50 protein-coding genes and 5 pseudogenes are annotated in these 57,298 nt (G+C 65.6%); 31 read left to right on the top strand and 24 right to left on the bottom strand.

The features are described 5' to 3' along the window. The first annotated feature begins 263 nt into the window (after positions 1-263). Positions 264-1,076: an enoyl-CoA hydratase gene (locus tag ALC15_RS10140; RefSeq protein WP_050627131.1), complete on the top strand. Its 813-nt coding sequence runs from the start codon at positions 264-266 to the stop codon at positions 1,074-1,076. Positions 1,077-1,390: 314 nt separating this feature from the next. Here the strand turns inward: ALC15_RS10140 and ALC15_RS10135 are convergent, their stop codons facing one another. The 7 genes and pseudogenes from ALC15_RS10135 to ALC15_RS10105 form a co-directional block, all read right to left on the bottom strand. Continuing rightward, positions 1,391-2,173 carry an SDR family NAD(P)-dependent oxidoreductase gene (locus ALC15_RS10135; RefSeq protein ID WP_050627130.1) on the bottom strand — a complete coding sequence of 261 codons (783 nt, stop codon included), beginning with the start codon at positions 2,171-2,173 and terminating at the stop codon, positions 1,391-1,393. A gap of 88 nt (positions 2,174-2,261) precedes the next feature. Further along, a complete protein-coding gene (locus ALC15_RS10130) occupies positions 2,262-3,179 on the bottom strand; it encodes a DUF1932 domain-containing protein (RefSeq protein WP_050627236.1) in 918 nt (305 codons plus the stop codon). 5 nt (positions 3,180-3,184) lie between these two features. After that, the gene (locus ALC15_RS10125; protein WP_050627129.1) at positions 3,185-4,054 is read right to left on the bottom strand and encodes a substrate-binding domain-containing protein; all 870 of its coding nucleotides are present in this window, start codon (positions 4,052-4,054) and stop codon (positions 3,185-3,187) included. A 19-nt stretch (positions 4,055-4,073) separates the two neighbouring features. Next, a complete protein-coding gene (locus ALC15_RS10120) occupies positions 4,074-4,808 on the bottom strand; it encodes a TetR/AcrR family transcriptional regulator (RefSeq protein WP_050627128.1) in 735 nt (244 codons plus the stop codon). Between the two features lie 59 nt (positions 4,809-4,867). Next, positions 4,868-5,745, bottom strand: a pseudogene (locus ALC15_RS10115) (SMP-30/gluconolactonase/LRE family protein). A gap of 35 nt (positions 5,746-5,780) precedes the next feature. Then, entirely contained in the window at positions 5,781-6,851 is a 1,071-nt protein-coding gene (locus ALC15_RS10110) for an aldose epimerase family protein (RefSeq protein ID WP_050627127.1), read from the bottom strand. A 2-nt stretch (positions 6,852-6,853) separates the two neighbouring features. Continuing rightward, positions 6,854-7,783: a Gfo/Idh/MocA family protein gene (locus ALC15_RS10105; RefSeq protein ID WP_050627126.1), complete on the bottom strand. Its 930-nt coding sequence runs from the start codon at positions 7,781-7,783 to the stop codon at positions 6,854-6,856. A gap of 223 nt (positions 7,784-8,006) precedes the next feature. Between ALC15_RS10105 and ALC15_RS10100 the strand changes: the two are divergent. Further along, positions 8,007-8,617 (top strand): annotated as a pseudogene (locus tag ALC15_RS10100) (TetR/AcrR family transcriptional regulator). Between the two features lie 3 nt (positions 8,618-8,620). On the opposite strand, the gene ALC15_RS10095 reads toward ALC15_RS10100, so the two are convergent. After that, positions 8,621-9,568 carry a fatty acid desaturase gene (locus ALC15_RS10095; RefSeq protein ID WP_050627125.1) on the bottom strand — a complete coding sequence of 316 codons (948 nt, stop codon included), beginning with the start codon at positions 9,566-9,568 and terminating at the stop codon, positions 8,621-8,623. Positions 9,569-9,581: 13 nt separating this feature from the next. Further along, positions 9,582-10,613: an alpha/beta fold hydrolase gene (locus ALC15_RS10090; RefSeq protein ID WP_050627124.1), complete on the bottom strand. Its 1,032-nt coding sequence runs from the start codon at positions 10,611-10,613 to the stop codon at positions 9,582-9,584. A gap of 205 nt (positions 10,614-10,818) precedes the next feature. On the opposite strand from ALC15_RS10090, the gene ALC15_RS10085 reads away from it, so the two are divergent. The 7 genes and pseudogenes from ALC15_RS10085 (at position 10,819) to ALC15_RS10055 (ending at position 19,172) form a co-directional block, all read left to right on the top strand. After that, positions 10,819-12,156, top strand: coding sequence for an MFS transporter (locus ALC15_RS10085; RefSeq protein ID WP_050627123.1), 1,338 nt, complete (start codon positions 10,819-10,821; stop codon positions 12,154-12,156). 249 nt (positions 12,157-12,405) lie between these two features. Further along, positions 12,406-13,310 (top strand): annotated as a pseudogene (locus ALC15_RS10080) (LysR family transcriptional regulator). Between the two features lie 124 nt (positions 13,311-13,434). Next, positions 13,435-14,376 carry a 5-dehydro-4-deoxyglucarate dehydratase gene (kdgD, locus tag ALC15_RS10075; RefSeq protein ID WP_050627122.1) on the top strand — a complete coding sequence of 314 codons (942 nt, stop codon included), beginning with the start codon at positions 13,435-13,437 and terminating at the stop codon, positions 14,374-14,376. Between the two features lie 31 nt (positions 14,377-14,407). After that, positions 14,408-15,762, top strand: a pseudogene (gudD, locus tag ALC15_RS10070) (glucarate dehydratase). Positions 15,763-15,784: 22 nt separating this feature from the next. After that, complete coding sequence (locus tag ALC15_RS10065) at positions 15,785-17,233, top strand: aldehyde dehydrogenase family protein (RefSeq protein WP_050627121.1); 1,449 nt, start codon at positions 15,785-15,787, stop codon at positions 17,231-17,233. 113 nt (positions 17,234-17,346) lie between these two features. After that, the gene (garD, locus tag ALC15_RS10060) at positions 17,347-18,888 is read left to right on the top strand and encodes a galactarate dehydratase (protein WP_050627120.1); all 1,542 of its coding nucleotides are present in this window, start codon (positions 17,347-17,349) and stop codon (positions 18,886-18,888) included. A 110-nt stretch (positions 18,889-18,998) separates the two neighbouring features. Further along, positions 18,999-19,172, top strand: a complete 174-nt coding sequence (locus ALC15_RS10055) for a hypothetical protein (protein WP_167350139.1) — start codon at positions 18,999-19,001, stop codon at positions 19,170-19,172. 82 nt (positions 19,173-19,254) lie between these two features. Here the strand turns inward: ALC15_RS10055 and ALC15_RS10050 are convergent, their stop codons facing one another. Then, entirely contained in the window at positions 19,255-19,512 is a 258-nt protein-coding gene (locus ALC15_RS10050; protein WP_050627118.1) for a hypothetical protein, read from the bottom strand. A gap of 216 nt (positions 19,513-19,728) precedes the next feature. Between ALC15_RS10050 and ALC15_RS44775 the strand changes: the two genes are divergently transcribed. Beyond that, entirely contained in the window at positions 19,729-19,905 is a 177-nt protein-coding gene (locus ALC15_RS44775) for a hypothetical protein (protein WP_165445954.1), read from the top strand. A gap of 61 nt (positions 19,906-19,966) precedes the next feature. Here the strand turns inward: ALC15_RS44775 and ALC15_RS10045 are convergent, their stop codons facing one another. Genes ALC15_RS10045 through leuC form a run of 6 tightly spaced genes read right to left on the bottom strand, consistent with a single transcriptional unit; the run spans position 19,967 to position 25,898 of the window. Next, on the bottom strand, positions 19,967-20,839 hold the full coding sequence (locus tag ALC15_RS10045) for an ABC transporter permease (RefSeq protein ID WP_050627117.1): 873 nt from the start codon (positions 20,837-20,839) through the stop codon (positions 19,967-19,969). Further along, complete coding sequence (locus ALC15_RS10040) at positions 20,836-21,669, bottom strand: ABC transporter ATP-binding protein (protein WP_050627116.1); 834 nt, start codon at positions 21,667-21,669, stop codon at positions 20,836-20,838. Before ALC15_RS10040 ends, ALC15_RS10045 begins: the two co-directional genes overlap by 4 nt. Then, on the bottom strand, positions 21,666-22,727 hold the full coding sequence (locus ALC15_RS10035; RefSeq protein WP_050627115.1) for an ABC transporter substrate-binding protein: 1,062 nt from the start codon (positions 22,725-22,727) through the stop codon (positions 21,666-21,668). The genes ALC15_RS10040 and ALC15_RS10035 overlap by 4 nt, the downstream gene beginning before the upstream one ends. After that, positions 22,727-23,860 (bottom strand): 3-isopropylmalate dehydrogenase, encoded by a 1,134-nt coding sequence (gene leuB / locus ALC15_RS10030; RefSeq protein WP_094193807.1) that lies wholly within the window; start codon positions 23,858-23,860, stop codon positions 22,727-22,729. The genes ALC15_RS10035 and leuB overlap by 1 nt, the downstream gene beginning before the upstream one ends. Further along, positions 23,857-24,492 (bottom strand): 3-isopropylmalate dehydratase small subunit, encoded by a 636-nt coding sequence (leuD, locus tag ALC15_RS10025; RefSeq protein WP_050627114.1) that lies wholly within the window; start codon positions 24,490-24,492, stop codon positions 23,857-23,859. The genes leuB and leuD overlap by 4 nt, the downstream gene beginning before the upstream one ends. Before the next feature lie 2 nt (positions 24,493-24,494). Next, positions 24,495-25,898 (bottom strand): 3-isopropylmalate dehydratase large subunit, encoded by a 1,404-nt coding sequence (gene leuC, locus ALC15_RS10020; protein WP_050627113.1) that lies wholly within the window; start codon positions 25,896-25,898, stop codon positions 24,495-24,497. 145 nt (positions 25,899-26,043) lie between these two features. Between leuC and ALC15_RS10015 the strand changes: the two genes are divergently transcribed. Beyond that, the gene (locus ALC15_RS10015; RefSeq protein ID WP_050627112.1) at positions 26,044-26,832 is read left to right on the top strand and encodes an IclR family transcriptional regulator; all 789 of its coding nucleotides are present in this window, start codon (positions 26,044-26,046) and stop codon (positions 26,830-26,832) included. Between the two features lie 133 nt (positions 26,833-26,965). Here the strand turns inward: ALC15_RS10015 and ald are convergent, their stop codons facing one another. Further along, positions 26,966-28,081, bottom strand: coding sequence for an alanine dehydrogenase (ald, locus tag ALC15_RS10010; RefSeq protein ID WP_050627111.1), 1,116 nt, complete (start codon positions 28,079-28,081; stop codon positions 26,966-26,968). Between the two features lie 126 nt (positions 28,082-28,207). Between ald and ALC15_RS10005 the strand changes: the two genes are divergently transcribed. Further along, entirely contained in the window at positions 28,208-28,696 is a 489-nt protein-coding gene (locus ALC15_RS10005) for an Lrp/AsnC family transcriptional regulator (protein WP_050627110.1), read from the top strand. 15 nt (positions 28,697-28,711) lie between these two features. On the opposite strand, the gene ALC15_RS10000 is transcribed toward ALC15_RS10005, so the two are convergent. Then, positions 28,712-29,251, bottom strand: coding sequence for a cytochrome b (locus ALC15_RS10000; protein WP_050627109.1), 540 nt, complete (start codon positions 29,249-29,251; stop codon positions 28,712-28,714). Positions 29,252-29,658: 407 nt separating this feature from the next. Between ALC15_RS10000 and ALC15_RS09995 the strand changes: the two genes are divergently transcribed. After that, positions 29,659-30,633: a hypothetical protein gene (locus ALC15_RS09995; protein ID WP_050627108.1), complete on the top strand. Its 975-nt coding sequence runs from the start codon at positions 29,659-29,661 to the stop codon at positions 30,631-30,633. An 85-nt stretch (positions 30,634-30,718) separates the two neighbouring features. Beyond that, positions 30,719-31,432, top strand: a complete 714-nt coding sequence (locus ALC15_RS09990; protein ID WP_050627107.1) for a type 1 glutamine amidotransferase — start codon at positions 30,719-30,721, stop codon at positions 31,430-31,432. A gap of 9 nt (positions 31,433-31,441) precedes the next feature. Here the strand turns inward: ALC15_RS09990 and ALC15_RS09985 are convergent, their stop codons facing one another. Further along, on the bottom strand, positions 31,442-31,771 hold the full coding sequence (locus ALC15_RS09985) for a hypothetical protein (protein WP_050627233.1): 330 nt from the start codon (positions 31,769-31,771) through the stop codon (positions 31,442-31,444). Between the two features lie 247 nt (positions 31,772-32,018). After that, positions 32,019-32,954, bottom strand: coding sequence for a LysR substrate-binding domain-containing protein (locus tag ALC15_RS09980; protein ID WP_050627106.1), 936 nt, complete (start codon positions 32,952-32,954; stop codon positions 32,019-32,021). A 201-nt stretch (positions 32,955-33,155) separates the two neighbouring features. Between ALC15_RS09980 and ALC15_RS09975 the strand changes: the two genes are divergently transcribed. From ALC15_RS09975 to ALC15_RS09965, 3 genes are read left to right on the top strand one after another with little or no spacing between them, the layout of a single operon-like run. Next, on the top strand, positions 33,156-34,484 hold the full coding sequence (locus tag ALC15_RS09975; protein WP_050627105.1) for an MFS transporter: 1,329 nt from the start codon (positions 33,156-33,158) through the stop codon (positions 34,482-34,484). A 33-nt stretch (positions 34,485-34,517) separates the two neighbouring features. Then, positions 34,518-35,543, top strand: coding sequence for an amidohydrolase family protein (locus tag ALC15_RS09970; RefSeq protein WP_050627104.1), 1,026 nt, complete (start codon positions 34,518-34,520; stop codon positions 35,541-35,543). A 32-nt stretch (positions 35,544-35,575) separates the two neighbouring features. Then, positions 35,576-36,250, top strand: a complete 675-nt coding sequence (locus ALC15_RS09965; protein ID WP_050627103.1) for an RraA family protein — start codon at positions 35,576-35,578, stop codon at positions 36,248-36,250. A gap of 303 nt (positions 36,251-36,553) precedes the next feature. Here the strand turns inward: ALC15_RS09965 and ALC15_RS44550 are convergent, their stop codons facing one another. Further along, positions 36,554-36,838 carry a hypothetical protein gene (locus ALC15_RS44550; protein WP_210168584.1) on the bottom strand — a complete coding sequence of 95 codons (285 nt, stop codon included), beginning with the start codon at positions 36,836-36,838 and terminating at the stop codon, positions 36,554-36,556. Positions 36,839-37,003: 165 nt separating this feature from the next. On the opposite strand from ALC15_RS44550, the gene ALC15_RS09960 reads away from it, so the two are divergent. Beyond that, a complete protein-coding gene (locus ALC15_RS09960; RefSeq protein WP_347336283.1) occupies positions 37,004-39,046 on the top strand; it encodes a TonB-dependent receptor in 2,043 nt (680 codons plus the stop codon). A 221-nt stretch (positions 39,047-39,267) separates the two neighbouring features. Here ALC15_RS09960 and ALC15_RS09955 read toward each other — a convergent pair whose 3' ends face one another. Both ALC15_RS09955 and ALC15_RS09950 read right to left on the bottom strand, forming a co-directional pair. Beyond that, positions 39,268-39,999 (bottom strand): SDR family NAD(P)-dependent oxidoreductase, encoded by a 732-nt coding sequence (locus ALC15_RS09955; protein ID WP_063781803.1) that lies wholly within the window; start codon positions 39,997-39,999, stop codon positions 39,268-39,270. A gap of 132 nt (positions 40,000-40,131) precedes the next feature. Further along, entirely contained in the window at positions 40,132-40,749 is a 618-nt protein-coding gene (locus tag ALC15_RS09950) for a hypothetical protein (RefSeq protein ID WP_050627101.1), read from the bottom strand. A gap of 359 nt (positions 40,750-41,108) precedes the next feature. Here ALC15_RS09950 and tuf point away from each other — a divergent pair, with 359 nt between their 5' ends. The 4 genes from tuf (at position 41,109) to ALC15_RS44110 (ending at position 45,704) form a co-directional block, all read left to right on the top strand. Further along, a complete protein-coding gene (gene tuf / locus ALC15_RS09945) occupies positions 41,109-42,314 on the top strand; it encodes an elongation factor Tu (RefSeq protein ID WP_050627100.1) in 1,206 nt (401 codons plus the stop codon). 187 nt (positions 42,315-42,501) lie between these two features. Next, entirely contained in the window at positions 42,502-42,921 is a 420-nt protein-coding gene (locus tag ALC15_RS45140; protein WP_063781806.1) for a DUF2946 family protein, read from the top strand. A 147-nt stretch (positions 42,922-43,068) separates the two neighbouring features. Further along, positions 43,069-45,339, top strand: a complete 2,271-nt coding sequence (locus tag ALC15_RS09935) for a TonB-dependent receptor (protein ID WP_050627098.1) — start codon at positions 43,069-43,071, stop codon at positions 45,337-45,339. Positions 45,340-45,560: 221 nt separating this feature from the next. Continuing rightward, positions 45,561-45,704 carry a hypothetical protein gene (locus ALC15_RS44110; RefSeq protein ID WP_157860894.1) on the top strand — a complete coding sequence of 48 codons (144 nt, stop codon included), beginning with the start codon at positions 45,561-45,563 and terminating at the stop codon, positions 45,702-45,704. A 37-nt stretch (positions 45,705-45,741) separates the two neighbouring features. On the opposite strand, the gene ALC15_RS09930 is transcribed toward ALC15_RS44110, so the two are convergent. Continuing rightward, on the bottom strand, positions 45,742-46,650 hold the full coding sequence (locus ALC15_RS09930) for a LysR family transcriptional regulator (RefSeq protein WP_050627232.1): 909 nt from the start codon (positions 46,648-46,650) through the stop codon (positions 45,742-45,744). 135 nt (positions 46,651-46,785) lie between these two features. Between ALC15_RS09930 and ALC15_RS09925 the strand changes: the two genes are divergently transcribed. The 9 genes and pseudogenes from ALC15_RS09925 to ALC15_RS09885 all read left to right on the top strand — a co-directional run. After that, positions 46,786-47,559 carry an SDR family oxidoreductase gene (locus ALC15_RS09925; RefSeq protein ID WP_050627097.1) on the top strand — a complete coding sequence of 258 codons (774 nt, stop codon included), beginning with the start codon at positions 46,786-46,788 and terminating at the stop codon, positions 47,557-47,559. 322 nt (positions 47,560-47,881) lie between these two features. Next, complete coding sequence (locus ALC15_RS09920; RefSeq protein ID WP_050627096.1) at positions 47,882-49,132, top strand: ABC transporter substrate-binding protein; 1,251 nt, start codon at positions 47,882-47,884, stop codon at positions 49,130-49,132. 138 nt (positions 49,133-49,270) lie between these two features. Further along, positions 49,271-50,089, top strand: coding sequence for a helix-turn-helix transcriptional regulator (locus ALC15_RS09915; protein ID WP_050627095.1), 819 nt, complete (start codon positions 49,271-49,273; stop codon positions 50,087-50,089). A gap of 121 nt (positions 50,090-50,210) precedes the next feature. After that, entirely contained in the window at positions 50,211-51,221 is a 1,011-nt protein-coding gene (locus tag ALC15_RS09910; protein WP_050627094.1) for a branched-chain amino acid ABC transporter permease, read from the top strand. Position 51,222: 1 nt separating this feature from the next. After that, complete coding sequence (locus tag ALC15_RS09905; protein ID WP_050627093.1) at positions 51,223-52,308, top strand: branched-chain amino acid ABC transporter permease; 1,086 nt, start codon at positions 51,223-51,225, stop codon at positions 52,306-52,308. After that, positions 52,301-53,083 carry an ABC transporter ATP-binding protein gene (locus ALC15_RS09900; RefSeq protein WP_050627092.1) on the top strand — a complete coding sequence of 261 codons (783 nt, stop codon included), beginning with the start codon at positions 52,301-52,303 and terminating at the stop codon, positions 53,081-53,083. Before ALC15_RS09905 ends, ALC15_RS09900 begins: the two co-directional genes overlap by 8 nt. After that, positions 53,076-55,286: an ABC transporter permease gene (locus tag ALC15_RS09895; protein WP_050627091.1), complete on the top strand. Its 2,211-nt coding sequence runs from the start codon at positions 53,076-53,078 to the stop codon at positions 55,284-55,286. Before ALC15_RS09900 ends, ALC15_RS09895 begins: the two co-directional genes overlap by 8 nt. Before the next feature lie 3 nt (positions 55,287-55,289). After that, positions 55,290-56,123: a phosphoenolpyruvate hydrolase family protein gene (locus ALC15_RS09890; RefSeq protein ID WP_050627090.1), complete on the top strand. Its 834-nt coding sequence runs from the start codon at positions 55,290-55,292 to the stop codon at positions 56,121-56,123. Positions 56,124-56,147: 24 nt separating this feature from the next. Beyond that, a pseudogene (locus ALC15_RS09885) lies at positions 56,148-57,298 on the top strand (flotillin family protein); the annotation flags it as partial.

Raw genomic sequence — 57,298 nt, 5'->3', positions numbered from 1 at the left:
GCATGCGTCCCAGCGCGTCGCGGGAGGACCCTGGCGCGCAGGTGCGTACAGTCGTACCGTCGAAAGCCTAGGAAAACGTTAAGCCGGGACGGAGCGCGGGTGGCGCACTCTATGGCGCAACCCTTACGCGGCAGTTTATTTTGCGAGCCGTACAACTACCGCGAGAGTTGCCGCACGCCGATGCAATCGCGCCGTGCCCTAAACCGCCTGCCTCAGCGCGCGAGCCGGTGCTAGCCTTGGATGAAATCAGACCGGACGCTCATATGCCCAACATCTCAGAGAAGTCGCTCGCCGACGGCAAGATCCTGCAAAGCGTGGTCGATGGCGTCGGCGTCATCACCTTCAACAACCCCGGCAAGCGCAACGCGATGTCGCTGGAGATGTGGGAGGGGCTCGGCGAGGCGCTGACCGCCCTGCGCGACGATCCGGAGGTCCGCGTCGTGATCCTGGTCGGCGCCGGCGACAAGGCCTTCGTGTCGGGCGCCGACATCAGCCAGTTCGAGAAGACCCGCCACAACGCGGAAGCCTCCGAGGAATATTCACGGCGCAGCGCCGCCCAGCGCGCCTTGCTCGCCGACTACCCGAAGCCGACCATCGCCTGCATCCGCGGCTTCTGCCTCGGCGGCGGCATGCAGGTCGCGATGCTGGCCGATATCCGCATCTCCGGCGCCAGCGGCCAGTTCGGCATTCCCGCCGCCAAGCTCGGCATCGCCTATGGCTATGACGGGCTGCGCCATCTGGTGTCGCTGGTCGGCCCGTCCTGGGCACGGCTGATCATGTACACCGGAATGCGGATCGACTCCGAGGAAGCGCTGCGGATCGGCCTGGTCGATCGCGTGCTGCCCGATGCCGAACTCTGGGACGCGACCATGGAGATCGCGCGCACCATCTCGGGCAATGCGCCGCTGGCGATCAAGGCCGCGAAGATCACCATCGCGCAGGTGCTGAAGGACCCCGCCGACCGCGACATGGCCGCGATCAAGCAGATCGGCATCGACTGCATGGACAGCGCCGATTTCCGCGAAGGCCGCAACGCCTTCATGGAAAAGCGCAAACCGCAGTTCAAGGGTCGGTAGCGATGCGGTCGGGGCAGTGGCCTGGCTGCGCACCGGTACCGGATCGGAGCACGCGACCCTGCCGCCACGCAACAAACTGTCATCGCCCGGCTTGACCGGGCGATCCAGTATTCCAGAGACGAATGTTGTTGAACCGAGAAGCCGCGGCGAACTGGATCGCCCGGTTAAACCGGGCGATGAAGAGCATGGGGACGCCGCCTGCGCAATTTCTGAATATTAGAAATCTATCCCTGAGTTGCCCGACGTGTCAAGTCGCCTGTTCGACCGCCGGCCGCTGCTTTGCATGGGGTTGTTTTCGATATTTTGGCAGCGCCCTACTTCTTCTCCGAGACCGGCACCGTGTAGTTGAGGATCAACCGCCCGCCGTCGGGATAGATGGTCTGGCCGGTGATGTAGGAGGCATCGTCGCTGGCGAGGAACGCCACGACGGAGGCAACCTCGCTCGGCTCGCCGCAGCGGCCGGCAGGCGTGCGCGACAGCACGCTGCGCCGCGCGTCCTCCGACGAGAAGATCGCGGTCGCCACCATCTCGGTCAGGATCGTGCCGGGCCCGACCGCCACGACGCGAATGCCGTGCGGCGCCAGCGCCACGGCGGCCACCGAGGTCAGCTGCTTCATCGCGCCCTTGGACATCGCGTAGGTCGCAAGCGAGGGGATCGCGAGCAGTGCGTTGACCGAGGACATGTTGACGACGACGCCGCCACCGCCCTGCGCGATCATCTGGCGCGCCGCGGCCTGCACGCCGAAGAACGCGCCCTTCAGATTGATCCCCATCACGTCGTCGAACTCGGCCTCGGTGATGTCGAGGAAGTCGCGGTTGCGCGCGACGCCGGCATTGTTGACCATGACGTCGAGCCGGCCGAACTCCTTCACCGCGGTCGCGACGATACGATCGACATCGGCGCGCTTGCTGACGTCGGCTTCGACGGCCCGCAACCGATCGTCATGTCCGAGTTCCTGAGCGGCGTGGACGAGCCCGGCGGCGTCGACATCCGAAATGACGACCCTGGCGCCATCGGCCAGGAAGCGCGCGGCGCAGGCCTTGCCGATACCACGCGCCGCTCCGGTGATGGCGACGACCTTGCCGGAATTCTTCATGGGAGTGTCTCCAGAACAAATTGTTCATAGAGCAATAGCGTATTGTGCGGCGGCAGGGAACGCGGCGGATTCTCCGCGCGCGCAGCCCTCAGGATTTGATGCGCGCGAGAATCCGGTCGGCCTCGGTCCGCCAATCGGCGCTGCGGGCGAAGTCAGCCATTCCCTTACGCCCGAACACGCCCTCGTCGGCCAGATCGGCGATCCAGCCCTGCCGCTCGGCGGTGCCGGATGCGGACCATGGCGTCAGCCCGGCCTCGCGCACGGTCTCCGCCACCTCGCGCACTTCCTCGGCGCGCCGCCGGCCATGCTCGATCACCCGCTGGAAGAAATAGGCGCCCTGCTTCTCCCAGTCGATGCCGGGAAAAGTCTCCTTGAGCGAGGCGAGCACCGCGTCCTCGACGCCGTAGGCGCGCGCTGTGGTGAAGCTCTCGATCACCATCGCCTCCAGGCCCTTGATCATGATGCTGCGGCACATCTTGACCGCCGAGGACACGCCGAGCTCGTCGCTCGCAACCTTCGCCGCGAATCCGAGCGCGACCAGCAGCGGCGCCAGCGCCCGCGCGCCCTGGCCGCCGAGCAATAGCGGCACCTTGATCCGGTACGGCGGCAGCGAGGTCATCACCGCGCCCTCGACATAGCGGCCGCCGGCGCCATCGATGTGCGCCGCCGCGCGCCGCTTGGCGCCGGGCGAGGCCGAGTTGAAATCCAGGAACCAGGCGCCGTTCCGGATTGCGGGCGCGCAGGCCTCGGCGACCGGCACCGCCTGGCTCGCCGTCACCGCCGAGATGATGAAATCGGCCCGCGCCGCGAGATCGGCATGCGATTCCGCAAGCACGACATCGATCTCAGCCGCATGCGCGCGCAGCGTCGCGCCCTGCCCGCGGTCGAGCTTGATGTCGTAGGCTGCGACCTTGATGCCCTGCTGGCGCAGATCTTCGGCGAGGATGCGGCCGACCTCGCCATAGCCGAGCATGCCGACCTGCCATTGCCTGGGATCGCCGGAGATGGTCATCAGTTCAAGTCCCGTGTTGTGGCGTTGAACAACTCGTCGACCGCGACACGTCGCGGTATCAACGCCTGCTGGGCGCAATAGTCGATCATCCGTTCGAGCGGCTTGCGGTTGGCCTCGACGCCGAACGGCAGCAGATCCGGCACACTCGCCGGACCGGCGCTCGCCTTGGCGCGCTTGAGAAGATCGTAGAGGCTCCGCACCACATCGGGCCGCGAGGTCGCGAGCTGTTCGGTCACCACCACCAGATGGTTGACCGGCACGACGCCATGCCGCGCGTACCACCGCGTCGCCTCTGCCGCCGGATCGGCGAACAATGGCCTGAGCGCCGGATCGCTCGAGGTCTCGCCCAGCACGGCATCGAGCTCGCCGCGCTTCAGCATCTCGATGATGGCGCTGCCCTTCGGTGCACGTTCGGTGCGGTCGACATATTCGGCGACGTGCGGATCCTCGAACGTCACCCAATTGATCCTGTCGAGATTGACGCCATGGTCATTGGCGAGGATGCCGCGCATCCACGCCCCTGTCGTGGTCGTGAACGAGCGGGTGCCGACCCGCTTGCCTTCGAGATCACCAGGCACAAGCGGATCCTGATCGGCGCGATAGAGTGCGTGGCCATGCTGGAAGCGGCCGACCATCGCCGCCGGCAGCAGCACCAGCGGCTTGCCGTGCGCCCTTGCCATCAGATAGGTCACGATCGCCATCTCGCAGACGTCAAACGCCTGCTCACGCACCATCGGCTTGAACGCGGTATTGGTCGGCGTGAACTCGGTGAAGTCGAGATCGAACAGCTCCGAACACAGCTCACCACGCTTCACCGCCTGGATGTGCGGGTGATTGCCAAGCACGGTGCGCAGCCGAAGTTTCTCCATGGCGACGAACTCCGCGGGGTCAGGTCAGCGCTCGTCCTGGCACCGCGCCCGGCGCCTTGCGCGGTGCGGGCATCGCCGGATCGAGCGGTGGAGCCTGCAGCGCGGCAACGGTCGCGCGCACCAACTCCTCGATCGCATGGCCGGCATCGGTGCCGTCGGCACTGCCGCGCGACAGCCGCGAGACCCGCTCCGGCGTCACGAGCGTGTAGTACAGCGCGCCGAGCAGGAAGTGGCCGCGCCAGACCAGATCGGTTCGCGGGATATGCGGCAGGCTGTCATGGATCGCGTCGATGAAGGCGTGGCTGGTGTCGTCGAAGGTCTGCGCGATGATCTTGCGCACCACCTCGTTGCCCTCGGCGGACATGATCGCACGCAATCGCGTGAACCGCGTTCCGCCGCCGGCGAGGTCGCTGCCCGAGCTGAAGGCCGGCAGCACATAGGCACGCACGATCGCCTCCAGTCGGTCCTGCAAATCGCGCACCCGCCGCGCCGCCGCCAACAGCTCGGAGCGCCGCCGGTTCATCGGGCCGCAGTGACGCCGATAGATCTCGAGCAGCAGGCCGTCCTTGGTCTTGAAATGATAGGTCACGCTGCCGGGATTGGCGCCGGCGGCCTGCGCGATGTCGCGCACCGAGACGGCGTTGAAGCCGTAGGTCGAGAACAACTCCTCTGCTGCGGCAAGGATCGCCTCGCGCATGTTCGGCTTGCGGGTGCTAGTGGCCTTGACGTTGGACTTGGCGGGCTTGCGGACCATATTTGTACTATCGTCCAAATATTCAGGTCACGTCAACAATACCTGCGGCAAGCCCGCGGTCAGGACAATCTCACGTCAGGCTCGGCCCGGCCGCGTGCCGCCGCATCGAGCAGGAAGGTCTGGCCGTGGCCGGGATCGGTCGCGCGCTGCGCCTCGTTCATGTCCTGCCAGGCCGAGGTGACCAGCACGCGCGAGAAATCGCGGCCGACAAAGGCCGGGCAACTCGACTGGCGCGCAGGCACCTTCAGCGAGCGCAGGTGCGGCCGGATAGATCGTAGACATCGACGCAGCCACCGCCCCAGCGCGCATTCCAGATCATCCCGTCGGCGTCGACGACAGCGCCGTCGAGCCCGCCGCCGCCGTGATGTCTGATCAGATCGATGGGCTCGCCGGTCGGCAATCCCGTTGCCGGATCGAGCGGCACGCGATGCAGGACGTTGGTCGCGGTGTCGGCGAAATAACCGACGTCGCCCGCGGGCGAAAAGCAGATTGCGTTCGGGATCGTGATCCCGGGATAGAGCCGTGTAATGCGGCCCCCCTGCAGCGCGTAGATCGCGCCGGCACCCTGCTCGGCCTGGCGCCCCATGGTGCCGAGCCAGAACGTACCCGACGGATGCACGCGTGCATCGTTGGAGCGCGTCAGCGGATTGTCGGCCTCCAGCGCGGCGAACAGCTCGAGGCGTCCGCCGGCGACTTGCCGGACGTAAAGTCCATCCTCGGTCAGGATCAGCTGCCGCTCGCCATCGATCCGCGCCAACGCGCTCGCCATCTTCGGCAGCGCGTGAATGACGGTGCGGCCAGCCGCAAAATGATGCTCGAACAGGCGACGCTCGCGGATGTCGAACCACCAGGCGGTATCGGTCGCGGCGTCATAGGTCGGGCCTTCGCCGAGATGACAACGTTCGGCCGACAGCACGGATGTAGGCACCTCTTCCATCAGCGGCTCGGCGGCACGGTCCGTCATTGCGTCACTCACACGGTTGAAAATCGGTAGACGATACTGCGCCGGTAGATCTGGCCGGGATCGAGCCTCGCCGATGGAAAGTCAGGCCGGTTCGGCGTATCCGGCCAGGCGTGCGGCTCTAGACAGAGCGCGTCGGACTGCCGATACAACCGATCACCCTTGCCGGCGGTCGAGCCGTCGAGGAAGTTGCCGGAATAGAACTGCAATCCCGGCTGATCGGTGAACAGCTCCATCACGCGCCCGCTGTGCGGCGCCTCGAGGCGGGCGGCAAAGTGAAGGCCTGTCCCCGAGGCCAGGCAGAAATTGTGGTCGTAGCCGCGCCCGAGCCGCAGCTGCTCGTCATTCATCCTGATCCGCGCGCCGATCGCCGTGGGCTTGCGGAAGTCGAACGGTGTGCCGTCGACCGGCCGCGGCGGCCCCGGCAACGGGATCGCCGTGGCGTCCACCGCAAGGAAATGGTCGGACGCGATCGTCAAGCGATGGTCAAGGATCTGCCTGCCTGAGCGCGCGCCGTCGAGATTGAAGAAACTGTGGTTGGTGAGATTAAGGTAGGTCGGCCGGTCGCTCGTCGCCTCATAGGTGACCGAGAGTTCCATCGGAGCGCGCACGCAGTAGGTCACCCGTGTCTGGAGCGTACCCGGATAGCCCTCTTCGCCATGCGGGCTTTCGCGTTCAAGCACCAGCGTCGGCCCCGGCTCATCCGACAGTTCGACGATCCGCCACAGCCTACGATCAAAGCCCTGCGGCCCGCCATGCAGCGCGTTGGGACCGTTGTTGGCCTCAAGTGTCACCGCCTCGCCGTCGAGCATGAAGCGCGCGGCGGCGATGCGATTGGCGTAGCGCCCGATGGTCGCGCCGAAGAACTTGCGCTGCGCGAGGTAACCGTCGAACTCGTCATGGCCAAGCACGACGTCGTCGCAATGCTCGTCGCGATCGGGCGTGCGCAGCGCTTGCAGCGTCGCGCCGAAGGGAAGGATCGCGGCCTCAAACCCCTGCGCGCCGCGCAACGTCACGCGCTCGACCGTTGTGCCGTCGTGCAATGTGCCGAAGGGGGCGCGCGTAATGCTGGCTGATGTCATTTTCAGTCCTCGAACGCCTCGACGAGGCGCCGTCGCCCCAGCATGAAGCTATCGGCGACGAGCTGCAAGGGCGCGAGGTCGACGTCGGATTTTCCGTCCGACGTCAGCGCGACGAAGCGACGGTAGAGGGCGGGGTATTCCTCATCCGTGGCATCGACCACCAGCCGGTTGCCGTCGCGGAGCTGCCGACCGCCTTTCGACAATGTCACGGGCCCTGCGTCGGTCTCGCACAGGATGTCCCAGCTCGGCGGCCCGGCCTGGCGGAAATCGAACTCGGCGTGGATCGGCAAGCCGTACGCATCGGACAGTTCGATTGCTGCTGCAATCGGCATCTCCCGATTGGCAGGAAAGTCCAGCAGCGCACTTTTGACGAAGACGTGATACGGCAGGATCTCGGTCAGGATCGATAGCGCGTTGATGCCGGGATCGAACACGCCGAAGCCGCCTGCCTCGAATATCCAGGCGTGGCCGGGATGCCAGACGCGGACGTCTTCCTTCCAGATGACGGCCACCTTGTTGATCGTGCGGCCGGCGATCAGCTTGCGCGCCGGACCAACCGCGGGTGCGTAACGCGAATGCCATGTCGCGAACAACGTCCGGCCCGCCTGATGCGCGGCGGCGATCAACGGCGTGAGCTCGCTCAACGTGGCGCCCGGCGGCTTCTCCAGCAGCACATGCTTGCCCGCGGCGAGCGCAGCAGCGGCCAGCGCATGACGCGTCTGCGGTGGCGTGCACAGCGCGACCGCATCGATCTCCGGCCCGTCGCGCAACAATTCCGGTAGATCGCGGAAATGCGGCAGGCCGGGCGGGGTCTTGACCGGATCGACCACCGCGACCAACGCCGCGCCCGATGTCTTCGCGATCGCAGGCAGGTGCTGCCGGCCGGCGATCTCGCCGAAACCCACGATGGCGATGCGAAGCAGGTCACTCATGGCCGTCCTCGCGCTGCTACCCACCGGCCGGCCGATGCCGAGCGGCGAGAATCACAAGCCGATGCCGAATACCAACCGCATGATCGGACTTTGGTTGCAGGCGTGCAAGCCCGCCACGTCCCGCTGTGACGGGCCGGTTTCGGCGCTGGTCTCATCCAGGGTTCGATTCCGTGCTATGCCGGTGCACGAAACGATGATTCAAACGCGGGACGCGAATCCGGCCATGGCGGGCGGCAAGGCAGAGACGGAGGATGCGGCAACCGGGCGGCGCGGCCGGCCGCGCTCGGCTGCAACCACGGCCGCGATCCTGCAAAGTGCCTATACGCTGATGGCGACCACCGACCTTGCGGCCACCACGATCGACGCAATCGCGCGGCACTCCAACGTCTCGAAGATGACGATCTACAAATGGTGGCCGTCGCGCGAGGCTTTGCTGATCGATGCCTTCCTCGACCAGGCCTCGCGGGCCGTGCCGCTGCCCGAGGCCGGCAATCCGGTGGCCCGCATCCGCCGCCATGTCGCGACCTATGTCGAGGCGCTGCAGGGCGAGTTCGGGCGGGTGCAGCTTGCGGTGATCTCGGAATGCATCTCGAAGACCGGCACGGCGGAGATGTTCTACCAGCGCTACCTTGGCCTTCGCCGTGCAGGATGCTTGAGATCATCACGGCCGGCCAGAAGGACGGCAGCATCGGTGCGCCGGGCGTGCCCGGCGACATCTATGACGCGATCTATGGCAGCCTGTTCTATCGGTACGTCTTCGGCATCAAGCCGCTGACGCCGGCCTATGCCCGCAATCTCGTCAATCTCGTGCTGCGGCCGCGCGCCGACGCCTGACTATCAGGCGGAGCGCCGCTGGCGGCGGAACCAGGCCCAGGTCTCGCGCGTCACGGCGCGGTAACTGCGACCGCGATAGACGATGTGGCCATCGACGATGGCGTTCAGCTTCGGCAACGCATGGAACGGCACCGTCGGATAGGCATGGTGCTCGACATGATAGGGCATGTTCCAGGCGAACCATTTCATGATCCGGCCTGTCATCGTGGTGCGCGTGTTCTCGAACGCGCTCCGCGTCCGCTCGCAGCCGGTGTGCTCTGCATAAAGATACGGGCGCAGGATGAGCTGGCCGGCCAGCAACGGCACGATCCAGGCCCAGAGCAGGATCGCGCTGTGCAGCGCGAGAGATGCCACGAGCAGCAGCAGGTAACCGGCAAGATAGAGCCGCGCTTCCAGCACGATCGCGGCGCGCTTGTGCGGCGGAATCCACGGCACGCTCACCTTTCCGGTGAGCGCGTGCCGGAGCATCAGGCGGATGCGGACCAAGACCTGCAACAGTCCCGAATAGGCGATCGCAAGCTGGGTGTCGGATGCAGGCTTGGGACCGACGATCAGCTCGGGATCCTTCTCCGGATCCTGGGTGTAGCGGTGATGGTCCCAGTGAAACAGGCAGTAGTACTGGTGGGGCAATCCGATCAGAAAGGCGGAGAGATTGCCGACGACGAGATTGAGCGCATGATTGCGGAACGCGGTCTTGTGCGCGGTTTCGTGCACCACCATGAACAGGAACGCGACGAAATAGCCCTGGATGGCGATCAGCGGCAGCGCCCACGGCAGGCCGTAGCGCGACGCCACCAACCAGATCAGCGCGCCGATGACCACGATCATGCCGTAGTGGCTTGCCGCGCGCACCACGCCGGCCAGGTTCGACTTGGTCGACAGGTCGCGCAGGGTCAGCGGGCTGAGCGGCTTGAGGCGCGGTCCGGCGTCACTGGTCTCGGCTGTGCTCATAGCGTCTCACCTGTCAGCGCAGCAGCAGCGCCGAAATCTCGGCGTTGATGAAGGCGCGGTCCTCGGCGTTGTTGATGGGATTACCGGCCCGGTGCCCATGGATCGAGGGGATCGGGTGCAGCATGGCGGAACGCGCATTGACCAGGCGGCCGAGCTCATCCTCGTTGTCGCGCGGGTCGAAATAGCGGTCGGTACGGCCGGGCATCAGCAGCATGTGCGCCTTGATCGCCGCCAGCGCGCGATCGAAGTCGCCGCCGAATTCGTCGCAGCGGCTGATGTCGCCGGCCTGCCAGATCGCGATCTGCGCCAGCAGATCATTGGCATCGCGCCGCGCGAAGGCACCGTCCCAGGATCCCGCGAGGTAGTCTTCCAGCGAGTTGAAGCCAGCCTTGCGCCAGAGCTCCTCGCGATAGAACTCGTGCGACATCGCCCAGCCGGCGTAGACGCGCCCCATCGCGCGCAGGCCCGCGGCCGGCTTGCTGACGAAACGGCCATCGCGATAGGCCGGGTCGGCGGTCAGCGCCGCCTTCACGCCTTCGAGGAAGACATGGTTGTACGGCGAGCACCTTGCGCTGCCGCAGACCACTGCGGCGCACTCCACCATGTCGGGATAACGCGCGGCCCAGTGATAGGCCTGCATGCCGCCCATCGACCAGCCATAGACCAGCGCAAGTCTGGTCACGCCAAACCGCTCGATCAGCAGCCGCCGCTGGATGGCGATTGCATCATGATAAGTGAAGGCAGGAAACGGCGCGCCGCCGAGCACCTCGCTCGAATTCGACGGCGAGGACGACAGGCCGTTGCCGAACAGGTTTGCAATGATGATGAAGTAGCGCCCGGGGTCGAGCGCCCCGCCCGGCTGCACCAGCCATTCGATGTCGGGATGCTGGGCGGCGAACGAGGTCGGATAGAGGATGACGTTGTCCCTGGCCGCGTTCAGCGTGCCATAGGTCCTGTAGGCGAGCGCAAGTTGCGGAAACACCGCGCCGCCCTGCAAGGTCACCTTGCCTGCCTGGAACACCTCATAGTCGCGCGGCGTGGTCATGGGCATTCGACCTCGATCGGAGGGCAGCCCCTCAATAACTGTACTATTAGTACACTAATTTGAATGCCGATGCAACAGTGGCGAAGGTGGCATGACACCGGGCCGATCCATTCAAAATCGGTATGGATCAATACCCGTTTGGGCTTGGACCCATTGTCGGCATCTCTCTAGGACAGACCCCGAGGAAATTTCCAAGGAGGCGCGAATGAGCGCAATTGTGTCCGCCACGGATGCGCGGCGATCCCGCGTCCGGCTTTTGATCGTGACGATGCTTTTTCTCGTCACCACCGTGAACTACGCCGATCGCGCCACGCTCTCGATCGCCGGCCCCGCCCTCTCCAAGGAACTGCATCTCGACCCCGTCGCGATGGGTTACGTGTTCTCGGCCTTCGGCTGGTCCTATGTGATCGCGCAGGTTCCGTGCGGCTGGCTGCTCGATCGCTACGGCTCCAAATGGGTGTACGCGATCAGCATCATCGTCTGGTCGATCTTCACCGCGATGCAGGGTCTGGTCGGGTTCCTCTCCGCCGGCACAGCCGTGGCCCTGCTGTTCGGTCTGCGCTTCCTGGTCGGCATCGCCGAGGCGCCGTCCTTCCCCGCCAACGCCCGCATCGTCGCCTCCTGGTTCCCCGGCAATGAGCGCGGCACCGCGTCGGCCTTCTTCAATTCAGGGCAGTATTTCGCGACCGTGATCTTCGCGCCGCTGATGGGCTGGATCGCCCATGAGCACGGCTGGCGCCACGTGTTCTACGTGATGGGCGGGCTCGGCATCGTCATGGGCATCGCCTGGATCAAGACGATCTACGAGCCGAAGGACCATCCCGGGATCAACGAGGCCGAGTTTGACTACATCAAGCAGGGCGGCGCGCTGGTCGACATGGACGCGGCGAAGGCCGGCAAGACCCAGGACAGCGGCCCCAGCTGGGACCACATCCGCCAACTGCTCGCCAACCGCATGATGCTCGGCGTCTACATCGGCCAGTACTGCATCAACACGCTGACCTACTTCTTCCTGACCTGGTTCCCGGTCTACCTGGTGAAGGAGCGCGGGCTCTCGATCCTGCAGGCCGGCTTCGTCGCGACCTTGCCGGCGCTGTGCGGCTTCATCGGCGGCGTGCTCGGCGGCGTGATCTCCGACTATCTGCTGCGCCGCACCGGCTCGCTGACCATGGCACGCAAGGTCCCGATCGTCGGCGGCATGCTGCTGTCGATGGCGATCATCGCCTGCAACTACGTGGACAGCCAGGCGCTGGTCGTCGGGTTCATGGCGCTCGCCTTCTTCGGCAAGGGCATCGGCGCGCTCGGCTGGGCCGTGGTCTCCGACACCTCGCCGAAGGAAGCCGGCGGCGTCTCCGGCGGGTTGTTCAACACCTTCGGCAATCTGTCCTCGATCACGACGCCGATCATCATCGGCTACATCCTCGCCGCCACCGGCTCATTCAACGGCGCGCTGGTGTTCGTCGGCGCCAACGCGCTGGTCGCGGCGATCGCCTATCTCTTCATCGTCGGCGAGATCAAGCGGGTGCAGCTGAAGGCGGCCTGAGCCGGGGCCGCGGATGTCTATCGACCCGTCATTGCGAAGAGCGACAGCGACGAAGCAATCCATGCTTCCGCATCTGCCGCGCAACGGATTGCTTCGCTTCGCTCGCAATGACGGGGATGGAGTTGGGCACAAACCCAAAACGGCGGCTTCGGCCGCCGTCTTTGTCTGCCTTTTTGTCTTCTTGGCCAGTGGGAGGCATCGATGCTAGAACGTACAAATCCCCGATCGATCAATTCCGGGTTAGCATCGATGTTCGACCTGAGCCGCTCCGCTGTTTCGTCACGGTGGCCGAAGAATTGCACTTCGGCCGGGCCGCAGCGCGGCTCAACATGACCCAGCCGCCGCTGAGCCGGCAGATCCAGGTGCTCGAGCACATCATCGACGCGCCGCTGCTGGAGCGCACCAGCCGTTCGGTGCGGCTCACGCCGGCGGGCCGCAGTTTCCTGCCCGAGGCGCGGCGGATTCTGAAGCTCGCGGAATCGGCATCGCAGGTCGCCCGCCGCATCGCGCTCGGCAAGACCGGCTCGCTCAAGATCGGCTTCACGGCGGCGGCCGCCTACGGCTTCCTGCCCGACCTGATCGCAGCCGCCCGCTCGCGCCTGCCCGAGGTCGATTTTTCACTGAAGGAAATGGTTTCCGGGGATCAGTTCGAGGCGCTGACCACCGGCCAGATCGATGCCGGCCTGTTGCGCCCGCCGATCGCGCGGCCGGAATTCGCCAGCCGCCGCGTCGTCGCCGAGCCGCTGCTCGCCGCGATCCCGAAGAAACATCCGCTGGTAGCAGTAGATGCTGTCAGCATCAAGGATTTCGACGACCAGCCGTTCGTGATGTATTCGCCCTATGAGGCGCGCTACTTCCACGACCTCCTGGTGTCGATGTTCACCCGTGCCGACGTGCTGCCGCGCTATGTCCAGCATCTCAGCCAGATCCATTCGATCCTCGCCATGGTGCGCGCCGGGCTCGGCGTCGCGATCGTGCCGCAGGCGGCCGCGAGCCTGAAGATATCGGACGTCAAGCTGAAGCCGCTGAAGCTGCGCACGCCGGTGCCGGTCGAGCTGTTCATGGTATGGCGGCGCGATCACGAGAACCAGTTGCTGCCGGCGTTGATCGAGATCGCAACCGAAATCGCGGCGCCGCAGCTGCGCGGCGATTGATGCAGAGTTAGCATCGCTCGATACCGCGTTTGGCTTGGACGCGCATCGAACCATTTCCTAGAAACGCCGCCATGGACGCGCGCTGCTCGCGCATCCTTCCCAACATCATTCAAGGAGTGGCGCCATGAGCAAGATGACCCCTCGGGAGATGGCCGCGAGAATCGGCGGCGGCCTCCTGTCTTTTCCGGTGACCCCGTTCAACGCGGATCATTCGTTCGACGAGGCGACCTATCGCGCCAACATGGATTGGCTGTGCGGCTATGACGTCGCCGGCCTGTTCGCCGCCGGTGGTACCGGCGAGTTCTTCTCGCTGACGCCATCAGAAGTTCCCCATGTCGTGAAGATCGCCGTCGACGAGACCAAGGGCCGCGTTCCCGTCTTGGCCGGCACCGGCTACGGCACCGCGATCGCGCGCGAGATCGCCATCGGAGCCGAGAAGGCCGGCGCCGATGGTCTCTTGCTGCTGCCGCCCTATCTCACGCATGCCGAGCAGGATGGCCTTGCCGCCCATGTTGAGGCGGTGTGCTCGTCGGTCAAGATCGGCGTCATCGTCTACAACCGCGACAATGCGATCCTGCAGCCCGATACGCTGGCGCGGCTCTGCGAGCGCTGCCCGAACCTCGTCGGTTACAAGGACGGCATCGGCGACATCGAGCTGATGACCCGCGTCTACACCAAGCTCGGCGACCGCCTCACCTATATCGGCGGCCTGCCGACCGCTGAAACCTTCGCCCTGCCCTATCTCGACATGGGCGTGACGACGTACTCGTCGGCGGTGTTCAACTTCGTGCCGGAATTCGCCACCCAATTCTACGCCGCGGTGCGCCGGCGCGATCATCAGACCATCCATGCAGGCCTGAAGGATTTCATCCTGCCGCTGATCGCGATACGCAACCGCAAGAAGGGCTATGCGGTGTCGATCATCAAGGCCGGCATGAAGGTGATCGGCCGCGATTCCGGCCCGGTGCGGCCGCCGCTGACCGACCTCACCGAGCAGGAGATCGCCGAGCTCGCGGCGCTGGTGGCGAAGCTGCCGCAGATGGCAGCGCAACAGGCGGCGGAATAAGCCGAACGGCGAAGAAACAAGGGAGGAGCAGATGATTCAAGACACGATCCGCAGCGGCTTTGCCGGCGCCCCTGTCGTCACCGCGATGGAGGTGATCCCGGTCGCCGGCCGCGACGGCATGCTCCTCAATCTGAGCGGCGCGCATGCGCCGTTCTTCACCCGCAACCTCGTCATCCTCACCGACAACTCGGGCCATACCGGTGTCGGCGAGGTGCCGGGCGGCGAGAAGATCAGGAAGACGCTGGAAGATGCCCGCGACCTCGTCGTCGGCCAGACCATCGGCGCCTGCAACAACATCCTCGCCTCGATGCGCCAGACCTTCGCCGACCGCGACGCCGGCGGGCGCGGCAAGCAGACCTTCGACCTCCGCGTCACCATCCACGCGGTGACCGCGGTGGAGTCGGCGCTGCTCGATCTGCTCGGCCAGCATCTCAATCTCCCGGTCGCGGCGCTGCTCGGCGAAGGCCAGCAGCGCTCAAGCGTCGAGACGCTCGGCTATCTCTTCTTCGTCGGCGATCGCAGCAAGACCAGCCTTCCCTACGTCGAGGGCGAGACCGGCAAGCCCGACTGGTTCAACCTGCGCCATCAGGTCGCGATGACGCCGGATGCGATCGTGCGCCTCGCCGAGGCGACACAGGCGCATTACGCTTCGCCGATTTCAAGCTCAAGGGCGGCGTGCTCGCGGGCGAGCAAGAGATCGAAGCCGTCACCGCCATTGCAAGGCGCTTTCCGAACGCCCGTGTCACGCTCGACCCGAACGGCGCGTGGTCGCTTGACGAGGCGATCCGGCTTTGCAGCAACATGGGCGGCGTGCTCGCTTATGCCGAGGATCCCTGCGGCGCCGAGGCTGGTTTCTCCGGCCGCGAGATCATGGCCGAGTTCCGCCGTGCCACCGGGCTGCCGACCGCCACCAACATGATCGCGACCGACTGGCGCCAGCTCTCGCACGCGCTGCGGTTAGGGGCCGTCGACATTCCGCTCGCCGATCCGCATTTCTGGACCATGCAGGGCTCGGTGCGAGTGGCGCAGACCTGCCGCGACAACGGCCTGACCTGGGGCTCGCACTCCAACAATCATTTCGACATTTCGCTGGCGATGTTCACCCATGTCGGCGCCGCGGCACCCGGCAAGGTGACCGCGATCGACACCCACTGGATCTGGCAGGACGGCCAGGCGTTGACGCGGGAGCCGCTGCAGATCAAGGACGGCAAGATCGCGATCCCGGATCGGCCGGGCCTCGGCATCGAGCTCGATCGCGGTGCCATCGAGGCCGCGAACGCGCTATACAAGCAGCATGGTCTCGGCGCCCGCGACGACGCGCTGGCCATGCAGTTCCTGATCCCGGGCTGGACCTTCGACGACAAGCGTCCCTGCCTCGTGCGCTAACAACAAAAGGTTGGAGAGAACAATGACCGCTCACCAGAAGAACTTCATCGCCGGCGAATGGGTCGACGGAACCAGCATCACGCGGGACATCAATCCCTCCAACACCAAGGACGTGGTTGGCGAATACGCCAAGGCCGACAAGGCGCAGACCGAGAAGGCGATCGCCGCTGCGAAGGCCGCCTTCCCGGCCTGGGCGCGCTCGACGCCGCAGGAGCGCTTTGACGCGCTGACCAAGATCTCGGTCGAAATCCTCGCCCGCAAGGAAGAGCTCGGCCGCCTGCTGGCGCGCGAGGAAGGCAAGACGCTCCCCGAGGGCATCGGCGAGGTGGCACGCGCCGGACAGATCTTCGCGTTCTTCGCCGGTGAAGCGCTGCGGCTGATGGGCGAGAAGGGTGCGTCGGTACGTCCGGGTCTCGATGTCGAAATCACCCGCGAGCCGGTCGGCGTCGTCGGCATGATCACGCCGTGGAATTTCCCGATCGCGATCCCGGCGTGGAAGATCGCGCCCGCGCTCTGCTACGGCAACACCGTCGTGTTCAAGCCGGCGGAGCTGGTGCCGGGCTCCGCGCATGCGCTGTCCGAGATCATCGCGCGTTCGGGCATTCCGGCCGGGGTGTTCAACCTCGTGGTCGGCTCGGGCTCGGTGGTCGGCCAGACGCTGCTCGATCATCCCGACGTTGCCGCGATCTCCTTCACCGGCTCGGTGCAGACCGGCCGCAAGATCGCGCAGGCCTGCGTGCTCTCCAACCCGATGAAGAAGTTCCAGCTCGAGATGGGCGGCAAGAACCCGCTGGTCGTGCTCGACGACGCCGACGTCAAGGTCGCGGTCGAGGTCGCGGTCAACGGCGCCTATTTCTCGACCGGCCAGCGCTGCACGGCCTCCTCGCGCCTGATCGTCACCGCAGGAATTCATGACCGCTTCGTCGATGCGATGACCGAGCGGATGAAGGGGCTTTCGGTCGACGATGCGCTGAAGAGCGGCGTGCATGTCGGCCCGGTGGTCGACCAGAGCCAGCTCGACCAGGACCTCCGCTACATCAAGATCGGCCAGGACGAAGGCGCCCGCCTGCACTGGGGCGGCGAGCTGTTGAACCGCGAGACGCCCGGCTTCTACCTGCAGCCGGCGCTGTTCACCGGGGCGACCAACCAGATGCGGATCGCCCGCGAAGAGATCTTCGGCCCGGTCGCCTGCGTGATCCGCGCCAAGGACTACGAAGAGGCGCTGGCGATCTCCAACGACACCGAGTTTGGTCTCGCTTCGGGCATCTGCACCACGAGCCTGAAATACGCCTCGCATTACAAGCGCAACAGCGAGGCCGGCATGGTGATGGTCAATCTGCCGACCGCCGGCGTCGACTACCATGTGCCGTTCGGCGGCCGCAAAGGCTCGAGCTACGGCGCGCGCGAACAGGGCGCCTATGCCCGCGAGTTCTACACCACGGTGAAGACGGCCTACACGTTCCCGGGTTGAGATGCGCAGGGAGGGTTAGCGTCAGCGTAACCCACCATCGACACCGCACACGAAACACGGCGGGTTCAGCCTTCGGCTGACCCGCCCGACAAACTACAATTCGAGGAAGCCGCATGGACCAGTCGATCGGCGCGCAGGAGCAGCCCCGCTACATCAAGCTCAACGCCCGCGACAATGTCGCGATCGTGGTGAATGATTTCGGCCTGCCGGCCGGCTCCCGCTTCCCCTGCGGCCTGACCTTGCGCGCCTTCGTGCCGCAGGGCCACAAGACCGCGCTAGAAGACATCGCCGAGGGCGCGGCGATCATCCGCTATGGCGAGGTGATCGGCCACGCGCTGTCGCCGATCCTGGCCGGCGAATGGGTCGACGAGGCGCGCATCCGGATGCCCGACGCGCCGCCGCTCGACCAGCTCGAGATCGCAACCGCGGTGCCGCCGGCGCTGCCGCCGCTCGAAGGTTTCACCTTCGAGGGCTTTCGCAATCCCGACGGCTCGGTGGGAACCAAGAACATCCTCGGCATCTCCTCCTCCGTGCAATGCGTCAAGGGCACGATGGAATATGCGGTGAAGCGCATCCGCGCCGAGCTGCTGCCGAAATATCCCAATGTCGACGACGTCGTGCCGCTGACCCACGCCTATGGCTGCGGCGTCGCGATCACGGCCCCCGATGCCGTGGTGCCGATCCGCACGTTGCAGAACCTCGCGCTCAATCCGAATTTCGGCGGCGAGATCCTCGTCGTTGGCCTCGGCTGCGAGAAGCTCGCGCCGGAGCGGCTGGTGCCGGAGGGCGTCAATGACGCGATCGTGCGGATGCAGGACGAAGCCTTCGACGGCTTCGGCGCCATCGTCGATGCGATCATGACCCAGGCCGAAGCCCGGCTGAAGGTGCTCAACGCCCGCAAGCGCGAGACTTGCCCGGCCGCCGATCTCGTGATCGGCCTGCAATGCGGCGGCAGCGATGCGTTCTCCGGCGTCACTGCCAACCCCGCGGTCGGCTTTGCCGCCGATCTGCTGGTGCGATCAGGCGCGACCGTGATGTTCTCGGAAGTGACCGAGGTGCGCGACGCGATCCAGCTGCTGACCCGCCGCGCCGTCAACGAGGATGTCGGCCGCGCGCTGATCCGCGAGATGGCCTGGTACGATGCCTATCTCGCCCGCGGCGGCGCCGACCGCAGCGCCAACACCACGCCGGGCAACAAGAAGGGCGGCCTCGCCAACATCGTCGAGAAATCGCTCGGCTCGATCGTCAAGTCGGGCTCCGGCCCGATCACCGGCGTGCTATCGCCGGGCGAGAAAGCGCGGCAGAAAGGCATGCTGTTCGCGGCCACTCCTGCGAGCGACTTCATCTGCGGCACCTTGCAGCTCGCCTCCGGCATGACCTTGCAGGTGTTCACGACCGGCCGCGGCACGCCCTATGGCCTTGCCGCCGCACCGGTCATCAAGGTCGCGACCCGCAGCGAGCTGGCACGGCGCTGGAAGGATCTGATCGATTTCGACGCCGGCTGCATCGCGACCGGCGAGAAGACCATCGAGGAGACCGGCTGGGACCTGTTCCGCCTGATCCTCGACGTCGCGAGCGGGCGCACCAAGCCGTGGTCGGACAAGTGGGGCATCCACAACGACCTGACGCTGTTCAATCCGGCGCCGGTGACCTGAGGCACGCGCCAGACGGCCGATTAACCGCCCGTTAGCCACGCCTCCAGGAGCGATCGGGCCAGTGGGGAACGTCGCAATTCGATTCAAATTGTCTCGGCATGGAGGCGACCATGAGCCGGACAATTGACCATCTCAAGGATGAAGCCGACCGCGCCGAGCGTCTGGCGCGCACGGGTATGGACCCGCTGACCGTCGAGCGCTTGCGCGCGTTCGCCGCGGAATGCCGCGGCCGGATCGCAAACGAATGCCGCGACGATCGGGTGCCCGTCCTGTCCGCGACCTAGCGGTCACATCAGGACACGGAAAATCCGCCGCGACGAGGTCGGCGGCGGATTTTCATCTTCACGCGCATCGCTTCGATCGCCATCAATCGTCGTCGTGATGAATGACGGTCTTGCTGCGGTTGCCGAACTCGTCCTGCTTCTTGATGACCGTGGTGCGGTCGCTGCGCGGCTCGCGCTCCTTGATCACGGTGGTGCGGTCACGATCACGGTCGCGATACTCGTGCGACTCGCCGACCGTCACGCCCGCACCAACCGGGCCGACACGCACGCCGACATCATCGGCCAACGCGGGCGAAGCGATCGCGGTCACCATGGCGGCAGCGAACAGATATTTCCTCATGACGTCTCTCCTCCTCCAGTTGCGACGTGGAGTAGGAACGTCGGGTGCGACGAACTGTTCCTACCAAGCGTGCTGCGAATGCGTGCGGGCAGCGGCGGAGCGATGCGCGGGGAACTCGCGTGAACGGGCATTCACCTGTGTGGCGAAATGCTCATGTTCCATGCGTTGAATAGCCTGATTTGATGGCCCACGTCCTTGTCAACAGGAGGACGTTCCATGAAGCAATCACAGCACTTCCTCGACAATGCGGAGAACTGCGCGCAGCTTGCCGAGCGCGCCGACGACGAGCCGACCTACAATCGCTTCAAGCGAATGGAAGCAGCCTGGCGTGCGCTGGCGATCGAGCAGGATTGGCTCGACGGCGAGACCTCGCCGTCACAAACCGCAGCCTGAGTCAGAGCCAACCCAAGACCGAAGGCCCGCGTGTGACAGCCGGCTGTCGCCGCGGGCCTTTCTATTCGGCGCTGCGCTGCCGCTGCCAGCGCAGCAGATAGGCCTGCAGCCGCCAAATGATCGCGGACAGCACGACGCCGACCAGCATCAAGACCACGACCGCGACCATCATGCCGGAGGCCTCGCCGCGCGCCTCCGACTCGATGATGAGACGGCCGATGCCGCGCTCGGCGCCGATGAACTCGCCGACGATGACGCCGATCAGCGCGAACGAGATCGCGGGAGTCAGCGAGGCGAACACCCAGGCCATGGTCGAGGGGACCACCACGGTGCGGGTGATCTGCCACTCGCTGGCGCCGAGCAGCCGGGCGGCGTTGGTGAAACCCTCGTCGATCGAGCGCGCGCCCTCGAACGTGTTGAAGAACACCAGGAACACGACGACGATCCACGAGGTCACGATCTTCGACATGTCGCCGATCCCGAACGCCAGCACGATGATCGGCGCCAGTGCGATCCGCGGGATCGAATTCACCGCGGTGATGAACGGCTGAAAGATCGCGCTGAGGCGGTCCGATCGGCCGAGGATCAGCCCGGCGACGAAGCCAGAGACCACGCCGGTGACGAAGCCGAAGAAAGTGTTCTTCAAGGTGATTGCCGTCGCCGCCCAGAGGTTGTTCTCGTTGCGCGCCAGGCACTTTGCGAACTCGCCGTTGAACCAGCCGTTGAAGACGCCGAGCTTCGAGGTCAGGCAGCTCTGGATCAGGAAGTTGTCGAAGATCATCGACGGCTTCGAGATGAAATACGGATCGAGCAGGTCGGGCACGAGCCAAGGCAGTTTTGCGCGCAGGTCGTAGCCCCACTGCCAGACCGACAGCACGATGGCGCAGATCAGGACCTGCCAACCGACGGTGCCGAGCGTGCCGTACCTCTTCATGCGCTCCGGCCCTTGACGAATTCCTCGCCGAGCGAATGCCAGATGTGCTGGAACAGCTCGGCATAATGCGGGGTCTCGCGCACCTTCACCGCATCGCGCGGGCGGTCGAAATCGACCGTGAACATGTCCTTGATGCGGCCCGGCCGCGCCGAGAACAGGATGATGCGGTCGGCGAGCGTCAACGCCTCGCCGAGATCGTGGGTCACGAACAGCACGGTCTGCTGCTCGCGCTCCCAGATCCGCAGCAGCACCTCGTGCATGTCGATCTTGGTGTGGGTGTCGAGCGCACCGAACGGCTCGTCCATCAACAGGATCTGCGGCTCGACGATCAGGGTTCGCATCAGCGCCGCGCGCTGGCGCATGCCGCCCGACAGCGCCGACGGATACGCGCTCTCAAATCCCTTCAAACCGGCCTGCGCGACGCATTCGGCGATGCGCGCCTTCCGTTCTTGAGCCGGCACGCCCGATAGCTCCAGCCCGTAGCCGATATTGTCGGCGACCGTTCGCCACGGAAACAGCGTATCGCGCTGGAAGACGTAGCCGACATCAGGCGTCGCCTTGCCGGCGACAACGCGCTTGCCGTCGATCAGGATCTCACCGCCGGTGGGGCGGATCAGCGAGGCGATCATGTTGAGCACGGTGCTCTTGCCGGAGCCCGACGGCCCGAGCAGCGCGACGAACTCGCCGCGGCGAACGTCGAACGTCACGTCGCGTACCGCCTCGATCGTCGTCCTGGCGAGCTGAAACGACTTGCTCAGGCCCTTGACTTCGACGCGACGGTCGGCCGAAGCGCGCAGCGACGTGGGTACGCTCGTCTCGAGCGCGCTCAACCCGGATAGGCCTTTCGCGCCGCGTCGATGAGGTTCGAGTTGACGACGTCAGCGATCTTGAGCGGCTTGATGCCGGTCATCTCGCGGAACCAGACCTTCTCGCCGCGCGCAAAACTCGCCGCGTCGACGATGCCCTCGTAATCTGCGACCTTCTGGATCGCGGTGATCTCCAGCAGATTGGCGTCGCGCGAGGTGCTGCCGACATAGGGCTCGATCGCGTCGTAGACTTCGGCCGGCTTGTGCGCCTTGATCCATTGCGACGCGCGCCAGAGCGCGGTGACGTAGGCCTGCATCTTGGCCGGATCCTTGTCGATGGTCGCCTGCAACGTGAAATGCGCCGTGACCGGCACCTTGCCGCCGATATGCTTGTTCCAGATCGCCTCGTCGGTGCCGTCGAACAGCAATTCGCCCCAGCCCTGCTGCTGCGCCTCGTTCAGCAGCGACAGCGAGCTGACGAGGATGTCGACCTGCTTCGACTTCAGCGAGCCCAGCATGGTGTCGACATTGCCGGTGCCGATCCAGGTCACCTTGTCGTCCAATCCCATGGTCTCCATGTAGTAGGACGCCCAGACATGGTTGGTGCCGCCGAGCGAGGACACCGAGACGATCGGCTTGCGGCCGTCGGGCCGCTTCCACTGCGTGAACGCTTCGAGCGAGTTGATGCCCTGGTCCTTGAGGTCCTTGCGCAGGATGAACATCACCGAGTTCGACCGCGTGTCGACCGGCAGCAGCACACGCGCGGCGCGGCCGTGATTGGTCAGTTGCATCGGATGGGTGACATCGCCGATCCCGATATCTCCCTGCGACGAGGCGATGATCTCGCGAGTCTTCACGCCGCTGCCGCCCTGCACCAGCTTGCAGTCGAGCCCGGCCTCCTTGAAGTAGCCGATGCGATCGGCGACAAATTGCGTCTGATAGACCGGCACCGCGACCGGATAGATCGCGCGGCCCGGGCTCGCCTGCGCCCATGCCCGCCCGCTCGCCAGCGCCGCACCACCGGCGGCGATCACCGTCAGGGCCGACCGCCGCGAAATGTGGGGCATGGCGACATCAGGCATCACGCGTGCTCCTTGGCCGAGATCCTGTCGAGCGCACTGAGCACCGCGTCGCCCATCTGGACGGTCGACAGCCTCTTCGCGCCCGCTTCTGCAATGTCGGCCGTTCGTGCGCCGGAGGCAAGTGCGGTCTGCACCGCCTGCTCCAGCAAATCGGCATCTTCGGGCCGGTTCAAGGTCAGGCGCAGCAGCATCGCGACGCTGAGGATCGAGCCGAGCGGATTGGCGACGCCCTTGCCGGCGATGTCGGGCGCGCTGCCATGCACCGGCTCGTACAGCGCCTTGCGACGGCCGAAGCGGTCGACCGGGCCGAGCGAGGCCGACGGCAGCATGCCGAGCGAGCCCGAGGCCATCGCTGCGCAGTCGGACAGGATGTCGCCGAAGATGTTGCCGGTGACCATCACGTCGAACTGGCGTGGCTCGCGCACGATCTGCATCGCGGCGTTGTCGACATAGAGGTGGGTCAGCTCGACGTCGGAGAACTCCTCCTTGTGCAGCCTGATCACCTCCTCGCGCCAGACCACGCTGGTCTCCAGCACATTGGCCTTGTCGACCGAACAGACCTTGTTGCGCCGGGTCCGCGCCAGCTCGAACGCCGAGCGCGCCACACGGCGGATCTGGTTGGTGGTGTATTGCTCGGTGTTGAAGCCGCGGCGCTGGCCGTCCGGCAAGGTCTCGATGCCGCGCGGCTCGCCGAAATAGATGCCGCTGGTCAATTCACGGATGATGACGAAGTCGACGCCGTCGAGCACTTCGGGCTTGAGCGGCGCCGACGCCGAGAGCGCAGGGCTCGCCATGATCGGCCGCAGATTGGCATAGAGGTCATATTTGCTGCGCAGCCCCAGCAGGCTGCCGGCCTTGCGTGCCGCCGCGGGCACTTCGGTCGTCTCCGGACCACCGGTCGCGCCCCACAGGATGGCGTCGGCCTCGTCCATCGCTTCTGCGGTATCCTCCGGCAGCACCTTGCCGGTCGCCAGATACGGGATCAGGCCATATTGCGCCTCGCGCAGCGTCATCGGCACGCCGCGTTTGGCGGCGAACCAGTCGAGCACGCGGCGCGACTGCGCGGTGACCTCGGGGCCGATGCCCTCGCCGCCGACGACGGCGACTTTGACCATGTTGGATTGCGTGTTCATGCGGATATCCTCGTCGAATGAATCCATGGCCGCGCCGCCCGGTCGGAAGCCTGGAAGGCGTGGATCTCGTCATCGCGCTGCAATGTCAGCGCCACCTCGTCGAGCCCCTTCAAGAGCCCTTCGCGCCGGCGCGCGTCGATCGCGAAGGCATGCCGGGCGCCGGATGGCGAGACGATGGTCTGTGCCTCAAGGTCGATCGAGACCTTGCCCGCGCCCTGCGTCGCCTCGATATCGGCGGCGAGTTGATCGACCACCGCCTTGTCGACGACGACCGGCAGGATTCCATTCTGGAAGCAGTTGGCGAAGAAGATGTCGCCGAAGCCAGAACCGATGATGGCGCGGACGCCCCGCTCCTGCAGCGACCACACCGCGCCCTCGCGCGACGAGCCGCAGCCGAAATTCGGTCCGGTCACCAGGATCTCCGCCTCCCGGTACGGCTCGCGGTTGAGGATGAAATCCGGATTCTCCGAGCCGTCGGGCAGATAGCGCAGCGAGCCGAACGCCCATTTGCCGAGCGTGCCGCGGATTCCGTTGCCGACCAGGCGCTCGATGCGGATGATCACGTCGGTATCGATATTGCTGCGCATGATCGGCGCGGCGGTTGCGGTCAGCTTGTCGAACGGTTTCGGCATGATCAGCGCCCCATCATCCTGACATCGGCGATCGCGCCGGCAATGGCCGAGGCCGCCGCGCTCGCGGGGCTTGCCAGGTGCGTCCGCGCCCGCGGCCCCTGCCGGCCGACGAAGTTGCGGTTCGAGGTCGAGACCGAGCGCTGCCCGGGCGCCACCACCTCGCCATTGGCGGCAAGGCACATCGAGCAGCCCGGCTCGCGCCACTCGAAGCCGGCTTCGATGAAGATCTTGTCGAGCCCTTCGGCGACCGCCTCGCGCTTGACGTTCTCCGAGCCCGGCACCACCCAGGCGCGGACCCCGGCGGCGACCTTGCGGCCGCGTGCGACCTCGGCCGCGGCACGGAGATCGCTTAAGCGGCTGTTGGTGCAGGAGCCGATGAACACCCAGTCTACCGGCGTGCCGGCGATCGGCGCGCCAGCCTGCAGGCCCATATATTCGAGCGCGGTTTCGATCGCGGCGCGACGCGCCGGATCGTCCACGGTCTTCGGATCAGGAATCCGTCCGTCGACGCCGACGACATGCTCGGGGCTGATGCCCCAGGTCACCTGCGGGATGATCTTCTCGACGTCGATCACGACCTCGCGGTCGAACACCGCGTCGGGATCGCTCGGCAGTTCGCGCCACGCCTTCACCGCGAGGTCCCACATCTCGCCTTGCGGCGCATAGGGACGGCCGCGCAGGAATTCGAAGGTCTTCTCGTCCGGCGCCACCATGCCCATCTTGGCGCCGAGCTCGATCGAGAGATTGCAGATCGTGAGCCTTCCCTCGATCGGCAGCGCGCGGATCGCACTCCCCGCATATTCGACCGCGTAGCCGGTGCCGCCGGCCGCGCCGATCTGCCCGATCAGCGCCAGGATCATGTCTTTGGCGGTGACGCCGAGCGGCAGCTTGCCCTCGAAGCGCGCGCGCAGCGTCTTCGGACGCTTCTGGATCAGCGCCTGCGTCGCCAGCACATGGGTGAGTTCGCTCGACCCGATGCCGAAGGCGAGCGCGCCGAGACCGCCATGGGTGCAGGTGTGGCTGTCGCCGCAGACGATCGTCGCGCCCGGCAGGCTGAGGCCGAGCTCGGGCCCGATGACATGGACGATGCCCTGGCCAGGCTGATCGACATCGAACAGCTTGATGCCGCTCGCCGCGGTCTCGACCCGCAGCGCGGCCAGCAATTCCATGCCGATCTTGCTGGTCCCGGCGCGGCCGGGCGCCGTCGACAATGCGTGATCCGGCGTCGCGAACGTCAGTTCGGGATTGTGAACCTTGAGGCCTCGGCCCTTGAGATCGAGCAGGCCGCGCGAGCCGCCGAGATCGTGCAGCAGATGGCGATCGATATGAAGGAGATCGGTGTCCTCGCTCAAACGGGCGATGACATGCTGATCCCAGATCTTCTCGAGCAAACTTCGGCCGGGCATCCGCCTTCCCCTGCTCTGTGCGTTTCCATGGGGCTTGATCTAATTGGCGCCAATCTGTGCCAAAGTTCTCGTCAAGTGAAGCGGTTCCGGCCTAACATCACATATGTGAAGGAGGCGCGGGATCCGCCCCGCCGCGGAGACAGCCATGCCGAACGCGAGTAAGACGGCGATTGTCAAATCGGCCATGCGGACGTTTGCAGTTCTGGAGTTCTTCCGGGAAACGAAGCGGGCTGCTTCCATGACTGAAATTGCTTCCGCATTGGGAATGCCCCAATCGAGCACGTCAGTGTTGCTGCGCAGCCTCGTAGAACTGAACTACCTCGAATACGAGCGGAAGACCCGGCGCTTCATCCCGAGCTACCGGGTCAATCTGCTCGGTGACTGGATCCGTCGTTCTCCCTTCCGTGACAAGAAGCTGACCGATCTGATGGAGGAACTCTGGACCGCAACGGGCGGCGAAACCGTCATGCTCGGGCAACAGACCGGCGCCGCCGGGATGCGATATCTGCACGTTGTCCCCGGCGGCTCTCAGCTTCAGTACACGGCGCATGCCGGTCAAATACGGCCGATGGTTCGGACCGCGCTCGGTCACGTGCTGCTGAGCCAAATGCCGAACACCAGGATTCGCGGCATTATCCGTCGCAACAATGCCGAGGAGCCGAGTCAGCCGGCGCGGGTTCGCGAAGCGGCCTTTCTCGAGGAGATCGAGCGCATTCGCCGCCGCGGCTTCTCCGAGTCGGGCGGCCGCACGACGCCAGGTGCAAGCACGATCGGCATGCTTGTTCCGCTGCCAAAGCGACGCGCTCCGCTGGCGATCGGCATCGGCGGCCCAATCGAGCGAATTGCGGCGAAGCGCGAGCACATCATTGAAGTGATGCAAAGCCGGCTGAAGGAACTGGCAGATGGAGCCGGGTCGAGGTTCGTCGAGAAATGACTTCTCGAAAGCTGTAGGCATCGTGCGGATGGCTACGCGACTGCACAACACGTTCGATGTCGTCCCGGCCTGGTGCGCAATTGCGCCCGGGAGCCGGAACGACAACGGGAGAAATTGCGAGGGCTCGCAAGAGTTACGACGCCAGCGCCTCCTCCGGCATCACGGCCGCGAGATGCTGGCTCTCGGCGACGGCGCGGTTGGTGATGCGGCCGCGATGGACGTTGAGGCCGGCGCGCAGATGCGGATCCTCGACCAGCGCGCGCAGTCCCTTCGAGGCCAGCGCCAGGCCGAACGGCAAGGTGGCGTGGTTGAGCGCGTGGCTCGAGGTCACCGGCACGGCGCCCGGCATGTTGGCCACGCAATAATGCACGATGTCGTCGACCAGATAGGTCGGCGCCTGGTGCGTGGTCGGCTTCGAGGTCTCGAAGCATCCGCCCTGATCGATCGCGACGTCGACCAGCACCGCGCGGCGCTTCATGCCTGCGAGCTGCGCGCGCGAAACCAGCTTGGGCGCGCTGGCGCCCGGCACCAGCACGGCACCGATCACCACGTCAGCCGCGAAGACTTCCTGCTCGATCGCTTCCAGTGTGGCGTAACGGGTGCGGACGCGACCGATGAACAGGTCGTCGAGCGCACGCAGGCGCGGCAATGAGCGATCGAGAATGGTGACGTCGCTGCCGAGGCCTGCGGCCATCCGCGCCGCATGGGTGCCGACCACGCCGCCGCCGATGATCGCGACCCGCGCCGGCGGAACGCCCGGCACGCCGCCGAGCAGCTTGCCCATGCCGTCGGCGGATTTGCGCAGCGCGGCGCCCGCGGCCTCGATCGCAAGGCGGCCGGCGACCTCGCTCATCGGCGCCAGCAGCGGCAGCCCGCCATGCGCGTCGGTGACGGTCTCATAGGCGACCGCCGTGCAGCCGGAGGCGATCAGCCCCGCGGTCTGCGGCACGTCGGGCGCAAGATGCAGATAGGTGAACAGGATCTGTCCCTCGCGCAGCCTGATCCATTCCGACGGCTGCGGCTCCTTCACCTTGACGATCATCTCGGCGACGGAGAACACCTCTTCGGCGGTGTCGGCTATCCGTGCGCCGGCCTGGGTATAGGCGTCGTCGCCGGCCCCGATGCCGTCGCCAGCGCCGCGCTGCACCACGACCTCATGGCCATGCGCCACATATTCCCGCACCGAGGCCGGCGTCAGCCCGACCCGATACTCCTCGATCTTGATTTCCTTGGGCACGCCGACGCGCATAGTCCGCTCCTTGCAAAATTGGTTTCCGCCAACCACAAGGCTATGCCCCGTCACACGGCGTTTCTCAGCGAATTCCGGCTTGATCACAGCCAAATACGCTCATATCCTTCACGGCAAGCTCAGCGAATGAAGGAAAACTGCGTGGACGGTCTCGATCGTATCGATCTCAGAATCCTCGCCGAGCTGGTCACTGATGCCCGCGCCAGTCAGATCGAGCTGGCCGAGAAGGTCGGGCTGTCGCCGACCGCCTGCGCGCGGCGCATCCGCCATCTCGAGGAGATCGGCGTGATCCGCGGCTACCGCGTCGACCTCGAACCGTCGGCGCTTGGCCTCGTCACGACCGTCGTCGTCACCATCACGCTGGAGAAGCAGAGCGAGGATTATCTCGCCGCCTTCGAGGCCGCGATCGCGCGCTGTCCCGACGTCGTGTCGTGCCATCTGATGTCGGGCAGCGACGATTATCATCTGCAGGTCATCGCCCGCGACATCGCCGACTTCGAGCGCATCCACAAGCAGCATCTGTCGCGGATGCCGGGCGTCGCGCGCATCCATTCCAGCTTCGCGATGCGCGAGGTAGTCCGCCGCACCATTCCCGAGACCGCGCTGCGCGGCTGAAAGCCAATCGCGGCGTCAGCGGCTCGCACGCGGCCACATCCGCGCCAGCGTCTCATCCTTCTTGACGAGAACATGCCACAGCGTCGCGGCGATATGCAGTGCGACCGCCGCATAGACGAACCAGGCAAGCAGGCCATGTGCAAGCTCGCCCGCCTCCGCCACCGCCTTGTTGTCGGCGAACAGGCGCGGCCAGCTGAAGGTCCAGAAATAGCGCAGCGAGTAGCCGCCGGCCGACGAGAACATGTATCCGGTCACCGGCATCACGAACAGGATGGCGTAGAGCGCCCAGTGATTGAGCCGTGCCGCGATCCTGACCAGCGGCGAGAACGAGCCCGGCTCTGGCGGCGCCGTAGTCGCGGCGCGCACGATCAGCCGCAGGATCGCCAGGAAGAACAAGGTGACGCCGAGCGACTTGTGCACCTCGAGCAGTTCGCGCCGCGGCGACGTGCCGGCCGGCTGCAGCCCGCAATACAGCCCGATCAACATCGCGGCGATGAACAGCACCGCTGTCGCCCAATGAATCCTGCGCAGCAGCGGGTCGTAGCTGGCCGTCATGTCCGTCGTCACAGGGTGCCTTCACATGAAGCCAGCCCGTGCGGGTTCGGCCCGAAAGAGGAAGCCGTTCTGTAGAGGATCGGGCCGGGCCTGCCTACCCGCCGCGAGTGTCACATTCGATCACGATCGTGAACCTGGGTAGCCCGTCTCCCTCCACCGTCATTCCGGGATGCGTGCGCAGCACGCAGGCCCGGAATGACGAGAGAGGGGTTTGGCGGGTTGCGCGTTGTCACAATCGGCGCGCCGCCGCTCACTGTCACAAACGCCGCGCTGTCACAAACGCTGTCACAATCCCGTAGCCGCCCGGCCCGCGCCACACGCATTTTTTAGTCGTGATTCGCGGCCTTCTATGACAGAATTACTACAGTTCAATATCAGTTCGGTTACACGCGGAGCGGTGAATGAGCATGGAGTGGCGGGCGCGGCCGGTTTCGCTGGCTTGGTCAAATCCAGTGGTCCGGTGGTGGGGCTTCCTGAGCTTCGTCAGCGCCGTCAACATCGCGATCTGGTTCGCGCTGTACCGCCAGTTCCATGAGCAGTCGAACGGCAGCTTCAGCAACACCTCCGGCATCGGCCTGATGATGCTGCTGTGCGCGGCCTATGTGTTCGGCTGCGCCTTCCGTTCGGTGCTGCCGCGCGCCGACGTACAGCGCATCTGCCTGTTCGACCACTGGCTGTCGAGCGTCATGGTGGGCCGCACCGTCGCCACCGTCGCCGAGGTCTGCTTCGCCGCGCAATGGGCGATCATCCTGCATCAGCTCGGCACCATGACCGGCGCCGAGACCACCGTGAATATCGCCTGGATCATCGTGCCGCTGATCGTGATCGCGGAATGCTTCTCCTGGTATGCGGTGCTGACCACGCATTATCTCTGCAACGCGATCGAGAACTCGATCTGGGCCGTGGTGTTCTTCCTGGTCGGGATCGCGCTGTGCCGGCTGCTGCCGGAGTTTCACGGTCCGGTGCGCTGGGCCTTCATCACAGCGATCGTCGGCATCGCCGCCTTCCTCGCCTTCCTGATGACCGTCGACGTCCCGATGTACCTGAACCGCTGGCGCGCCAATCTCGCCGCAGGCGGCACGCTGCTGCATCCGCTCGACGGCCTGCGCGATGTCAGCCGGCGCTGGGTCGTGACCCACGACATCGCCGAGTGGCGCGAGGAGATCGCCTGGATGTCGCTGTATTTCAGCATGGCGGTGTGGTCGAGCCTCGCGCTCTGCGTCGGCTATTCGCTCGAGGATCAGCTGCCGCGCTACCGCACCGAGCCCGCGATCGTCAGCACGGCACCGGCAATCGTGGCGACGTCACCGGCGATCGCCGGCACAGCATCGGCAGCGCAGCACACCGCGACGATCGACGCGGCGGCGCCGTCGCAGAATTGATCGAAGCAAGCCGCGCGCGGCTTGTGGCCGCGAGCGCTTTCGGAGTAAAGGCAGGAGCATCCCCGCCCCTCCGTCAGCGCGTTTCATGCCCCGCATCACCATCATCGAGACCGGGCTCGTCAGCCCGCAGTTCCGCGAGCGCCACGGCAGCTATCCGCAGATGTTCGAGCGGATGGTGGCCAATTCAGATCCGTCGGTGACCTGCGACGTCGTGAGCGTCGCCAAGGGCGAGACGTTGCCGGATCCGGCCAGTTTGGATGCGATCCTGATCACGGGATCGGCGGCCGGCGTCTATGACGACGTCGCCTGGATCGCGCCGCTCGAAGCCTTCGTGCGCATAGCCCATGACAGGCATGTTCCGATGGTCGGCGTCTGCTTCGGCCATCAGCTGATTGCGCAGGCGCTCGGCGGCACGGTGCGTAAGTCGGAGAAAGGCTGGGGCATCGGCCGGCACATCTATCAACTGGCACCGGACAACGGCCTGCTCGAGGGCGAGACGATCGCGGTGGCCGCCTCGCATCAGGACCAGGTGATCACCCCGCCCGCCTCCGCGCGCACCATCATGTCGTCCGCCTTCACGCCGCATGCCGGGCTGCTCTATGCCAACGGCACGACGCTGTCGGTGCAGCCGCATCCGGAATTCACCGCCGACTATGCCGATGCGTTGTGCGACCTGCGCCGCGGCCTCGCCCCGGACGCCGTGGTCGACACCGCCAAGGCCTCGCTCGCCGGGCCGCTCGACCACGCCGCGCTCGGCGGCGGCGTGACGCGCTTCCTCACGCGCCGAACGCCTGTGTGAGACAATACCTCAGGTCATGCTGCCCGGCATGAAGCAGCGCACGCGCGGATGGCCGTCGATATAGTGCTTCCACACCATGGTGCGCCCGACCTTGTTCGGCTCGGTGATCAGGGCCTCATCGGGCACAACGACCCATTCATTGTCGATATGGACGCGATAATGCCCGTGATCCGACTCCCAGTCGGGATCGGCGACAACAGATCCGTCGGCGTCCGAGCAGCATTGCCCATAGCTGCTGCGCAGGCTTTCGAACCAGGGCTTTAAAGGTGAATTGGCGTAGCGGCCGTCGTCGCGCGCCAGGGTCGGCGATGTCATCCACATCGTGGATGTCAACCACATCGTCCCAAGCAGCAGTGCCGCACGCGTGATGGCGTGCATGGTCTCATCTCCGCAGATCTCGATTCCGCTGCGGGCGCACATCACTCCTGTTTGTCCGCGACATTGCCGTCGCAGGCAAGAACGCGACGAATCGGCGCCCCAGCACCTGCCCTTGAAGTATGCAAAAGCAGCGCCAGACCGCATTCCGGAAGACTACTGCCGACGAAAGTCGGGTGCGCAGTACGGCTCAAGCCGTACCGCAGCTCGATCACCGGCTGACTGCGGCAACCTCGGGAACGAGCGGCGGCGCACTGCGCGATGCCGCCTGCAACGCGCATTCGACGAACCGGCGAGGCAGCAGCGAGGCGTTCGAGCGCATTGCCACCAGCATCCGGCTCTCGGCATCCAGCGTGTCCAGCGCTTTCGCGACGACGTTCATAACGCCGGCATGCTGATAGCAGGACGGTAGAATCGAAAGCCCGATCCCTGCCGCGACGAGGCTAAGCACGGTGCGCAGTTCGTGCGCCTCCTGCGCGATACGCGGGGCAAAGCCCGCACGGCGGCACAGCATCGCCGCCTGGTCGCCGACGCCGCAGCCGCTCTCGACCATGCCGACGAATTCGTGCTCCGCAAGATCGGCAACGCTGAGCTTGCCGGGTGCGGCGGCGAGCGGATGATCGGTCGGCAGGAACACCATCAGCCGGTCGCGCCAGACGACATGAACCTGCAGATCGGCAGCCGGCCGGAAGTCAAGCGGCGGCCGCATGATCGCGACATCGAGCTCGGCGTCGGCGAGCGCCTGCAGCTGCTTCGCCGTCGACATGTGCCGCAGCTCGATCTTCACCCGCGGATAGCTGGCGCGGAAACTGCGGAACAGCTCGGCAAACATGTCGAGCATCGGAACGGAATCCGTGAAGCCGACGCGGACCGCGCCGGCCTCGCCGCGCGCGGCACGGCGCACGGTCTCCGACGCGAGGTCGAGCTCGCTGACGGCGCGGCGCGCGTGCTCCAGCAGCAACTGGCCGGCCTGGGTGAGCTCGACGGCACGCCGCGTCCGCGACAGCAGCTGCGTCCCGAGCTCCTCCTCCATCGCCTTGATCTGCGTGCTGAGCGGCGGCTGGCTGACATGCAGCCGTTTGGCGGCGCGGCTGAAGCTGAGCTCCTCGGCCACCGCGATGAAGTAGCGAAGCTGCCTGTAGTCCATCGCTTATTCCGATTCCCTATAAGTGACGGGTCAAAGCGGTATTTGACCTCCCAGGACCGTTTCCCGATCTTGGCGCCAAAACGCGGATGCTCCAAGGGGCAACACGCGCAGCCGGTCAGCCATGCGAAATCGCCGCGAATAGCAGGCGTTCCGCCCGGTTCGGATCACGGGCGCGATAACAAAAAGCAAGGGAGGATTCCAATGGGCCAAGCGTCCGTCAGCGAGCTGGAACAGCAAACCATCCGCCGCGTCTATTGGCGGCTGATCCCGATCCTGTTTGTCATGATGTTCTTCAACTACCTCGACCGCATCAATCTCGGCTACGCCGGGCTGACGATGAACAAGGACCTCGGCCTCAGCCCCGCGATCTTCGGCTTCGCGGCCAGCATCTTCTTCCTCGGCTACATGGTGCTCGAGGTGCCGAGCAATCTGATGCTGCACTGGCTGGGGGCCCGGATCTGGCTGGCACGGATCCTGATCACCTGGGGCCTCGTCGCGGCGCTGACCGCCTTTGTCTGGAATCCGCTCAGCCTCTACGTGATGCGGTTCGGCCTCGGCGTCGCGGAAGCCGGCTTCATGCCGGGCGTGGTGTTGTACCTGACCTACTGGTTCCCCTCGCGCTATCGCGCCCGGGCGGTTGCCGGCTACATCATCGCCGGCTCGTTCTCGGCCGTAGCCGGCGGGCCGATCTCGACCAGCATCATGACTTTCCTCGACGGCGCCGCCGGCCTGCATGGTTGGCAATGGATGTTCATCGCCGAGGGCGTGCCGACCATTCTGCTCGGCCTGTTCACGCTCTATTATCTGACCGACCGCCCGGCCAAGGCGAGCTGGCTGACCAAGGAGCAGGCCGCCTGGCTGGAGGGCGAGCTCGCCGCCGAGCGGGCCGAGATCGAGCAACAGGGGCAGCACAGGTTGATCGAATGCGTCCTCGATATCAGGGTCTGGCTGCTGGCCGCGCTGTTCGGCTGCGCGCTGGTCGGCATCTATGGCCTGCTGCTGTGGCTGCCGCAGATCATCAAGGGCATGGGCGATCTCAGCAACATCCAGGTCGGCTTCCTCTCGGCAATCCCGCCGCTGCTCGGCGTCGTCGGCACCATCGTGGTCAGCCGCAGCTCCGACAGGACAGGCGATCGCAAGTTTCATCTCGCGGCGGTCTATCTGCTCGCCGCGGTCGCGATGCTCGGCAGCGCCTATGTCGCGAGCCCGGTGCTGGCCTTCGTATTCCTCTGCATCGTCGGCTTCAGCCTCAACGCCGGCAATCCGCTGTTCTGGAGCATCAACGCCTCGCTGCTGACCGGCGCGGCCGGCGCAGCGTCGATCGCCATGGTCAACACGCTGGCGCAGTTCGGCGGCCTGATCGGGCCGTGGTGCATCGGCCTGATCAAGGACTCCACCGGAAGCTTCTCCTGGGCGCTGGTCGGCATCGCCGGCTTCCTGTTCGTCGCCTCAGCCATCGCCGCCACCATGCGCGTCAAGCCGCGCGAGACGGAATTGACTGGCGCGATCCCGTCATCCGTCACCCACTGACACCCCTGCCAAGGACGTAATAAGGACGCAACCATGATCATCGATTGTCACGGCCACTACACCACCGAGCCGGCCAAGCTGCAGATCTTCCGCGACAAGCAGCTCGCCGGCCTCGCCGACAAATCGCGCCGGCCGCTCACCACCAATCTCGGCATCACCGACGACGAGATCCGCTCCAGCGTCGAGGGCGCGCAGCTTCGCCTGCAGAAGGAGCGCGGCACCGACGTCACGATCTTCTCGCCGCGCGCCGCCGGCATGGCGCATCATGTCGGCAAGGAAGCGACCAGCCGCGAATGGACCACGATCTGCAACGATCTGGTGCACCGGGTCTGCACGCTGTTCCCGCAGAACTTCGTCCCCGTCTGCCAGCTGCCGCAGAGCCCTGGCGCCAAGCCTGCGAACTGCATCGAGGAGCTGGAGCGCTGCGTGACCCAGCTCGGCTTCGTCGGCTGCAACCTTAACCCCGATCCGGCCGGCGGCTATTGGTGCGATCCGCCGCTGACCGACGAATGGTGGTATCCGCTGTATGAGAAGATGGTCGAGCTCGACGTGCCGGCGATGGTCCACGTCTCCTCGTCCTGCAATCCCTGCTTCCACGGCACCGGTGCGCACTACCTCAACGGCGACACCACCGCCTTCATGCAGTTCCTGACCTCGGACCTGTTCAAGCGCTTCCCGACCCTGCGCTTCATCATCCCGCATGGCGGCGGCGCGGTGCCCTATCACTGGGGCCGCTACCGTGGCCTCGCGCAGGACATGAAGCTGCCGCCGCTGTCGGAGCATCTGCTCAAGAACGTGTTCTTCGACACCTGCGTCTATCATTTGCCCGGCATCGAGCTGTTGACCCGGGTGATCCCGGTCGAGAACATCCTGTTTGCGTCCGAAATGGTCGGCGCGGTCCGCGGCATCGATCCCGAAACCGGGCATCACTTCGACGACACCCGCCGCTATATCGACGCACTGCCGCTCAGCACCGAGGACAAGGCCAAGATCTTTGAAGGCAATGCCCGCCGCGTCTATCCTCGCCTCAACGCCCATCTCGACCGCCGCGCGCACTGAACCCGCGCTCAAGCAGACCCCGGAGAAAACCGATGGCCATAGGATTTGCAATTCACAAGGCGAAGCGGAAAGTCTCGCCCGACCTGGTCGCGCGCTACCGCACGCTTCCGGTCGCCAATATCAGCGATGTGATGTCGCGGATCGCGGGCACCAACCGGCTGCGGCCGATGCATAAGGGCGGCTGGCTCGGCGGCCCGGCGCTGACCGTGAAGACCCGGCCCGGCGACAATCTGATGGTGCACAAGGCGATCGACCTGGCCCAGCCCGGCGACGTCATCGTGGTCGATGCCGGCGGCGTGCTGGTCAACGCCATCATCGGCGAGATCATGTCGACACTGGCCGAGAAGAAGGGCGTGGCGGGCTTCGTGATCGACGGCTCGATCCGCGATGCCGGCGCGATCCGCGCCGGCTCGTTCCCGGTATTCGCCGCTGGCGTCGCCCATCGGGGGCCCTACAAGGACGGCCCGGGCGAGATCAATTGCGCCATCTCGATCGACGGCATGATCGTCGAGCCCGGCGATCTCATCGTCGCCGACGACGACGGCGTGCTCTGCGTGCCCCATGACGAAGCCGAGGCGATCTGCAAGCTGACCGAGGCCAAGAAGGCGACCGAGGAGAAGGCCATCCAGCAGATCCTCGCCGGCACCAGCGACCGCCGCTGGGTCGATGAGGCGCTGCAGCGGCTCGGCTGCGAGTTCAAGGACTGACTTCGAATCGATCCCAGGGGGCAGGAATGCCTGCCTCTTGGGCACCAATCCGCGCAAATTGGACCGAAATCACCGCCCGTATCGGCTACGCGCACCCGCCCGCGGGGCATCGGGAATTTTTCCCGATGACCGATGGAAAAGAATCCCGAACCTCCGGGACACATCTCATTTGCCAAAGCTCCACCGCTCCCGCAGTCTCAACGCCAGGGTTCGTCGGGGATAAAAAGCCGAACCGCGACAATGGGTGGGCGTCATGGCTGGTGCGTTGTTGCGCGCGGCAACACGATTTCTGTCTTCTTCGGCCTACACGCGCGGCGCTGCGGCCGTGCTCACCGCCATCGGAGCCGCAGCGCCGCTGGCCGCGGGCGCCCAGACCCCCGCTCCCGCTGAGCTGCCGCCGGTCACCGTGATTGCTCCCTCGCCGCTGTCGGGCACGCGCAGCATCAAGCCCGCCGCCAAGCCGGTGGCGCGGCCTTCGCGGACCGCCCGAACCCGGGCCGCGCCGGCACAGACCGCGGCGGCGCCTGAGGGCGGCGCCGGCGTTCCGAGCCCGTCCGACCGCGACTCGAGCCTGCTCGACCGCGACAAGGTCCCGTCCAACACCGAGGTGCTGACCTCGGCCGATTTCAGCCGCAACTATTCGACCAACTTCCTGGACTCGGTGAATCGCAAGCTGCCCGGCGTCACGCTCACCGATCAGACCGGCAACCCGTTCCAGCGCACGCTTGATTATCGTGCTTCGTCGCCTCGCCGGTGCAGGGAACGCCGCAGGGCATCGCGGTCTACCAGAACGGCGTCCGCATCAACGAATCCTGGGGCGACGTGGTCAACTGGGATTTCATCCCGGAAAAGGCCATCGACCGGGTTTCGCTGGTCCCCAACAATCCCATCTTCGGCCTCAACGCGATCGGCGGCGCGCTCAGCATCCAGATGAAGAACGGCTTCACCTATCAGGGTTCCGAGGCCGAACTGTTCGGTGGCTCCAACGGTCGCGTGCAGGGCAGCGTGCAGGCCGGCGGCCAGAGGGACAACATCTCCGCCTATGCGGCGTTCGAGTCCGCTTACGATCGCGGCTGGCGCGACTACGCCAATTCGTCGCACATCAACCGGATGTATATCGACGTCGGCGCCCGCAACGACCAGACCGAATTCCACGTCAACTTCACCGGCGCCAGCAACCTGCTCGGCAATGTCGCGGCAACGCCGGTCGAGATGCTCAATCAGCGCTGGTCCAGCGTCTACACCTGGCCGCAATCGACGCTGCTGCAGCTCGCCTTTGTCAACGCCACCTTGAGCCACAATTTCTCGGACACCTGGTCGTTCCAGGGCAACGCCTACTTCCGCGGCTTCCGGCAGACCCACGTCGATGGCAACGGCACCGACGTTGCGCCATGCGACGATCCCACGACCTTGTGTATCGGCGACGACCTTCCGATTTACGGCCCCGCAGGAGGCCCCTCGGTTCCGAACACGCTGGGCAACGCCTTCCTCGGCGAAATCGACCGCAACCGGGCCGCGACCAACAGCTACGGCGGCACCGCGCAGCTGACCAATTCGGACCAGCTGTTCGGGCACGACAACCACGTCGTGATGGGTGTCAGCGTCGACCACGGCAACACCAAGTTCACGGCGACCAGCGAGCTCGGCACGATCGATCCCAACAACCTGTTCGTCACCGGCACCGGCGTCTTCATCAACCAGCCCGACGCAGGCCTCAGCCCGGTCGATCTGCGCGCCACCAACACCTACACCGGCGTCTACCTCACCGACACGTTCGACGTGACCAACAGGTTCTCGGTGACCGCGGGCGGGCGTTTCAACTACGCCCAGATCGATCTGAAGGACCAGACCGGCACCAACGACCTGCTCAACAGCAGCAACCGCTTCCAGCGCTTCAACCCGGTGATCGGCGGCACCTTCAAGATCACGCCGAACCTCACCGCCTATGCCGGCTATTCGGAAGCCAACCGCACGCCGACGCCGCTCGAGCTCGGCTGCTCCGATCCCAACCATCCCTGCATGATCGACACCTTCCTGGTGGCCGACCCGCCGCTCAAGCAGGTGGTGTCGCACACCGTCGAGGCGGGCCTGCGCGGCAGCTGGGGTCGCGATGCCAGGACAGGCGTGCTGAGCTGGGGGCTGGGCGCGTTCCACACCTTGTCGGACGACGACATCATCCAGGTGGCGAGCCCGCTCGGCGTCAACAATTTCGGATACTTCCAGAACGCCGGACAGACCTTGCGCCAGGGCATCGAGGCCAAGCTCGACTATCGCATCGATCGATGGAGCGCCTACGCCAACTACACCTATGTCAACGCGACCTATCAAAGCGCGATCACGCTGTCCTCGCCGAACAATCCGAACGCGCTGACCAGCGACGGCGGCGCGCAATTTGTCAACGTGACTCCCGGTGACCACATCCCCGGCATTCCCGCGCACCGCTTCAAGGCCGGTGTCGACTACAACGTCACCGATGCCTGGAAGGTCGGCGCCGACCTCAACGTCGTGGGCAGCCAGTGGCTGATCCATGACGACACCAACCAGAGCCCGAAGGTGCCGGCCTACTCGGTCGTCAATCTCCACACGTCATACCAGGTCACGAAGAACATCGAGGTGTTCGGCCTGATCAACAATGTGTTCAACCAGCATTACTATCTGAGCGGCGCATTCTATCAGACCGGCGGCTTTGTCAGCGCCGGAGGCGGCGCCAACCTGATGGCGCAGCTGAGCGATCCCCGCGCCTTCGTGCCCGGCATGCCGCTCGCCGCCTATGCCGGCATCAGGGCGAAGTTTTAGTTTAGCGCGTCATCAAGTCAGTTAAAGCGATCCCGTGATGCGAACTCGCTGCACCTCTCCCGCTTGCGGGGGAGGTCGGATCGCATCGAAAGATGCGATCCGGGTGGGGCTCTATCCGCAATGTGACTCGCGGAGAGAGCCCCACCCCAACCCTCCCCCGCAAGCGGGAGAGGGGGCGCAGTTCCTCTGGGGCTGCGGATCGACTTCAATTCATGGGGGCGTCACGCCACCGTCCCGCCGTCGACCGGCATCGCGATGCCGGTGACGAAGGAGGCCTTGTCCGACAGCAGGAACACCGCGACCTCCGCGATCTCCTCGGGGCGCGCCGCGCGGCCCATCGGATTGCGGGTGACCGCGGCCTTGATCAGTTCCTCCGGATCGGCCTCGTTGTGGCCGGGCTGGTCGGGCCGGTTGACGAACACCCGCAGCATCGGCGTGTCGATCGCGCCGGGGCAGATCGCATTGACGCGCACGTCGTCCTTGGCGTGGCGCTTGGCGAGCGCCCGCGCAAGACCAATGACGCCCGCCTTGGCCGCCGAATAGGTCGGGCTCCAGGGCGAGCCGACCAGGCCCGAGGTCGATGCGGTGAACAGGATGCTGCCCTTGCGCCGCGCCGTCATCTGGGCGAGCGCCGCATTGGTGGTGATCAGCTGCGAGCGCAGATTGAGATCGACGCTGAGATCCCAGCCTTCTAGATCGTCGATCACCGACGGCCCGGGAATGCCGAGATGATTCCACACGCAGTCGAGCGCACCGAACTCTTTGACGGTCGCCGTGACGATGTCGCGCGAAAACTTGTCGTCGCGCAAATCGCCGGTCAGCGCCAGTGCGCGCCCGCCGCCCTTTTTGATCTCGTCGACCACCGCCTTCGCGCCGGCCTCGTTCTGGTCGACGACCGCAACCGCCGCGCCCTCGCGCGCGAGGATGAGCGCGCCGGCGCGGCCGCGCCCGATGCCGCGGCGGTGACGAGTGCGATTTTGCCCTGCATGTCCATGTTTCGATCCTGATTGTGCCCGTGAGCCCGAGCCTTCTTGGTGCAGATTGGTTGAATCAGGACCGCGGCGCCGCAGTCTTGCGCTGAAGCGCTAGCGGCCGCCGAACAGAACCGGGGACTGGCCGGGCAATAGCTGCGAATGAATGTCGCTGTCCATGCGCTCCGCCCCTTGCTGGGTGAAGCTCGCTCCGAACGACAGGCTGACATTCGAGCTCGGGCGGAACTCGACGCCTGCACGCGCCGAATAGCCGGCGTTGACGCCTTGATTGCCGCTGAACGGCGCCAGGGGTCCGCCCGCGCCGGGCGGATTGTATTTCAACGAGTCGAAGCCGGCGAAGAACGTCACGGGCGTATTGCCGACGCCCTTGAAATTGTAGCCGACCTGCGCGCCCTGATATTCGAGCCCACCGAATGCCGCCGATTGGCCGAGCCCGTTCCAGCCGACACGGCCGCCTTCGCCGCCGACGAACCAGCCGTCCGGCCGGCCGTTCAGATACGAGAAGTCGCCACCCTGCGCAGCGGTGGCGTCAAAGCTCGGAAAATTGCCGTAGGTGTCCGCCTTCTGGCCATCGGCCAGGCTGCCGCCGAAGCCGAACAGCGAGCCCGGGGTCCAATAGCGCACCGGCCCGGCCTGGGCATGGGCCTGCTGAGCGCCGAGGCAGAGCAGCGACAATGCGATTGCGAGACCGATTTTGTTTGCGAGGGACATTCCGCCTGACCGCCACGTGCATCCTAACTATACGCCCCGGCCATCCGGAATGCCAGCGCACCGCTCCGCGGCAACACGCCCGCCTCTTGCCAACAGCGCGCTCACCCCTTATGTACACGCCTCCTTTTGTAGAGCGAGCGACCCAGGTTTCCAACATGCGGCAGTCACAGCGAGCAGCAGTGCTGATGACGGGAGGGCTAATGCCCTCGTCCGCCGCTATTCCGTTTTGGACCTGACCCAACGTCACACCTGACATTTGAGGCAGCCCGGAGCGGAAGCGGCTCCGGGCGCCGAACGAGCTCTCGCGGTGCCTCGAGTCGTGCAAACCAGCACGGGAGCTCGAACACCACAGGTGTCCCATGGCCAAAGAGAAGTTCATCCGCCTCAAACCCAACTGCAATGTTGGCACGATCGGCCACGTGGATCATGGCAAGACGACGCTGACGGCGGCGATGACGAAGGTTTCAGCTGATCACGGCTGGGGCGCGTTCGTCTCCTATCAGGACGTTGCCAAGGCGTCGGCCGCGCAAGGTACGCGTGACGATACCAAGATCCTGACGATTGCGACGAGCCACGTCGAGTTCTCGACGGCGGCGCGACACTACTCGCACGTCGACTGCCCGGGCCACGCCGATTATGTGAAGAACATGATCACCGGCGCGGCGCAGATGGACGGTGCGATCCTGGTCGTCTCCGCGGTCGACGGGCCGATGCCGCAGACGCGCGAGCATATCCTGCTCGCACGCCAGATCGGCGTGCCGCGCATCGTCGTGTTCTTGAACAAATGCGATGTCGCGGACGATCCGGAGCTCGTCGATCTCGTCGAGATCGAGGTGCGCGATCTGTTGTCGAAGTACCAGTACGACGGCGACAACGCGCCGGTCGTGCGCGGTGCCGCGATGCAGGCGCTGCGCGGCGAGCGCGGTCCGTTGGCGGATCAGGCGATCCTCAAACTGTTCGAGGCGCTCGACAGCTATATCGAGTTGCCCGAGCGGCCGAACGATCGTCCGTTCCTGATGCCGATCGAGGGCGTGCAGTCGATCGCCGGGCGCGGCACGGTCGTGACCGGGCTCGTCGAGCGTGGCGTCGTCAAGCTTGGCGACGAGGTCGAGATCGTCGGTCTCGGCGAGACGCGCAAGTCGATCGTGACCAGCATCGAGAGCTACCGGAAGATCCTCGATCAGGGGCAGGCCGGCGACAATGTCGGCTGCCTGCTGCGCGGGATCGACAAGGCCACGGTGCAGCGGGGTCAGGTGCTGTCGCATCCGGGCGGCGCTTCGCCGCACAAGACCTTCCGCGCGGAGGTGTACGTGCTGACAAAGGACGAAGGCGGACGGCATACGCCGTTCTTCGCCAACTATCGTCCGCAGTTCTACTTCCGGACTGCCGATGTCACCGGCACCGTCCAGCTCGCCAATGGCGCCGAGATGGTGATGCCGGGCGACAGCGCGGGGTTCACGATCGAACTCAACAAGCCGATCGCGCTCGAGGCGCGCTCGCGTTTCGCGATCCGTGAAGGCAACCGCACCGTCGGTGCGGGTGTCGTGACCGAAATCGTGGAGTGACGGATGGGGGCGCTGCGCAAGCCGGGCCCCCATTTGCCATCGCGATGTTGCAGATTCGTCCGATCGCCTGGAAATTGATCGCATTGCCCAGCAATGCGGATTGACAGGCCGGCGCGTTTTGGAAAATGTGCGGCACCGCGTCGCATGCGCCGTCCGTCTTGTGACCCCGACGCGGAATGGCGTCGTCATGAAGTGGTTTCGTTCGAACATCAGGCACGGGGCTCGGCTGGCGCTGTTGGCGCTGTCGATCCAGTTCGTGCTGTCGTTCGGGCATTTTCATGCCATCGCGCCGGCACAGGCGGCGACCAACGCGTCGTTGCTGCGGTCGCATGCGTCGATCGAAGCCGTCGCCGCCTCGCTCGCGGTGCATGTCGAGAACGCCTCGCGCGACGCGCCGCGTTCGAACCCCGATTCCGATCAGGCCGCGGACCTCTGCGCGATCTGCGCCGTCGTCGCGATGGTCAACTCGGCAGTGCCGGCACCGGCGCTGCCTCCCTTGCAGCTGCCGGATGCCGCAGCGCTGCTCTCCTGGCACATCGACACTTATGCGGCTCCGCTCGACATCGGCCGGCTGCATCATCAGCCGCGCGCGCCACCGATCTCCTGACATCCCGGCACGACTGAACCTCGAACGCGGCCGTTAGCTCGGCTGCCGTTTGATCGATGTGAATCAGGCCGTCGCGCAGCGACGGCGGGCTCGACCGCGCTTCCTCGGAAGGATCCGGATCGCAGCCTGACGAGATCGGCAACCAACATGTCAGGAAATATCAGACGACGCGCCGCCGGTGCGGCCTCACTCTTGTTTTGCGGGATGAACGGCACCGCGTTCGCGCAGACGACGGCGCCGACCACCGAACTTCCCGATATCACGGTGACGGCGCCGAAGAGCCACCCCGCGCCCTCGGGGCCGAAAAAACCGAGGACACGCGTTGCGGCCGGAGGCGGTCACCGCGCGCGTAGAACCGGCGCGGTAGCGGCCACGTCCGAATCTCCCGAACAGACGCAGGCGCAAGCCGTCGCGAGCCAGAACATGCGCCTCGACCAGGCCCGCGCCGCGCTGCTCGCACCGACCGGCGCCAACAGCTACCAGATGAGCCAGCAGTTCCTTCAGTCGCTGCCCCAGGGAACCAACACCACGCTGGACAAGGCGCTGCTGCAGGCGCCCGGCGTCTCGCAGGACTCGGCCGCCAGCGGCGAACTGCATGTGCGCAACGAGCACGCCAACCTGCAATACCGCATCAACGGGATCATGCTGCCGGACGGCGTCGGCGCCTTCGGCCAGATCATCGACACCGGCATCGTCGGCAGCATGGCGCTGATCACCGGCGCGCTGCCCGCGCAATACGGCCTGCGCACCGCCGGCGTGCTCGACATCCAGACGAAGACCGATGCCTTCAACAATTCCGGCAGCATCAGCGTCTATGGCGGCAGCCATGGCAACTTCACCACCAGCGTCGACTACGGCGGCACGGTCGGACAGACCCAGTACTACATCTCCGGCCGATATTTCGGCAGCGATGTCGGCATCGAGAATCCGACGCCGGCCTACAATGCAATCCACGACCGGACCGATCAGGAGAAGGGCTTTGCCTATGTCTCGACGGCGATCGATCCGACCAGCCGGCTGACCTATATCGGCGGCGTCTCCAACGGCGCCTATCAGATCCCGAACAATCCCGGCCAGCCGCCGGCCTTCACCGCCTACGGCGTCTCCAATTTCGATTCCGCGCTGCTCAACGAGCGGCAGCGTGAGTTCAACCAGTTCAACGTCGTGGCCTATCAGAAGTCGGGCGATGGGTTCGACTACCAGGTCGCCTATTTCAACCGCTACAGCCAACTGCACTTCATACCGGATCCGATCGGCGATCTCGTGTTCAACGGCGTCGCTTCGGATGTCTACCGCCAGAGCTTCATCAACGGCATCCAGGAGGACACTTCCTACCGGCTCGGCTTCGCGCACACGCTGAAGTTCGGCATGGCCGTCAGCGCCGAGCGCTCGCTGGTCAGCAACGGCTCGACCGTGCTGCCGCTCGACGACGCCGGCAATCCGATCGACGCGCCGCTCTCGGTGTTCGATTCCAGCGCCAAGACCGGATATCTGTTCTCCACCTACATCGCCGACGAATGGAAGATCACCAACCAGCTCACGCTCAACGCCGGCCTGCGCTTCGATCAGATGTGGCAATATGTCGACGCCAATCAGCTGAGCCCGCGGATCAGCCTGACATGGAAGCCCACCGACGGCACCACCTTCCACGCCGGCTATGCCCGCAACTTCACGCCGCCCGAGCAGGTGCTGGCGGCCCCGACCAATCTGGCGCTGGTGCAGAACACGACCGCGCAGCCGGGAACCACTGCCAACGATCCCGTGCTGCCGGAGCGCTCGCATGTGTTCGACATCGGTGTCACGCAGAAGGTCTATGCGATCCCCGGCCTCGAGGTCGGCATGGACGCCTACTACAAGATTGCGACCGACCTGCTCGACGACGGCCAGTTCGGCCAGGCCTATGTGCTGACCGCCTTCAACTATGCGAAAGGCACCAATGAGGGCGTCGAGCTGAAGGCGACCTACGACCACGACAATCTGCATCTCTACGGCAATGTCGCGATCGCAAGACAGGTCGCCACCAACGTTGTGTCGAACCAGTATCTGTTCGATCCGGACGAGCTGGCCTACATCGCCAACAACTACGTCAACACCGACCATGCCCAGACGCTGACCGCATCGGTCGGCGGCTGGTACCAATGGCGCGACACCAAGTTCAGCGCCTCGCTGATCTACGGCTCAGGCTTGCGCGACGGCTTCGCCAACACCGGCACGGTGCCGCCCTACACCCAGGTCAATCTCGGCGTCTCGCATGACTTCAACATCGTCGCGCCGAACAAGCCCACCACCCTGCGCCTCGACGTCGTCAATCTGTTCGACACCGTCTACCAGATCCGCGACGGCTCCGGCATCGGCGTATTCGCCCCGCAATACGGTCCGCGCCGCGGCGTCTATGCCGGCATCACGCAGAAGTTCTGATGCGGCCAAGGCTCCAAGGCTCGCCGCCGGCCCCTTGCGTTCGGGCGGCGCGGCTTGCGCTGCCGATTCAGGGGCAAATGGCGGCCTGGACGCGGAGCACTTAAAGTATTGCTCCGAGATCAATCTTTCTATTGTACCGAGCAATGTACCTAACCATATCTAGGGAGATCGAACGCATTGCACCGGGTAAGCCCGGTGCAAACCGAATGGAGACAACTGAAATGGAGATCAATTATCTCGATACGTTCCTGGCATTCCTCGGAATGACCTTCGGACTGGTCTCGGTGGCGCCCGGCCTGTTTTTCCAGCCCAAGGCCGATGTGAAGCGCGCGACGAAGCAGGTCCGCGCCACCAACAGGCGATGACGCGCCACCGCCTTGACGTCGGCATCACGCCGAAGCTCTAGCCCGCGACAAGCAGCTTCTCCTTCAACAGCGCCGTCAGCCAATCGGCAAACACCTGCAGCCGTCGCGACAGATGCTGGCGGTGCGGATAGAGCAAAGTCATCGGCATCGGCGTGGCACGGTGCTGCGGCATCACCTCGACGAGGTCTCCGGCATCGAGATGCCGCTTCACGTCGTAGGCGGGAATCTGGATCAGGCCGAGCCCGGCGAGGCAGCAGGCGATATAGGCCTCGGCGCTGTTGACGGTGACGCGACCGCGCATGGCGATGGTGCGCGCCGCGCCCTGCTCATGCCATTCCCACTCCTCGATGCGGCCGGTCGACGGCGAGGCGTAGTTGACCGCCCAGTGCGTGCCGAGATCGTCCGGCGTCTGCGGCGTGCCGTGGCGCGCGAGATATTCTGCGCTCGCGACGTTGATCAGCGTGAGGTTGCCGAGCGGCCGCGCGATCAGACCGGAATCGCCGAGCGGGCCGACGCGCACGACGCAATCCGCGGAGTCCTCGATCAGGTTGATGGCGCGGTCGGTGACGCCGAGATCGATGTCGATCTGCGGATAGCGATCGAGGAAGGCCGGCAGCGCCGGCGCGATGATCAGGCGTCCGATCCGCCCGGGCACGTCTACCCTGAGCCGGCCCGACGGTTCGGCGGCGGTCTGGCGGAACAGGGTCTCGGCTTCCTCGACATCGGCAACGACGCGCAGGCACCGCTCGTAGAATGCCGCGCCATCATGCGTCGGCGACACTTTCCGTGTCGTGCGATGCAGCAGCCGGGCGCCGACGCGCTGCTCCAGCTCCGCGACGGCTGACGAGACCGACGAGCGCGGCAGCCCGAGCGTGTCGGCCGCCCGGGTAAAGCTCGCGCACTCGACGACGCGGAGGAAGACGCGGAAGAGGTCGATGCGGTCCAAGATCGCGCCCCGATTGTTCGCCATTCCTGACAAGTGACGTCAGAATGCACAGCTTTATCGGCAAATCCTAGACGATATCGTTGTCTCCAGAAAGCCGCCGCAGCGCGCGGCCGCACGATCTGGAGAAGCGACGCCATGACCGACCACCGCATCAAGGACAAGACCGTCATCATCGCCGGCGGCGCCAAGAATCTCGGCGGCCTGATCGCACGCGATCTCGCGGCCCACGGCGCGAAGGCGATCGCGATCCATTACAACAGCGCCGCAACCAAGGCCTATGCCGACGCGACCGTCGCTGCGATCAAGGCTGCCGGCGCCAACGCGGTCGCCTTGCAGGCCAACCTCACGACATCGGGCGCGATAGAGAAGCTGTTCGCTGATGCCGTCGGCGCTATCGGCCGTCCCGACATCGCGATCAACACCGTCGGCAAGGTCTTGAAGAAGCCGATGGTCGAGATCACGGAGGCGGAGTACGACGCGATGAGCGCGGTCAATGCCAAGTCCGCGTTCTTCTTCCTCAAGGAAGCCGGCCGTCACGTCAACGACAACGGCAAGATCTGCACGCTGGTGACGTCGCTGCTCGGCGCCTACACGCCGTTCTATGCCGCCTATGCCGGCACCAAGGCGCCGGTCGAGCATTTCACCCGCGCGGCATCGAAGGAGTTCGGCGCCCGCGGCATCTCGGTCACCGCGATCGGCCCGGGCCCGATGGACACGCCGTTCTTCTATCCGGCCGAAGGCGCAGACGCAGTCGCCTATCACAAATCGGCTGCTGCGCTGTCCGGCTTCTCGAAAACCGGCCTCACCGACATCAAGGATATCGTGCCCTGGATTCGTCTGCTGGTGTCGGAGGGCTGGTGGATGACCGGCCAGACCATCCTCGTCAACGGCGGCTACACGACGAAATGACAATGGCGGCGGCAGTGCTCGGACAATCATGCCGCGAGAGCGCCAATGTCTGAGCGACCAGCCGCGCAACAAGCTCAATGTCGTCCCTGCAGGGACGACATTGCAACCTGGTTGCTCTTCGCGACACCGAACAAGACTCCGCGACATTGCGCCGCGAAACTCGTTGCGGCGCAACAATCAAAATGAGACTGCCCGTTAAGCCACCCCGCCGCGACGACATCCGCGCCGCGCCTCCCTTCGGCTAGCTTTGCCGGCAACAACCGGACGCCCATCAGCCTTCTCGCCACGTGGACGCCGGCGACAACACAGAGGGAGGAGAGCGATGTTGAAAAGCAGTTTGGGACTGATTGCGTTGAGCAGCCTGTTGCTTTCGGGCACGGCGTTCGCCCAGGAAAAGATCAAGGTCGGCGTCACTGCAACGTTGGAGGGCACCTATACGGTGCTCGGCGAAGACGGCATGCGCGGCCACCAGACGGCGCTCAACGTGCTCGGCAAGAAAGTCGGCGACAAGGAACTCGAATTCATCGTCGCCTCGACCGACGCGACGCCGGACTCCGCGGTGCGCGCAGTGCGCAAGCTGATCGAGCAGGACAAGGTGCAGATCCTGCTGTCGCCGCTGTCCGGCGACGAAGGCATCGCGGTGAAGAACTTTGCCAAGACCCATCCGGAGCTGACCTTCGTCAACGCCGCCTCCGGCGCGCAGGAGACGACCTATGTCGATCCGGCCCCGAACTTCTTCCGCTACAACATGGACGGCGCGCAGTGGCAGGTCGGCCTCGGCAAATACGCCTATGAGACCAAGGGCTATCGCAAGATCGCGACCGTCGGCGAGGATTACTCCTTCATCTACACCCAGGTGTTCGGCCTGGTGCTGGAATTCTGCGGCGCCGGCGGCCAGGTCACCAACCGGCAATGGGTGCCGCTCGGCACCAAGGACTTCGCCTCGGTGATCGCAGCACTTCCCGATGATGTCGATGCGATCTATCTCGGCCTCGGCGGCGCCGACGCCGTCAACTTCCTCAACCAGTATCAGCAGGCCGGCGGCAAGGCGCATCTGATGGGCGGCTCGATCATGATCGACCAGACCATCCTGTCGTCGAAGGGCAGTGCCAAGAACGCACTGATCGGCACCATCGCCGCGAGCGGCCAGGCCGATACCTGGGAGGATCCGGGCTGGCAGAAATTCGTGAAGGCCTATCAGGACTCGTTCCCGGAGAACAAACGCTTCCCGAGCCCGTCGCTGCTCGCCACCAACTATTACGGCTCGACCATGGCGCTGATCCTGGCGCTGCGGCAGGTCAATGGCGACCTCTCCAACAACCAGGCCAAGCTCAAGGACGCGCTGGCGAAGATCGAGATCGACGCCCCGAACGGCAAGATCAAGCTCGACGCCAACCGCCAGGCGATCGGCACCAATTTCGTCACCGAGGTGGTCGATGACGGCAAGGGCGCGCTGTTCAGCAAGGTCGTGAAGGTGATCCCGAACGTCAACCAGACGCTGGGCTACGATCCGGCTGTGTTCGCCAAGATCGGCCTGCCGAGCCGCACGGTTCCGGAGTGCAAGAAGTACTGACGTATTTGTTGCAGGTGCGAGCAAGCCAGCCGTGACGAAGGCGCGCGGTTGCATCGAAAGCCCTGCTCGCCCTTGCTTTCCGCGGGCGGATGATGAACGCTTGTCGAAAAGACAAGAACATCCCGCGGGAGGGGAGGCATGAGCAGGGCGCTTGCCGTCTTCCACGGCCGGTTCGGTCGCGCGACGGTCTATCAGCTGAACCGTCCCTTCAACGTGCATGCGCACCGCGAAGGGCACTTGATCTTTCATGTCGGCGGCACGCCGGCGCAGATCGACGTGTCGGAGCAGCGCCTGCTGCTCAAGGACGACACCGTGGTCGCGGTCAACCCGTGGGAACCGCATAATTTTCTGCCGACCGACATGGACCATGGCGCGATCTTCTTCGTGCTCTATGTCAATGCCGAATGGTTCGCGCCGCAGGGCGCCAATGCGCAGGCGATGCGGTTCGGCCGCACTTTCTTCCCGCGCACCGAGGCGCTCGACCGGCTGATCCGCCGCACCGCAGCACTGGTGTGCGGCGCGCCGTCGCTGCGCAGCCTCGATTGCGAGCTCAGGCAATTGATCGATTCCTGTTACGAGGAGAGCTGGCAGGCGGCCGAAGGCACACCTGCCGCTGCCGCGGTGACCGATTTCCGCGTCCGCAAATCGATCAAGCTGATGTCGGAAAGCCCCGGCGCCGAGATCGAGCTCGATGCGATCGCGCGCGAAGCGGGCCTGTCGCGGCCGCATTTCTACCGGTTGTTCCGCACCCAGACCGGCGTCACCCCCCACCTCTACATGAACACGCTGATCATGGAGCAGGCGTTGGATGCGCTCGTGGCGACCGAAGCGCCGATCGCCGATATCGGCTTCGACCTCGGCTTCTCCTCGCAGAGCGGCTTCACCCGCTTCTTCGCCGCCAATGTCGGTATGGCACCGACCGACTATCGCCGCGCCGCCAAGGTGTTGCGGCCGTGAGCGAGTTCCGCACCGGACGATAAAAGATACTCTCGATCAAATCAGACGCTTTCGCCCTCGGTAGGATATTGGACACGCGGCCCGGCAGACGGTCGCGACCGACTGAGGGAACGCGACTGACATGGCCAGGTTCATCGAACGCCATCCGGTCTGGGCGCTGATCGTGATCATCGCGGTCGCGGTCCTGGCGTGGCTGGTGTTCGCGATCTGGCCGCCGGGGCTGGAGGCCGCGATCGGCCGCAAGCGCGTGTTCCTCAACGCTGTGCTGAATGGCATCACGCTCGGCGGGCTGTATTTCCTGGTGGCCAGCGGCTTCACGCTGATCTTCGGCCTGATGCGCAACGTCAACCTCGCGCACGGCTCGCTCTATCTGTTCGGCGGCTATGTCGGCTATGCGGTCAGCACCTGGACCGGGTCGTGGATCCTGAGCTTCATCGTCGCCTTCGTCGCGGTGGCGCTGGTGGGCGTGATCCTGCAGCTCGCCGTGTTTCGCCGCATGGAGGGCCAGGACCTCCGGCAGACCATGGTGACGATCGGGCTCTCGATCGTGTTCGCCGACCTGATGCTCTGGGTGTTCGGCGGCGACTTCTACCAGGTGCAGACCCCGACCTGGCTGATCGGCCCGGTGCAGCTGCCGCTGCTGACCGCGATCAAATCATCCGGCGAGCCGGTCTATCTGCAATATCCGCTGGTGCGGCTGGTGATCTTCGCCGCCTCGGTCGTGATCGGAATCGCGATGTGGCTGGCGCTGAACCGCACCCGGATCGGCATGATCGTGCGCGCCGGCGTCGACGATCGCGACATCCTGGCTGCGACCGGGGTGCGGATTCAGCTCGTGTTCGTGCTGGTGTTCGCGCTCGGCGCCGGCCTCGCCGGCATCGCCGGTGTGGTCGGCGGCACCTTCCAGTCGCTATCGCCCGGCGAGGACACCCGCTTCCTGCTCGCCTCCCTCGTCGTCGTGATCGTCGGCGGAATGGGCTCGATCCCGGGCGCCGCGCTCGGCGCCGTCATCATCGGCCTCGCCGAGCAGCTCGGCTCGGTCTACATCCCGACCTACGCCATCGTCGTCACCTTCCTGATCATGGTGCTGGTGCTGGCGCTGCGGCCGCAAGGCCTGCTCGCGAGGCGATGAGATGTCGTTGCTGCAGAGCACCCAGTTCCGCCCCGACCCATCGACCTCGACGACACGCCGCGCCCTGCTGCGCGCCTGGCCGGAATTCCAGAATCCCGTGGCATGGCTGGTCGCGCTGATCCTCGTGATCATGCCGCTGATCGCCAACGGCTTCTTCCTGATCGAGATCTTCGCCACCACGCTGATCCTCGGCATCATCGCGCTCAGCCTGATGTTCCTCGCCGGCTATGGCGGCATGGTCAGCCTGATGCAGCTCACCATCGCGGGCTTCGCCGGCTACATGGTCGCGGTGTTCGGCATGAGCGGCAACGCCAATATCAGCCTCGGTTGGCCGTGGTGGCTGGCAACCCCGATGGCGCTGGCGCTGGCGACGCTGTTCGGCACGCTCGGCGGCGCGCTCGCGGTGCGCACCGAAGGCATCTACACCATCATGATCACGCTCGCGATCGGCGCGGCGTTCTACTACTTCACCAACCAGAACTGGGCGATCTTCAACGGTCACACCGGCATCAACACCGTCGCGACGCCGCATTTCTGGGGCGTCGACTGGCGCAGCGACATCGCCTTCTACTATGTGACGCTCGGCGTCGCCGCGATCTGCTACTTTGCCGTGCAGTACGTCTCGCGCGCGCCGTTCGGGCTGGCATTGCAGGGCGTGCGCGACAACTCCCGCCGCATGGCGGCGCTCGGCTTCAATCCGAATGCGCATCGCATCGCGGCCTACGCCTTCGCCGCCTTCATCGCGGCGCTCGGCGGCGTGCTGCAGGTCTGGAACTACCGGCAGATCTCGCCCGGCTCGGTCAGCGTCGGTGCCTGCATCGACGTGCTGATCATCGCCGTGGTCGGCGGCATCACGCGGCCGATCGGCCCGTTCGTCGGCGCGCTGATCTTCGTCCTGCTGCGCACCTTCGCGCTCGACGTGCTGATCAAGCTCGGGCTCGACGGCAATCGCTTCCGGCTCTTGATCGGGCTCGGCTTCCTCGCCATCGTGTTCTGGTCATCCGACGGCGTGATCGGGTTGTGGGAACGCTGGCGGCGCCGCAACACGTCATCGACGCAACGTTCCGGCGGAGGCCGCCATGGATAGCGTCGCGCAGCGCCTGTCCGTGGTCGGCGCCGGCGCGGCGCTGGAGCTGCGCGGCGTGACCCGGCTGTTCGGCGCGCTCGCAGCGCTGACCGACGTCACCATCACCGTGCGTCCCGGTGAACGCCGCGCGATTCTCGGCTCCAACGGCGCCGGCAAGACCACGCTGTTCAACTGCATCACCGGCGACTTCCCGCCCTCCTCCGGCACGATCCGCTTCTTCGGCGAGGACATCACCCAGTTCCCGCCCTATGAACGCATTCGCCGAGGCTTGCGCCGCACCTACCAGATCTCGGCGCTGTTCCCCGGCCTCACCGTACAGGACAACGTCTACCTCGCCTGTCGCGGGGTCTCGCGCGGACGGTTCTCGTTCCTGCGCCCCGGGCAGAACGATGCGCTGATGCATGCGACCGAAACGCTGGTGCAGGCGGTGCACTTGACCGGCGTGAAGGACCAGCGCGTCGCCGAACTGGCGCATGGCCAGCAACGGCAGCTCGAGATCGCGCTCGCGCTGGCCGGTGCGCCGCGCTTCATCCTTTTCGACGAACCGGCCGCTGGGCTGTCGCCGACCGAGCGGCGCGAGCTGATCGAGATCCTGACCTCGCTGCCTGCGCATATCGGCTACATCATCATCGAGCACGACATGGACGTCGCGCTGCGCGTCGTCGAAAGCGTGACGATGATGCACAACGGCCGCATCTTCAAGGAAGGCCCGCCGCGCGAGATCGAATCCGATCCCGAGGTGCAGGAGCTTTACCTCGGAGGCGGCCATGAATGACCGCCGCGCCGCACCCGCACTCGAGGTGAAGGGCCTCGACGTCTATTACGGCCATTCGCACGCGCTGCAAGGCATCGATCTCACGCTCGATAGCGGCGTGTTCTCGGTGGTCGGCCGCAACGGCATGGGCAAGACCACGCTGTGCAAGGCGATCATGGGGCTGGTCCGCGCCAGCGGCGGCTCGATCCGGATCCGCGGCGAGGAGGTCACGCGGCTGAATCCGGCGCGGATCGCCCGGCTCGGCGTCGGCTATGTGCCGCAGGGCCGGCGGCTGTGGCGCTCGCTGACCGTCGACGAACACCTGGCGCTCGCCGGCGGCCTACGCCGCGGCGCCTGGACCATCGAGCGCATCTACGACACCTTCCCGCGCCTTGCCGAGCGCAAGAACAATGGCGGCAACCAGCTCTCCGGCGGCGAGCAGCAGATGCTCGCGATCTCGCGCGCGCTGCTGACCAATCCGCACCTCTTGATTATGGACGAGCCGACCGAGGGCCTTGCGCCGGTGATCGTCGCGCAGGTCGAAGACATGCTGCTGCGCCTCGGCGATGAAGGCGACATCTCCGTCCTGGTCATCGAGCAGAACATCGGCGTGGCGACGGCGGTGTCGCGCAACGTCGCCATCATGGTCAATGGCCGGATCAACCGCATCATCGATTCCGCCCGCCTCGCCACCGACCGCGAGTTGCAGCAGCGGTTGCTCGGCGTCGGCACCCACGGCATGGATGAGACCGACGCCGGAGCGGCTCCGGCGAAGGTCGAAGCTGCCGGCACGACGCAACCGGAACGCAAAGGGCCGCTCCGCATCTATGTTTCCAATCCGGTGCTGCCGACGCGCTGGTCGCAGCCGATACCGATCGCGCGCATCGAAGCCGCCGCGCGGACGCAATCCACCGGCGTCACGCGGCTCGAGGAGGCCACCCGCCAACGGCGCGAACCGACCGCATCCAGAACGTCGGGGCCGCCCGTCGTGCTGGTGGTAGGCACGCTCGACACCAAGGGCGCCGAGCTGCGCTTCATCCGCGATATCATCGCGGGCAGCGGCCTGCGCACCCGGCTGGTTGACGTCTCGACCAGAGGCAAGGCGGCGAGCTGCGACGTCACCGCACAGGAGATCGCGCTGAACCATGGCCGCGGCGGCGCGAGCGTGTTCGGCACTGATCGCGGCGCCTCTGTCACGGCGATGGCGGAGGCGTTCGAACGCTGGCTGCGCCGCCAGGGCAATGTCGCCGGGATCATTTCCGCGGGCGGCTCCGGCGGCGCGTCCCTGGTCGCGCCCGGCATGCGCGCACTGCCAGTCGGCGTGCCCAAGATCATCATCTCCTCGGTCGCCTCCGGCGACGTCGGCCCCTATGTCGGGCCCGCCGACATCACCATGATGTACTCGGTGACCGACGTGCAGGGCCTCAACTCGATCTCCCGCTCCGTGCTCGGCAACGGCGCCCATGCGCTGGTCGGCATGGTCAAGGCCCGGCTCGACGACCAAGCCGACAAGCAACGCGAAACGAACGCCAGCCTGCCCGCAATCGGCATCACCATGTTCGGCGTCACCACGCCGGCGGTGCAGAAGATCGCGGCCGACCTGCGTGAGGATTTCGAGTGCCTCGTGTTCCACGCCACCGGCGTCGGCGGCCGCTCGATGGAGAAGCTCGTCGAATCCGGCCAGCTTGCCGGCGTCATTGACCTCACCACGACCGAAGTGTGCGACCTCCTGATGGGCGGCGTGTTCCCGGCGACCGAGGATCGCTTCGGCGCCATCATCCGCAGCCGCGTGCCCTATGTCGGCTCGGTCGGCGCACTGGACATGGTGAACTTCGGCGCGCCCGACACCATCCCGGAGCACTACCGGCAGCGCAAATTCCACGTCCACAATCCGCAGGTCACCCTGATGCGGACCACGCCGGAAGAGAACGAGCGGATGGGCCGCTGGATCGGCGAGCGCCTCAACCAGATGGACGGGCCGGTGCGCTTCTTCCTGCCCGAAGGCGGCGTCTCTGCGCTCGATGCGCCGGGCCAGCCGTTCTGGGACCCGGATGCCGATGCGGCGTTGTTCCGCTCGCTGGAGCGCACCGTGCGCCAGACCGGCAACCGGCAGATCATCCGTATCAAGCGCAACATCAACGATCCCGAGTTCACCGCCGCCATCGTCAGCGCGTTTCGTCCGCTGCTCGGACGCGCCGGTGGCCGGCGAAGAGTGGCGAGGTGACCCATGCCCAGGTTTGAACGCGCGGCACTGTTGAAGAAGTTTCACGCCATGATCGCCCGCGGCGAGCCGATCGTCGGCGGCGGCGCCGGCACTGGCCTCTCGGCAAAATGCGAGGAGGCCGGCGGTGTCGACCTGATCGTGATCTACAATTCCGGCCGCTACCGCATGGCCGGTCGCGGCTCGCTGGCCGGACTGATGCCCTATGGCGACGCCAACGCGATCGTCGTGGAGATGGCCGGTGAAGTATTGCCGGTCGTGACCAACACGCCGGTGCTCGCCGGCGTCAACGGCACCGATCCGTTCCGCGACATGGACGTGTTCCTCGACCAGCTGAAGGCGCTCGGCTTTGCCGGCGTGCAGAACTTCCCGACCGTCGGGCTGATCGACGGCACCTTCCGCGCCAACCTTGAAGAAACCGGCATGTCCTACGCGCTCGAGATCGACATGATCGCGAAGGCGCATGACAAGAACATGCTGACCACGCCCTATGTGTTCAGCGAGCAGGAGGCGACCGCGATGGCGATCGCGGGCGCCGACATCATCGTCTGCCATATGGGCCTGACCACCGGCGGCACGATCGGTGCACAGACCGCGCTGAAGCTTGAAGACTGCTCTGCCCGCATCGAGACCTGGGCCGAGGCCGCGCTCAGCGTCAATTCAAACATCATCGTGCTCGCGCATGGCGGTCCGATCGCGGATCCCGAAGACGCGGATTTCATCATGAAGAAGACCCGCAACTGCCACGGCTTCTACGGCGCCTCCTCGATGGAGCGCCTGCCGGTCGAGCGGGCGTTGACGGAACAGGTTCGTAAATTCAAGGCGATCGGCGCGCGCTAGGCGTCGTGACCAAGGGAGGAAGAGATGTCGGGGATGCTGGTCGGTGAATTGATCCTCTGGCTCATCGTCGCAATCGTCGCGATCGTCATCATCGTCTATGTCGTGAACTGGCTGTACCACCGCTCATCGAAGGAAGTCTCCTTCGTCCGCACCGGTTTCATGGGCGAGCGGGTGGTGATCAATGGCGGCGCCTTCGTGCTGCCGTTCATCCACGACTACACGCCCGTCAACATGAACGTGCTGCCGATGGGGATCGTGCGCTCCCGACAGGACGCCGTGATCACCCGCGACCGCATGCGCGTCGACATCGAGGCCGATTTCTACGTCCGGGTCCAGCCGACCCGCGAGGCGGTCTCGATCGCCGCCGCGACGCTCGGCCGCCGCACCATGGAGCCGGAGCAGCTGCACACCCTGCTTTCCGGCAAGTTCATCTCCGCGATCCGCTCGGTCGCCTCCGAGATGACGATGGAGCAGATGCATGAGCAGCGCGGCGACTACGTCGCCCGCGTCAAGGCCAATGCCGCCGAAGCGCTGGCGCAGAACGGCCTGGAACTGGAATCGGTCGCGATCACCGATCTCGACCAGACCGACCTGGAATATTTCAATCCCTCGAACCGGTTCGACGCCGAAGGCTGACCCGGCTGATGGAGGACATCGAGGCCAAGCGCAAGCTGCGCAACGACATCGAGCAGGACTCGATGATCAAGATCCGCTCCCGCAATCTGGAGGCCGAGCGGCAGGCGCTGGAGATCGAGCGCGAGAGCGAGACCGCCCGCCTCGAACAGGAGCGCGACATCGAGATGCGCCGTGCCCTGCAGCGCACCGAAGTCGCCCGCGAGCGTGCACTACGCGAGACCGAAGCCGAGCAGGCCCAGATCACCGCGCGCGAAGCCATCGAGAAAGCGCGCATCGCCAACGAGCAGGCGATCACCGAAGCCCGCATCGCCTCGGAACGCGAGACCCGGCACAAGGAGATCGAGCGGACGCGCGCCGTCGAGGAGAAGGAGCTCTTGGCCCGCGAGGAGATCGAGAGGGTCCGGATCGCCAACCAGCGCTCGGTCGACACCACCCGCATCGCCTCCGAGCGCGAGGTGCGCCAGCGCGAGATCGAGCGGATGCGCACGGTCGAGGAAGCCGAGATCGCGGCCCGCGAGGCGATCGAGAGGCCCGCATCC

Origin of the sequence: Bradyrhizobium viridifuturi, from assembly GCF_001238275.1 — a bacterium.
Classification (GTDB): Bacteria; Pseudomonadota; Alphaproteobacteria; order Rhizobiales; family Xanthobacteraceae; genus Bradyrhizobium; species Bradyrhizobium viridifuturi.
The sequence above is the reverse complement of the archived record's forward strand: the minus strand, read 5'-3'. Positions and strand labels throughout refer to the sequence as shown.

Bases quoted from the DNA above. Each gene is read 5' to 3' on its own strand.
- ALC15_RS10140 (WP_050627131.1), top strand. From the start codon at position 264: ATGCCCAACATCTCAGAGAAGTCGCTCGCCGACGGCAAGATCCTGCAA.
- ALC15_RS10135 (WP_050627130.1), bottom strand. From the start codon at position 2,173: ATGAAGAATTCCGGCAAGGTCGTCGCCATCACCGGAGCGGCGCGTGGT.
- ALC15_RS10125 (WP_050627129.1), bottom strand. From the start codon at position 4,054: ATGGAGAAACTTCGGCTGCGCACCGTGCTTGGCAATCACCCGCACATC.
- ALC15_RS10120 (WP_050627128.1), bottom strand. From the start codon at position 4,808: ATGGTCCGCAAGCCCGCCAAGTCCAACGTCAAGGCCACTAGCACCCGC.
- ALC15_RS10110 (WP_050627127.1), bottom strand. From the start codon at position 6,851: ATGACATCAGCCAGCATTACGCGCGCCCCCTTCGGCACATTGCACGAC.
- ALC15_RS10105 (WP_050627126.1), bottom strand. From the start codon at position 7,783: ATGAGTGACCTGCTTCGCATCGCCATCGTGGGTTTCGGCGAGATCGCC.
- ALC15_RS10095 (WP_050627125.1), bottom strand. From the start codon at position 9,568: ATGAGCACAGCCGAGACCAGTGACGCCGGACCGCGCCTCAAGCCGCTC.
- ALC15_RS10090 (WP_050627124.1), bottom strand. From the start codon at position 10,613: ATGACCACGCCGCGCGACTATGAGGTGTTCCAGGCAGGCAAGGTGACC.
- ALC15_RS10085 (WP_050627123.1), top strand. From the start codon at position 10,819: ATGAGCGCAATTGTGTCCGCCACGGATGCGCGGCGATCCCGCGTCCGG.
- kdgD (WP_050627122.1), top strand. From the start codon at position 13,435: ATGAGCAAGATGACCCCTCGGGAGATGGCCGCGAGAATCGGCGGCGGC.
- ALC15_RS10065 (WP_050627121.1), top strand. From the start codon at position 15,785: ATGACCGCTCACCAGAAGAACTTCATCGCCGGCGAATGGGTCGACGGA.
- garD (WP_050627120.1), top strand. From the start codon at position 17,347: ATGGACCAGTCGATCGGCGCGCAGGAGCAGCCCCGCTACATCAAGCTC.
- ALC15_RS10055 (WP_167350139.1), top strand. From the start codon at position 18,999: ATGAGCCGGACAATTGACCATCTCAAGGATGAAGCCGACCGCGCCGAG.
- ALC15_RS10050 (WP_050627118.1), bottom strand. From the start codon at position 19,512: ATGAGGAAATATCTGTTCGCTGCCGCCATGGTGACCGCGATCGCTTCG.
- ALC15_RS44775 (WP_165445954.1), top strand. From the start codon at position 19,729: ATGAAGCAATCACAGCACTTCCTCGACAATGCGGAGAACTGCGCGCAG.
- ALC15_RS10045 (WP_050627117.1), bottom strand. From the start codon at position 20,839: ATGAAGAGGTACGGCACGCTCGGCACCGTCGGTTGGCAGGTCCTGATC.
- ALC15_RS10035 (WP_050627115.1), bottom strand. From the start codon at position 22,727: ATGCCTGATGTCGCCATGCCCCACATTTCGCGGCGGTCGGCCCTGACG.
- leuB (WP_094193807.1), bottom strand. From the start codon at position 23,860: ATGAACACGCAATCCAACATGGTCAAAGTCGCCGTCGTCGGCGGCGAG.
- leuD (WP_050627114.1), bottom strand. From the start codon at position 24,492: ATGCCGAAACCGTTCGACAAGCTGACCGCAACCGCCGCGCCGATCATG.
- leuC (WP_050627113.1), bottom strand. From the start codon at position 25,898: ATGCCCGGCCGAAGTTTGCTCGAGAAGATCTGGGATCAGCATGTCATC.
- ALC15_RS10015 (WP_050627112.1), top strand. From the start codon at position 26,044: ATGCCGAACGCGAGTAAGACGGCGATTGTCAAATCGGCCATGCGGACG.
- ald (WP_050627111.1), bottom strand. From the start codon at position 28,081: ATGCGCGTCGGCGTGCCCAAGGAAATCAAGATCGAGGAGTATCGGGTC.
- ALC15_RS10005 (WP_050627110.1), top strand. From the start codon at position 28,208: ATGAAGGAAAACTGCGTGGACGGTCTCGATCGTATCGATCTCAGAATC.
- ALC15_RS10000 (WP_050627109.1), bottom strand. From the start codon at position 29,251: ATGACGGCCAGCTACGACCCGCTGCTGCGCAGGATTCATTGGGCGACA.
- ALC15_RS09995 (WP_050627108.1), top strand. From the start codon at position 29,659: ATGGAGTGGCGGGCGCGGCCGGTTTCGCTGGCTTGGTCAAATCCAGTG.
- ALC15_RS09990 (WP_050627107.1), top strand. From the start codon at position 30,719: ATGCCCCGCATCACCATCATCGAGACCGGGCTCGTCAGCCCGCAGTTC.
- ALC15_RS09985 (WP_050627233.1), bottom strand. From the start codon at position 31,771: ATGTGGTTGACATCCACGATGTGGATGACATCGCCGACCCTGGCGCGC.
- ALC15_RS09980 (WP_050627106.1), bottom strand. From the start codon at position 32,954: ATGGACTACAGGCAGCTTCGCTACTTCATCGCGGTGGCCGAGGAGCTC.
- ALC15_RS09975 (WP_050627105.1), top strand. From the start codon at position 33,156: ATGGGCCAAGCGTCCGTCAGCGAGCTGGAACAGCAAACCATCCGCCGC.
- ALC15_RS09970 (WP_050627104.1), top strand. From the start codon at position 34,518: ATGATCATCGATTGTCACGGCCACTACACCACCGAGCCGGCCAAGCTG.
- ALC15_RS09965 (WP_050627103.1), top strand. From the start codon at position 35,576: ATGGCCATAGGATTTGCAATTCACAAGGCGAAGCGGAAAGTCTCGCCC.
- ALC15_RS09950 (WP_050627101.1), bottom strand. From the start codon at position 40,749: ATGTCCCTCGCAAACAAAATCGGTCTCGCAATCGCATTGTCGCTGCTC.
- tuf (WP_050627100.1), top strand. From the start codon at position 41,109: ATGGCCAAAGAGAAGTTCATCCGCCTCAAACCCAACTGCAATGTTGGC.
- ALC15_RS45140 (WP_063781806.1), top strand. From the start codon at position 42,502: ATGAAGTGGTTTCGTTCGAACATCAGGCACGGGGCTCGGCTGGCGCTG.
- ALC15_RS09935 (WP_050627098.1), top strand. From the start codon at position 43,069: ATGTCAGGAAATATCAGACGACGCGCCGCCGGTGCGGCCTCACTCTTG.
- ALC15_RS44110 (WP_157860894.1), top strand. From the start codon at position 45,561: ATGGAGATCAATTATCTCGATACGTTCCTGGCATTCCTCGGAATGACC.
- ALC15_RS09925 (WP_050627097.1), top strand. From the start codon at position 46,786: ATGACCGACCACCGCATCAAGGACAAGACCGTCATCATCGCCGGCGGC.
- ALC15_RS09920 (WP_050627096.1), top strand. From the start codon at position 47,882: ATGTTGAAAAGCAGTTTGGGACTGATTGCGTTGAGCAGCCTGTTGCTT.
- ALC15_RS09915 (WP_050627095.1), top strand. From the start codon at position 49,271: ATGAGCAGGGCGCTTGCCGTCTTCCACGGCCGGTTCGGTCGCGCGACG.
- ALC15_RS09910 (WP_050627094.1), top strand. From the start codon at position 50,211: ATGGCCAGGTTCATCGAACGCCATCCGGTCTGGGCGCTGATCGTGATC.
- ALC15_RS09905 (WP_050627093.1), top strand. From the start codon at position 51,223: ATGTCGTTGCTGCAGAGCACCCAGTTCCGCCCCGACCCATCGACCTCG.
- ALC15_RS09900 (WP_050627092.1), top strand. From the start codon at position 52,301: ATGGATAGCGTCGCGCAGCGCCTGTCCGTGGTCGGCGCCGGCGCGGCG.
- ALC15_RS09895 (WP_050627091.1), top strand. From the start codon at position 53,076: ATGAATGACCGCCGCGCCGCACCCGCACTCGAGGTGAAGGGCCTCGAC.
- ALC15_RS09890 (WP_050627090.1), top strand. From the start codon at position 55,290: ATGCCCAGGTTTGAACGCGCGGCACTGTTGAAGAAGTTTCACGCCATG.